Consider the following 57,671-nt stretch of genomic DNA (forward strand, 5'->3'; position numbering starts at 1 on the left):
GCAGGTCTCATTACGGGCATTACCCTGGGCATTTCTCCCCTGTTTGGTGGAGTCGCCCAGGCCGCCGACACCGTTACCATGCAGTTTCTTGATTTACGGGCTAGTTTGCCCGTCAGCGATCTCGAAAAATTTGCTGATGATGGCACCTTATCGCCAGCACTACAGAACTTTTTGGGGCGCACACCTATTCCAGTAGACGCCCTATCTGTTCTACTGGATGCTGCCATTCCTGACACGGGTATTCCCCTGGGGGATAGCGATATTCAGTTTCTCTTATATCAGCTCAACAAAATAGTAGGAAACCCTTCTATCCGGGCAGATTTGACCCCATTGGCCCAGGCGCTTAATTCTGCCTATTTGGACGATAATATGTCAATTCTGGAATTAATCAAGCGCTATCCCGAGGATGAGGTTCGCTTTGATATCCGAGAGCTAGGGATTGTTTATCGAGATGTCAACCTTTTTGTTGAAACGCTGACGCCTCTCTTTAACTTTTTTAGTGAGCTGCTGCCCGACTTGGTTTGTGACTGTGATGTTACAGACGTGGCTTATGCAGATTCTGTCCTGGCAACTCACTCTTGTAGTCTCTCAGAACATACTATCTCCGTGGCAAGAACTAAAGCCCTAGCCACGGTGGCTCAAGGATCTAGAACACCCGAGTCGGAGAGCCAGTTCCTTAGCCAGCAAACCAGCGATAGCGTCAATGAAACCTCACCCCAGCCAAGACATCCGGTGGAAGTCACCACCACCCTGGGGCCTTTGCTGATATCGATCTCGACGGATGAGTTGGTCACGTTTGTAGAAACCGGGGAACTGCCACCTAGCTGGCCCCTCTACATGAAGGTAGCTGGTGTGGACAAAGAGAATTTTCGTAAGATTCTCACGTCTGAATTTGAACTAGATCTACTGTCATTGGATCAGTTTCTCAACCAGTTATTGGGAGAATATATCTTGTTTCAGCTGGGACGGATTATTCATACCCCGTCTCGACAGGGCAATATCCAGGCATTGCGGGGGACAATTTTGCTATCGGCGGCGGATGACAACAAAGCATCACTACTGGAAATTTTGCAAAAATACCCAGCCCGAGAGTTGTTTGTCGATATTGCCACCCTCAGTCGGTTTGGTCGAAACCTTGATGCGAGGGGTGGCGTGGGCACGGCCACAGCGAGTCTTGAGGATCTCTTAGTAGAGATACAGGTTGCAGTGGCAGCCGATATTTGCGACTGCGATCGGCCAAGTGATCCCACTTTTGTCAGTGCTCATCATCAGTTAGTGCCCAATAGCTATCGAGTCGCGAACTTAACCGATCCAACCACAATCGTGCCGCCAACGGCCATTGGAGATCTGGTTTATCTTCATGGGGGCGAGCCCTGGGAATTTGTCACCTCAAAGCATGATGTTGGCCCCCACCATTACATCAGTACCTATCGAGAGGCCATCGAGAAAGAAGTTGAGACAAATCAGCCGCGAAATTTCCCAGTTTCTGGGGTTAATTGAGTTGGTCGGCACACGTTCTCAAGTCTTCTTTCTCTATCTGCTAGTTGATCAAGGGGCTGTTCCAGTTGGCATCAACTTGATCCCGGCAGCAATGCCTTGGCTCAGTGTAAAACTTTATTCTCAGCTTACACAAACGTCTAAACGCCAAAAGCTAGGGAAACTTAGCTTTGAACTTTGCCCATTTCACCCAAGGTATATACAGTGGTTTGAGCCGTGCGTCCCCGCAGTTGAATTTGAGCTTTCTCAGCAATAACAGCGTACTGATCCGCCACATGTTGATAAGTGGCCTCGCTCATCAAAATTGGATACGGAGAGTTTTTAGTGAGCTGCTTGGTCATATCTTGCAACCTTGCTGCAATATTGACAGTGTCACCAAAGAGAGAATAGTTAGCTCGATAGCGACTGCCGACGGTCCCTGCCACTAAGGCACCTGTATGTAACCCGATGCCAAATCTCACGGTGGGTAATCCTTGAGCCGTAAACTCTTGATTTAAATCTTTTAATCTTTCTACCATGGCCATACTTGCACCAACGGCGGCTAGAGCATCTTGCTGAACAGCATCCTTACCTGATCGTGATACTGGTGCACCGAATGCTGCCATAATAGCATCACCAATATACTTATCGACGACGCCACCATGGGCCATAATGCACTCAGTCATCACCTCAAAATAACGATTTAACCACGAGAGTAATTGGTCAGATGGCAATGTCTCAGCAATTGTTGTAAAACCACGAATATCAGTAAATAATAAGGTGGCAGTCAATTCTTGGGAGTGAATTTGCCCTTTAGTCAATAGTTCTTCTTTATGCTGCCAGATGAAGTTGGCCATCTCTGGAGATAAACTAATGGCAAAGAGATCGGTTAATGCTTGACGCTCTCGTTGTTCTGCCACTTGGAGGAACATCATACCTAACAGTGTTGTGCCGATGGGGGCAGCCATGGGTAGCCACAAACCGGCTATAAAGCCAAGGTAAGTGATGACAAACCACGCAGGAATCAAGGCTATTACAAAGATGAGACGTCCCCAGAGCCGCATAGGTTTTAATATCAGGCTGCTGCCCATGGCACTCAGCATGATTAAGGCGAGGGTCCAGCCTTGGGGAAGTCGATTGAGAAAACGATTGTTTAATAAGTTGTCTAAAAGAGCTGCATGTAAATATACTCCAGACGTGGGAATATCTTGTTCAAAGGGAGTTCTAATAGGATCTTCCACTGTGCCCACCACTCCAGTAGCCGTGTAGCCTACTAAAACAATTTTATTTTGAAGTTGATCAATAACAGCACTACCATTTAAGATCTCTGAGAAAGAGAGTGTTTTTAGCCCTTGGTGAGATTTCTGGCCTTTGCCAGGACGTGTCAGTCCTGGCCAGTTGATCAGCATGGATTGAGTTTGATCAAACTGCTCAGGATGCTCTAAAAACTGAACTGATTGTTCTGATAATGTGGTGGGGGTCTCTGTGATGAGTTGTGTCAAATTCTGTTGGTAGACGTCCAGCAGGGCAATGGCAAAGCTGGGGGCAAATGATGTTTGATGTCTCTCGTAGAGAAACCCTTGACGGCTGAGTCCATCTAGATCTGGTGTATGTTTGACATGCCCTAATTGGAAGAACCCTTGGGCAGGTGTTGTCAAGGTAGGTGTAACCTGGATGCTGTTACCTTTGCCATCTCCGCCAACGGCCAGAACGACATTGCTACTAAAGCTGATGCTCTCTGCTAGCTGTGCATCTTCAGGGGTGGCTTCTGGCATGAGGATATCGAACCCCACAGCCGCTGGTTGCGCTATCATTAAATGATCTAGCAAGGTGGCGTAGAGGTCGCGAGACCAGGGGTATGGACCATAGGCTGCCAAACTGTCATTATCAATGGCAACCACGACAATCCGATCATCCCACTGGAGTGCTCCAATGCGATCGCGTGTTAGGAAAAGGCCAGTATAGGCCATTTGCTCTAGGGGCTCCCACAGACCTAAGCCAAAGAGGCTTACGCCTAGGCCTGCTGCTGCCAAACTTGGGCCTAAGAACATATTGACCCAGTGCGATCGCGCCTGACCGAACCCGTTGCGAATGTTATCCTGAACCTGCTGCAAAAACTGCCTCATAGTCCATCATTCAGAGAACTGTTCCCATCGGTGCTGGATGTCTTTGTTTCAATCATTGGATAACCAGGGCAGCATTCGATGTGTGCGAGATTCACCAACCGCGTTTTGAACTGTCAAAATAACAGGCTGGTTACGACTAGATAACTCCAGTTTTTGCTCAAAATGTCCAGTACGACTCACCGATAGTGCTTCTCCCAGGGCCAAGAGAGTATTGGCTGCATCAATCCGACCAGCCATATAAAAGTGATCATCTCTCCACTCATAAAGTTCCCATTGAATATCCAATTTACGATCTAGGGAACGGGCAGGTGTGGGGGGCTCCCCTGGATGAATGATTGAAACCATGCCTGCATCGACTGGTACAGCTACATTTTGAGCACTGGCCTCCACTTGCCCTTCTAGGGTAGCCACATTAGTCTGTCCCGCATCATCGACTGAAACTCCAAATTCTGTGCCTCGTACTGCCGCCACACCACTAGGCGTATGTAGTTCTAGGCGTGAGTTTGGGTGAGTAAATCGTCGGACCTGTAGTCTTGCCTGACCCTGAGGGACATCGATAACAGTTGTTTTGCTACCGTCCGATAAAACAGCCAACTGTCGGATAGTAAGCCGTGTATTTTGAGCGACGGCAATCGTGCCAATACCATCATCGGCTGATAGGTGCGCGCTGGAGCGATTGCCTGTAATTAACCCATGCCCTACAGCGGTTAAATGATCGCCTATCTGGGCATTCTTACGACCACCTGCTAATGTGGTCACGTTACCGGAGATGCGCTCTACTCGTAACCATCGTTCTGCTGCCGACTGAGCTTCCCATGCGGGTATGAGGGTGATGCTAATGGCCGTTGTCGCCACTAGAGAGCCTAAAATGACCTGCTTCAATCGTTTGGGTCGCAGCATAAGACGCACGTTCATATTTGTATATCTGCTTGTACTCATAAGCAAGAAATAGCAAGAGAGCTCGCTAAGGCTCTCCACTATTATTTATGCCCCACCGTTATTTCTAAAGCCCCGTGGGTAGTCTAGAATCCGGACTATTTTTTTACTTTTATGTTCTAAGAGTTTTTGTATGGACCTAATTCAAAGGCATACAGGCTGTTTGCGTAAATAAATAAATAGGGATGAGGAATCAGCCATATGCCTTTCTGAAATCTGTACTTTGGCGCTTATCAGATGCTCAAGCAGTTTTCCAATAGGATGTAATCTGGCTAGTCCAATCACTTTAAATCAGTATTAGCAGTATTAGCAGTATTCGTTGAACCCGTTATTGAGATTGAGCCATGCCTTCATGAATTGCTAGTTGTTTCCAGCTGCCAGGGCCAACTTCTTTTTCAAACTCATAGGCAACCCAATCGTCTCGTCTACCTAAACGACGAGCGCTTTTTCTGAGATAGTCGAGAATAGTGAGTTGTTGTTCCCAACTGGGGCGATGGCCATAGATAGACCCACGACACCATTCTGCTTGGGCTTTACGCCCCGTATGTTCAAAAAAAGAACGCTCAGCCCAGGTAGGTGCATAGTTACTTTTAAAGGCTCGTCGACGATGGCCGTGAAACAGTTGCACCAGGGTGGGAATGTCGTTGATTTGATGGGCTTGCTGAGATGAATATATCTGCACCATGTCTTCTAGCATAATGGGCCGATCGTTGACCCACTGGTGACCACACTCAGGGCATTTAACAATAAAGGAATAGACAATCAGACCACAGGCAGGACAGGGTTTAGTGGGGGCAGGACCACCCTGACCAGAGGACTGACTGCGGGTGGGTAGGGTATACTCACGAATGTCTTCGGGAAAGCCCAGACGCTCTAAATTACCGGCCTGGTCCAGAATAATGCCATAACGTTTGCCGGTTTGTGGGGAAATCCGCATCACCCGTCCCAACTGCTGAAAGTGCAGTGCACTGGATTTGGTAGGGCGTAGCATTAAACCGACTTCCACACTGGGCTCGTCAAAGCCGATGCTAATAACGTTGCAAGAGGTCAAAACGAGTAGTTCTGCCTGGCCCAGGGCATCGTAGAGGCGCTTGCGTTCTTTTATGGGTGTGTTGCCATCGACCGTATCCGCTGAAATGCCTGCCTTGCGAAACTCTTTGGCTACGTTGCGAGCATGTTCCACATCAACACAGAAGGCAATGGTGCGTTTGCCGGGCACCAGACGCTGCCATTCTTCAATGATACGTTCTACCAATTCGGGGCGATCGCACGCGGTCTTGAGATCTTTCTCATCATAGTCACCGCCCTTGGTACTGACCTTTTCCAGGTTAGCCATGCTGTCCATGGGCATACTGAAATACTTGAGGGGAGCCAGGTAGTTCATTTGCTGTAGCTCGCTGGGCACAGGCGATGCCACTAACGTGTCAAGCACATCCCCTAACTGCTCTCTGCCCAGGCGTAGAGGGGTGGCTGTCATCACCAAATGCACGGCATCAGGGTGGGTTTTGTGCATCACCTGTTTACCAATTTGGCTAAACATGGTGATGTGTCCCTCATCGTAAAACACGACATCGGCAGGCCAGTTCTTCCACCAACGCCGCTTGGCCATGGTTTGAATACTGGCAATTTGAATGGGAGCCTCTGGATTTTCTGGCCAGCCTGCTTTGATAAACCCGCAGTCCAATCCAAAGGACTGCATTTTCTCGTAGGTTTGCCCCACAAGTACATCCAGGTGCACCAAAAACATCAGTTTACGACCGGCTGACTCAGCATGGGCACAAATTTGCCCACTGATCACGGTTTTGCCTGCGCCTGTGCCAGCAATAATGGCAATGCGGCTGTAGCCCTCATTCAGTTTTCGATAAAGGTCGTTAACCAGGTCTACCTGATAGGGACGTAGCTTAGGTGGGGCAGCCTGGATTTTAGCTGGTGGGGCGTCATCCGCAGTGGGATCAGCGGTAGGTTGATTTTTGGGTGGCACCTCGGCCATAGGCATTATTGACTGATTTGTTCGCTCTTCACAGGGTAATGCATCTTGTGAGAGACGGGAGCATGATGGGCCTGAAATCGTTGGATCAAAGCTGATCGATAAATGTAAGTAAGACTTTTTGATGGGGGGCACCCAGGGGTCTGTCTTCGCCTAGCTTCGGGGCGTATTTATAGCCGCGTTGCACATCTTCAATGGTGCACAAACCCAGGTCTTGGCCTTCATTCAGCGTCAGGTCTGCAACGGACACGGTTAATTCGGTGTGGTAAAAGTGACGAACAACGCGCTCATCTTCACTCCTTTCAAATAACGTGATTGTTGTGGGCGTATAGTCAATCTCTTCTTGGAGCTCTCTTAGCACACCCGTCTCAGGATCTTCGCCGGGGTCTAGATGCCCACCAAAAAAGCCCCAGTGACCAGGAAATAGAATCGTTGGTAGATCGTCCCGTAGTTGCATCAGAAACCTATCGTTTTGATAGATGATTGCCATCGCAACCTCAACTTTACCACCAGTCATCGAGTGCTTTCTCCCTTGAAGTCAGCCTTTAGAGTACCTCGATTTACCTAAAACTATAGGCCTAGAACTATAGGCCTCAAACTATAGGATGGCCACAGGGCAATCAGCTCAGTTTGGTGGATATCTGGCAACCGGAGTTATCTTAATTTCTCATAGGCCATGCGTGTACCCTGAACACGGGCTGTAATTTTTGCAAAGGCGGTCTTTCGACTGGTAACGACGTCATCACTAAAGGGAGAAAAACCACAATCATCGGTCGTACCGAGCTGATGGATGGGAATGTATTTTGCGGCCAATAAGATGCGATCGCACACCGTTTCCACAGACTCAATCTCTTCATTCACCACATCAATAACCCCCACATAGACCCGTTGATTAGGACGTAAATTCTCCCCGATAATCTGCAAAGACTTTTCAGGGTTCGCTTCGCTGGCCATCTGCATGTAAAAATTACCTGCATTTAGCCTCAATAACAGGGGAATCAACTCACCATAATCCACATCAGCACTATGGGTTGAATCATGGTCACCCCCCGGACAGGTATGTACCCCAATGCGTTGACGCTCATCTTCATCAAAATGGGAAAGCACCTGATTATTCAGCTCAATAAATTGTTGCAATAACTGCTTTGATGGATCCAGTTTGACCGCCAGACGCCCCTCGGTAAAGTCAATTTGTACCTGGTGTGCGCCGTTGTCAAAACAGCTACGGATATCGGCAACAGCCTCCTGGATCAAATCAGACAAAAACTGCTCCCGTGGATAATCAGGAAGACCAGCCTCTGGGTAAAGCAGACTCATCGCTGAGGCAGCAATAACAGCCTGTTTCACTGGACGAGTGGCAAACTTCCTGACACGGGGCAAATAGGAGCCTGCATAGTTGGCATATTTGAAAGGTCCCTGCGTTAAGCGGGGCAGTTGCCGAATATGGCCATCCTCAAAGGGGATAATCATGCCATCGGTGGCCAGGTTATTCAGCCCCTCAAGGGGATAGGTAACAAAGCTAGATTTTGTCTGTTCACCATCACTGACCACAGGAGAACCAGTGGCTTCAAACTGTTCAATGGTGTCACGCACTGCCTGGTCGAACAAGGTATCCAAGTCTTCGGGGGTCATAGTCCCTTGCTGGCAAGCGACCATAGCATCTTGTAACTCGCGAGGGCGAGGGATACTACCGACGGGTTCGGTAGGAATTCCTGCTAACGGGAAGTCGTTACTAGGGGGTCGGGGGCTCATGGACCAGTCTCCTGAGTAGATGGCAATGTAGATGGCAATATTATTCTGAGCCGTTAAATATTAGCTAACTTTACCAGTGTTGGCAGTCTCTTTAGGGAGTAAGCCTCAAATCTCTCTGAATTTTTCACCTTCAGTTCGACGCAGGTCTAATGATACTGTGCCGGGTGTGAAATAATATTCACCGGCCAATCTCAGTTCAAAGTCAAGCCCAGCCATTAAACGGGCCTCCATAGTTTGATTATCTAGATCAACATCTTAGTCTTGCCTACTATGGGTGTGCTTGAAAAAGCAGTTGCTCTCATGAACGATACTTTTGTTGCTAATGATTAAGCTTAGCTGACAGCATAAATGCAACCGTTTGCCCTGTGGATACCATAGAAAAGTCTATCTCCCCCCATGGCCACAGTTTATGGCAGACTTCAAAGATGTATTCATCTCCTACGGGCGTCCTGACAGTAAGGGATTTGCAATTAAGCTAAAAGCCCGTTTAGTAGAAGAAGGCTTTAATGTTTGGCTAGACTTAAACGATATTCCCCTGGGCGTTGACTTTCAAAAATACATTGATCAAAGTCTGCATAAGGCGCACAATGTTATCTTTATCATTTCTCCCCACGCCGTTAACTCGAAATATTGTGGCTTAGAACTTGAACGGGCACTCCAGTTTAAAAAACGGATTCTTCCACTGCTACATATCGATGAAATATCACGCGAGACCTGGCAACAAAGAAATCCACAGGGAACAGAACAGGATTGGTTGCAGTATCAAGCCGAGGGACGACACTCTTGCTATCCCAATATGCATCCAGCGATTAAAAAGCTTAATTGGGCATTTTTTCAAGACGACAAAAATGATTTTGAACTGGCACTACAAGATTTGGTAGCCTTACTCAAAACAGAAATTGACTATGTGCAACAGCATACTCAATTGCTCAATCAGGCATTGACATGGTTGGAACACCAGAACCAGACACGCTATCTCCTTACCGGAAAAACCTGCCAAACGGCCACAGAGTGGTTAACTCGTAATAATGAATTAGTGTCTTGTGAACCGTCAGAATTGCACTGTGAATTTATTACCCAGAGCATCAAAAACACCCAAAATTTGATGTGTCAGGTTTTCCTCTCCTATGCAGAGGAAGATGGGGAAAATGCCATCAAAATTCGTCGTAGTCTCACTCAAAGAGCATTTACAGTGTGGACTAGTCGTACCGATATTGTTACCGGGGAAGACTTTCTATCGGCGATCCACCGTGGCATTGAGCAAGCGGATAATCTCATTTATATGATTTCACCTGAGGCAATGGTGTCTAAATACTGCCAAGATGAGCTGAACTATGCGCTATCGTTACATAAGCGCATTATTCCAATTCTGGCTTGCCCCACAGATATTGCGCAGATTCCAGAGGTAATACGCGCCATACAATACATTGATCTGACGGATAATGTTAGAGAAGAAGATTACTTGTTAGATGAGAGTCAGCTCTTACAGGTGCTTAAACATGAGGCTACCTACCATGAAGAGCATAAGACTTTATTAGTAAAAGCACTGAAGTGGCAACGTCAAGAAGATAATCCCAGTATTTTGTTAAAGGGCCATAGCATTAGCCACTATGTGACCTGGCTTAAACTGGCTAACCAGCGGCCACTATATGGCCCAACTGAGTTGCAGAGAGATTTTGTGGGGGCGAGTGCGCAACAGTCACCGGATATGACTCTGGATGTTTTTATTGCGTCGGCTGCAGCCGATCTGGACTTTGCCCGAAAATTAAATGAAACGCTACAGGTGCAAGGGCAGTCCACCTGGTTTGAGCAAGAAAGTGTAGTGCCTGAGTCAGACTTTGAAGAAGAACTCAAGGCCGGGATTACGGCGTCTGAAAATATTGTCTATATTCTGTCGCCAGATGCAGTTGCTTCAGCCAAATGTAAGAGCATGATTGATTATGCACTGGCTTTCAATAAACGACTTTTAGTGATTCTTTATGGAGAAACCCAAGATACCAAATTGCCTGCATCCCTAAAAGAGTTTCCACGGTTTGATTTTAGACAGCAGGATGGGGATTTTCTAAGTAACTTTGGTCGCCTCTATCGTGCCCTTGAAAGTAATCCCCAGCATACTCGTGAGCACACGCGTCTGCTGATTAAGGCGACAGAGTGGGAACAGGAAAATCAAGATGATGACTTTTTGTTGCGGGGACGACGGCTTACGGCTGCTGAAGCCTGGTTGAGCCAGGCACATCAAAATATACCTCAACCAACAGAACTACAATGCCGCTATATCAAGGCCAGTCGGGAATTGCCATTACGAAGAATTCGGCCTATTTCTGTTGCTTTATGGAGTATAGCGACTGGTTTATTGGTGGCGTTTGCCCGTATGGTCGGTCTGTTTCAACCTATTGATTTAGCAGTCTATGATCATTTGCTACGGCAGCGACCTGATGAAAATCTAGATGACCGATTTACATTAATTGAAGTGGATACCAGTAGTGGTAAATATTTGCGAGACAAGCTAGTTAATAAAGACTATCAGCCTGGGATTGGTACGATTCCAGATCAAGCATTATTAGATGTCTTAGACAAATTAGAAGTCTATTCTCCCAGGTTAATTGGCTTGGATTTTTATCGAGATTTTCAAACTGATCTGCCTCGACTTGCCCAGAAACTACGCAACACTGAAAACTTGATCGGTATTTGTAAAGCCCAAGCAGGGGAGGCCGATGCGTTAGCAGCAGCAGGACAACCTGACGAGCCTAATTTACAGGGTTTCCATCCCATTTATGAGGTTTTACCTCAAGATTATCCGAACCGCATTGGGTTTAACGATTTGCTTGATGATGGGGATCTGCGGGTGCGGCGTCATTATCTATGGAAAACAGAAGATGCTGAATTTTGTGATGTGCAACAGGCTTTTAGCTTAACCCTGGCCCGTCGCTATTTAGAAGGTGAAGGGGTGGCGTTTACCGCCCCTGCGTCCTATGGGCAGCATGGCAGTATATTTCTGCAACCTCACAGCATGCGGGTTGGTAATGTCGGGGTGCCACAACTGAGGCCAGGAGGTCGTGCAGCTGGCTTATATTTTGACTCTACGAACCTCAAGGGGTACCAGACACTGCTTAACTTTCGTACAGTGGATGGTCACCCTGAAAAGTTTGCTGTGTCAATACCCTTGCAGGATGTTTTAGAGGGAGATCTTGAGCCTGACCTGATTCGCGATCGCATTGTTCTGATCGGCATTACTGATCTCTCAGAAAACGCGGATGTTTGGAATACGGCCTATCAGGATATGCCTGGTGTCATTATCCATGGACAAATGGCGAGTCAGTTGATTAGCGCTGCCTTAGATGGTCGACCGTTAATTTGGTGGCTGCCGTTGGATAGAGAAGTGCTGTGGATTGTTGCTTGGTCAGCCTTAGGTGGCTTAATCGCATGGGGGTTTTATCGTCCGCTACCCCTGGTGTTAGCCATGGGGGGGGGTGTTTTAGTCATCTATGTGCTCAGCTGGGGAGTGATGATTACCTTCGCGGGATTTTTACCCATGGTGCCTGCGATTTCAGCTTTATTAGGTACCGGTAGCATCATTCTTTATTACAACTATCGCTTGCGGAAAGTCTGATTGATCAACTGTAATTAATGGTGCTCTAGCCTTAATTAGCATTGATTAGACAGTGGCTTCATCAGTGCAGGGAGACATCTAGATGAATCGACCACCATCGCAATATACGCAAAAGCTTAAAGGTCTGCTCAGCATAGGGTTAAGCCTAACGCTACCATTGACAATGGTGTCGCCAGCCCAAGCAGGTTTAATTGACCGAATCACCTCCATTTTTCGGCCTAATTCTGAGTTGGGTAATGCAACAGGTACCCGTCGAGGTGGGGGCACTCGGGATATTTGTGAGGTGCCAACGCCGAGTGTTGGTCAGGCTAGGGTCAATACTCCATCGATAGATGATCTGTTTGAAGATGATGCCGTCACGTCTGCAGACACTGAGACTAGCGAGGAGACGATGGCACAATCTCCTGAGTCCTCAGCGAACCCTGAAGAGCCTCCGGTTCTAGTGGCATTTGTACCCGCAACAACGGCTCCTGATCCAACATCGTCTGCCCAAGAGCTATTGTTGGAGGGGAAAACCTTAAATGCCCATCCCCGCTTGGGCTTATATGTTCCTTTTTCCAAAATAGAAGATACAGCTATCCTGGAACTCTCGATTGCAGATAATGACGATGAGAATCGACAATTCTTAGTGGAACGTCTATCCCTAGAACTTCCGCAAAATCCTGGCCTAGTGACCATTGCGTTGCCTGAGTCGCAACCGGGTCTACAACCCAACCGTGTGTATTACTGGACGGTTGCCTTGCGCTGTCGTGGTGAAGGTGCGGATGATGCCAGAACATTGCAGGAGGTGAGCGGACTGATTTCGCTGACCTCTGATGCTGCAATCTCGTCGTCCTCTGACGATTATTCTGTTTATCTAGAGCATGGTATCTGGTACGACATGGTGGCCCAGTTAATTGCCCACCGCGATCAGTATCCAGACGAGTGGTCTGAGTTTTTAGAGTATTTTGGCCTGACAGATGAAACGGTTAATCCTCAGATAATTCCAGGGCTGGCTCCCTTAGCTGAGTAAATAATCCCTCAGGAGATTGTACCTAACGCCAACTGCCTACCAGCACATAGGGAGCCCAATATCTAGGTGTCGTGTACTCCTCTTTTAACGTTAGCTGAGCCTGTTGCAGAGCAACGGCACGACTGGTATCGGGTTGTTCTAGATGCTGATAAAAGGCCTCAGCGAAGGGGACGCTGGCGGCATCATCTACACTCCATAGGGCAGCGATCGCACTACGGGCACCAGACTGCACCGTGGCTCCAGCCAACCCCAGCACGGCTCGATTATCACCAGTGGCCGTACGACAAGCGCTAAAGATAATCAACTCAATGGGGTTTTGAATGGCTTGGGTATTGCGAAATAGGGCATTTAATTCATCGACTGGAAGGCGTTCATCATCGGCCAAAATATAGGTGTCTTCTCGATTTGAGGCAAATTGACCATGGGTGGCGAGATGCACAATCTGATAGTTGGCATCATTTAACTGCTGGTTAAAGGTCTCTCGGGTAAAGTCCTCTTCTTGCAATAGCTTGACAGAGGCTCCACTCGTTTGGATTTTTTCTAATTCAGCAGTGACATTGGGGAGGACATAGTCTTCAAATGGGATGGGTGGGTTTCTTACACCAGCGGCTAGAACTTTTAAGTCGGCACCGTTGGGTAACGTGGTTGACTCTCGTACTTCAATGCCTAGATTGAGTGCGATCGCATATTTCTCAAGCAAATAGTTCTCACCATCGTACAAAGTCCCGAGGGGAATGGCTCGAAACGGACCGTCTAAAACAAAAACCAGCGTTTTAGATGAGCTGTTAGCTAAAGCATTTTCCAAGGCGATTGCCAGGGTTTGAGGCTTTGTCTGGGGGCCAATCTCAGTGGCTTCAAATAGGTAGGTGTACAGCCGTTCACTAGCACGTTCAAATTGTCGCACTGCTCCCGGATTAGAGGAATCTAAATTTCTGCGAATTTGACTTAGTAATTGTTCAATATCTGCCTTCTCTACATTGCTGGAGAAACGTTGAAGGGTATAATCCTCGGTTAGTTCTGATGTCGTGTTGGCCTGCTGGACCGTTTTATCGACCATGGGCAGCTGCAAGACCACTTCTAACCGGTGGTCGAGCAAAATTGGGTATATGCCTGCATCTCCTGGCTGTAGGGTTTTACCTAGTTCAGTTGTGGTGTCGACACAGGCAGCTTGAAAAAAGTTCTCCAGTTCTGCCACCTGTAGGGCATCCATGACCTTTCGCACCAGGTCCAAATCTTGTTGAGACGTTTGAACCCCATCAGCATTAGCTTTGCTTTGCTGAGACCTGGTAGGGGGTAAAAGCAGCGCTACCAATTCACGATAGATGGGTTCAATGTTGTCCCTAAAGTAAAAGCGCTGATCGGAATTGACGGCGATCAAATCAGAGCGGAGAGTTTGCAGCGTGTCAAAGGCACCTTTGTAAGCTGCGATCGCACCGTCTCTATCCCCTTGTGCCGTTAACAATCGCCCCAGCTGATGCTGCCACTGATAGCTAATATCCCGAGCCCCGATGGCTTGGGCTTGGGATAGGGCCTGCCGTGTCAGAATGGTGGCGGTTTCTAGATAGGCGTTTTGCCAAGGCCCTTGAGAATCTTTACTATACAGTCCATAAAGCTGGCCTTGATGCCCCAAAACAGAGGATAGGGCACGTTTATCGTCTAGCTGTCTCGCCTGGGCTTCTGCAGTTTTTAGCAGGGCTAAGATTTCTGTGCCATCAATGGCCAATGGCTGATTCTGTTGCCATTTCATTTGTTGCCATTTTAGTAAGCTCTCTGCCAGGTTTACATGGGCGTAGACCGTCTGTCTTCCGGGCCTAAGGATGCTGAGCTGCGTCTTAGCGGTGTCATAGGACGCTTGCAATGCTGTTGGCTCCAGCGCTGTTTGTAACTCGCGCTGCTGATCTGTGGATAACCCTTTAGCCTCAGACAACCAGTCACGAATATCAGCATTAACCTTGAAACTCAGCTGATTGAGAAGCGCTTGCAATGCTGATGGACGATTACTCGTCTCATTGATCACCTGGTCGTAGATGAATAGGGTGTTTGAGAAATTTTTATACGCTTTCTGATGGTCAATGGTGGGTTGACTAATATCTTTAAAAAATTGGTGACGATAAAAATTGCCCAAGCTTAATGTCGCAGCGGCTGTAATATCTGTTCGATTTAACTCTCGACCAATGTTTAAACTCTCCTTAAGCAAAGATTGCACTGAGCGTGTTTGTTGTTCGTTAGAAGAGTCGCTCTTATGGAGAGAGATTTCTGAGGCACCTGTCATCCATAAAACATCGGCTAGCTGACGCAATGCGATCGCCTTCTCGCTCCCGTCTGAGGTTGGTTGCTCCCGCAAAGATTTTGCCACATCCACCAGGATAACCTTGACCTGCTGAAATAGGCCCAGGGTTTGGAGCGAACGGGCCTGTTTAATCTGGCTTAGAGCTGCCCGGTTGGGTTGATCGAGCTGGGTATAGAGTTGGGCCGCTTGTTCCCAACTGGTGGCCGCTGCCGCAGCTTGGCCCCTAGCCAGTTGCAACTGTCCCTGCACGTCTAAAGCCTGGGCTTGAATAGCCGCTTGATGGTCAGCATTGGACACCTCGATACGCTCAAACGCCATTTTCAGGGCGTCAGTAGCCAGCTGCCAATTGCCCAGCTGTTGCTGGGTTAGAGAGAGGTTACTCAGGGCAATGGCTTGGTTGATCGAGTCGCCCTGTTGACTGACCGTTTCTAGAACAGTGGCCGCAGCGTTATAGCAGCCTGATTCGTAGAGGGTTTGAGCCTGGGACAGGGATAAATCACGGTCGGGAATAGTGCAGTTGATGACTCCCTGTTCGCTGTTCCCATTCACTGTTATTTGGGCAGCGGTGCGTCCTGTGCCTAGGGTTAGCCATAGGATCAAACAACCAATGAGTACGTATCGCAGATTTGCCATGGCCATCGCTTCTCAACTCATTACAACAGGTCTGAGGAACACGCTCTAATAGCCTCTATAAAAAAGAGTAGCTAATGGAAAAATAAACACCGCTTTCTTGCAAACTATCATTACCATCTGAGGCTGAGATTAAAGGAATGCCCCAGTCTAAACGGGCGCTCACGTTAGGCTGTTGCCAGAGGAGGCCTGTGCCGATGCCCACCAGGGTATTGGGGTCGGGATTTTCTCCATCTACATTCCAGCCATGGCCAAAATCCACAAATGGAGTGATTTGTAAGACACCCTCTACTTTAGCGATGCGTAGAATGGGAAATCGGGCTTCGGCAGAGGCTTGGACGCCTCGATCCGTTAACAGTTCTTCTTGACGATAGCCGCGTACGGTCGCCTGTCCTCCTAAGCCAAACTCTTCTGATGACAGCAGATTATCATCGGTGAGCTGAACACTCCCCCGCAATAAAACAAGGGAATTCTCCCCCAGACGTCGTACCCATTGGCCTTGGCCTTGCCAGGAGAAAAAAGAATTGTCGGGAAGCTCTGGATCGCTATTGAGGGTGCCATCGAGAAAGTTACCGAGACCAAGGTTAAATTGCGATCGCAACGAAACCACCTGCTTGGTGTTCCGCTGGGTCCAGGTTTGGGCAAACCGTAGGGCCGAGGTTACCGTACGCCCCTCATCATCGGCACCGTCTGATAAGGGAAATGGGCCAATATCATCAATGCCTAGCTCAGTCTGGCTAAACTGCCGCCATAGGCTCAACTCCAAGTCAAATTGGTGCTCAGGGGTTTCAATAATGGGATGCCGCAGGGCGAGGCTATAGTTACTCGACTCTGAGCTAATCTCCAGCACTTCAAATGGAGATTCGACTACCTTATTAAAGGATGTCGTTGCGGCGGCGGTGAGGGTGGTGTTGTAAGGGCTGATGGGCAGGCTATAGCTACCACTTAATTCGTTGCTGCCATCTGTATTGGAATAGCCCAGAGCAAGGGCATCGCCTAACCCTAGCAGATTGGTTTCTTGAAAGCTGATTCCTCTCCGAAAGCTGCCCACACTCGGGGAGCGATTATTATTGAAGTTGACCGTGAACGAGGAGCTATCGGTTTCGGCGACTTCCACCACGAGCAAATTGGTGCCGGGGGTTGTCCCGGCCTGTAGATCGGCGCGAATGGTTTCAATCAGTGGATTGAGCTGTAATAACTGTAGACCTGCCAATAGGTTGGCTACGTTTAGGGGCGGGCGGGCGGCGATGCCCAACCGGCTACTAATGTAGGCTGATTGAAGACGTTCATTACCAGTAACTCGAATATCTTCTAACCGGCCTTCAACGGCTTGAATGGTGACAATGCCATTGATAAACGGAGTATCTGCCGGAATGATGGCTCCAGAAGTGGCGTAGTCATTATCCAAATACAACTGAGTCACAGCTGAGCGGGCGAGTAATATCTGAGAAAAGGTGAGCTGTCGTCCGCCCTGGCAATCAACCGATGCGTCGATTGCTGGAATGGTTGCATCTTCTGCAAAGGCTGCTTCAATGGCATCATTTAGCTCATCCTTTTCAAAAACGGTGCTGTCTCTTACCTGAAAACCTTTGACACAAAGTGTTTCAGTACTACCCGAGAACGTGTCATCTGGTGGAGATGTGTCAATTCTGGGCAATAGCTCCCCTGGTAGCGGCAGTGGGGCAGCAGGCTCTAGGTCACGAAATGGTTCGGTGTCGCGAGGGATGACATCTTGATCTCGCAGGGTGGGTGGATTGGTGGGTGATGGATTTTGGGTCAGTACCTCGGGGTTTGAGAGTCGTGCGTTAGTAGGCGATATTTGGCCCCAAGCAGGGGTACCTATGCATGGCACTATGGCGAGGGCAATGAAGGCTAGTCGAAAACTGTTTAAATCTTTGTGTATTACAAACGTTCTATTTGTGCCGAGGGTACGTGTTTGATAGATGAGCATGGCACATATATTGTTCAGATATTGTTCAGAGAATATGGAGAATATAGGGAAGATCTAAGCAAACAAGGGTTCTATGAATCAATGTCTGCTGCGCAGAGGCTGGCAGTCGGTATACCAGATGCGTAAGGTGATGATTCTGTAGATGGAGTGGTGACGAAGAAAATCTGACCATTGGCTTGGGTGATCCAGCCTTGAGCTTCGCGTAGAGGTGTGGGTGAGGATGACTCCATGGGAGCGGTGGAGATGGTTGATGATGGGAGATTTGTTGCTGGTGAAGTGACCCAGGGAACAGTATCGAGATGTGCCGACAGTGGATCGCTAGGGCTAGTCGGAAGACCTCCTCGACCTGTAACCACAAACTCACTTTGGTCTGTACTACTAGCATTAGCACGACAGTCTGCTGCAATTTGATCAGACGCATCGGAGAAATTAAGCGGAAGCTCATTAATGCCTTCCGCAGGGTTAAATCCAGACGGATCTTGGGCAAAGCCGGTAGAAATAATGTCGTTTTCAGCGGTGAGTGAGTCTCGCACAAAAATGTTGTCTAGCGTTTGAGCAAACGTTGAGGTAATGGTGACGGCTCCCGTAACAATATCCTGGTTATTGGCTCCGGTCGCATCAATAATATCGGTGAAAATGTTGACAAATCCCAGGGGGGCATTAATCCCCCCTGAGCCTTCTAAAATGAGCGATCTGATCTGGGTCTGGCTTAACCCAGTATCGATATTGATGATACTGCCTGCTGGAGGGCTACCCAGCAGCTGAATGTTCGCTAAACTAATATTGCCGATTGCCGTTAATGAGATATTACGGGCCTCAACCACTACATCGCTGAGCGATAGGGGCTGAGCACCTGATGTAATTGCGACAGTCCCCTCAGGAGACTGTAATGTTAACGGGGAATCAAACGGATCGGTACCATTCACTGCCACATTGAGGATGCCCTCACCGGATGACCTGCCAATGGTGATGGTGTTGGGGGCAGTGGTATTGATCTGCTCAATTTCGGTTGGATCAATAGTGAATAGACCAGGGGGGGCATTTGACCCAATCGTAATTGCTTGATCTCTCTGGTAAGGCTGTAGTGATAAATTGCCATTTACAGAGAATCCAGGGCCGATGTTAATATCCCTGGCGATCATGGTGAGATCCCCTGGAACATTGGTTTCTCCTAAGCTGGCCGTACCATTTTCTTGAATAAGAACGTTATTGCCTGTGAGGTTGAGCAGGCCAAATCGATTGTTCTCACTGTCGAGGATAATATTGTTGTTGGCAATTAGGGTGGTGGTGTTTGAGATCGCAATATCCCCACTATCCGTAATCGAACCACTTGAAGTCACCTCTAGAGTCCCGCTGACAGTCGACGGACCCAGATCCGTATCTGAACTTTCTTGAATGGTGACGTTATTACCCGTGAGTTCTAGGGTGCCAAATTGATTATTAGGGCCATCAAGGATGATGTCGTTTGCGCCAGCATTGAGAGTAAGTGTATCTGTAATTGTACTTCCAGAAATCTGTAGTGTCCCTTCACTATAAATGCCAGCCCCCGCTGTTGTGGCTGCATTATTCTCCACACGACTGTTACCCAAAACCAACCGATTACCACGGCCAACCCGAAGTCCTCCGCCTAGATCAGCATTGCCATTGGTTATTCTAAGATTTTGAATCGTGGCTGTATTGCCGCTGCCCTGGATGTCAAATACCCGACTCTCATTGTTGCCACTAACCTCAAGGTTAGGAGCACCTGCTCCATCAATGGTCAGATTACGATCCAGGGTTAACTGCCCAGAACCGAGGGTGATTGTCCCATTACTTAAGGTAGATGTGAATTCAATTGTCCCGCCATCTTCGACAATCGTAATCGCTTCTCTTAAAGAAACATCGCCAACCGTAAAGTTGTTATCATTCTCGTCAGCCAAAATATCTACGGTTATATTGTTGAACAATGAATTCTTTAAATTAAACGTAGCCACATCGCTAGTATTCAGAATATTGCTAGTAACCGCATAATTTCCTGTAATTGCATTTGCTGAGGCCGTGACACTCGCTTGTCCAACGTTGTTCAGGATAGCCGTAGGGTTGCTAAGGGTGGCCGTAGCTCCAGTTTCAGGTGCTGTAAATACAACAATGCCATTTTCAACAGGCTCACCAAAAGCACTGGTTACGGTTACAGTTAGAGGATTTGCAAATACCCGATCAATATTGGTGGTCTGTGGGGTGCTTGCAGTATTAGCGGTAATGGTAAATCCCCGAGATTCGAAGGCACCAATGTCGCGGGTATTATTAACAACGGCAATACCACGCTGATCAGTGCCCGTCCCACTGCCGCTATCAATGGCTACGCTACCGGGTAGCAAGGCATGGGTTTGGGTCGGACCACCATAATCTCCCAGGGGAGCTAAACGTACGCCGACGTCAATGAGGTTATTACCACCATTGGTAAAGGTGCCGTTAATGTTACCACCGTTGTTGCCAGTGACAATAGAATTGCGACCCGTTGCCTGACCCCCAAAAATATTGGAAATGCCGCTGCCTGAACTAGCGATATTTTCTGTGACGGTGCTCTGATTCAGGTTAAGGCTACTGTTCGAGCCGAGGGAAAAACCCCCACCGCCTCCCCCAGCACTATTATTACTAAAAGTACTGTTATTAACAGTTAGCTCAAAGCCACCCGGTGCAAAGTTGATATCCACTCCACCCCCATTGCCTGTGGCTGCATTATTGGCAATGGTGCTGTTTTCAAAACCAACATCCGCAGCTCCGACCAGGGAAATCCCCCCACCGACACCGGTAGCCGTGTTATTGGCAACCGTACTATTGGCCAGGGTAAAGTTACCATTGCCGCCAACTTGAATACCGCCACCGCTGCCTGCTTGGACACGACCATTAGTAATAGTAAGGTCAGAGACCCTAACCGTTCCACCATTAACTTGCAGGACTCTATGGACATTGGCACCATTCAACGTGGTGCTTCCTGCTCCAGCACCTGATAGTGTGACATTCCGATTGAGAGTCACTGGTTGCCCTTCTTGGTAATTACCCGCTGCCAGGTTAACGGTGCCATCTATTGCTGCAACATTTACCCCATTTTGCACAATGCCTGGGTTAGTGACATTAACGTTGACGGTGCTACCATCGCCTGTCAGGGTTTGGTTTGCACCCAAGAGAATGGGCGCATTGAGATTAATGGCTAAGCGACCATCTCCATTCTCATCATCTAAGGTGAGAGTATTGGCATTGGTTTGGTCATTACTGTTAACAACAGCATTGATGTTGATGGTGTCAGATGCGCTGATTGTCGCATTGCCGCCTGCTAGGGTCGATACAATGGTATTGGCTCCTTCAGCATTCACAGTGAACGTAGGCGGGTCAAACAGAGCATGGCCACCGCCAGCCGCATCTACAGTTACCCCAAGGGTGAGACTTTTATCAGCATAAACTGCCAAGTCTCCCCCTGTGACCGTGCCAGAAATATCAATCAAACCCGAGGATAAATCAACAGTATCAGCGGACAACAGTACCTGTCCCCCCTGTTGTCCAGATACGCCGATCGTGGCCTGATCTGCCAGACTCACGTGATTGCCGATCACTTCCACAGTGCCACTCGGAGTTGTTAAGGAGCCACTGTTGAGTACGTTATCTCCAAACAGGGTAAGGCGTTCACCGGCATCAACGGTTAAATCTCCCTGGTTATCAATATCTCCTTGGGGTTGATGATTAAACTGTACCCCCAATGGTGTGCTAAAGGTGAGCAGTTCATTATTTAAGGGTGTTGCCCTAAACTCTCCTCCATTGGCTAACGGCAGACTTGCTGCTGTACTCGCGGTGAATGAGCCATGGATATCCAACTCTGCCCCTGGACCAAAAACAATGCCATTGGGATTTAAGAAAAACAGATTTGCAGGACCGTCAACCCCCAGCAGTCCATCAATATTAGAAGTATTGGTCCCAGTGACTCGGCTGAGAATGTTGTCAATACTCTCGGGATTGGCAAAATATACCCGCTGCCCCGCATCAATATTAAACTCGCTGAAGCTATGGAATAGATTGCTGCCACGTTCTGCACCGCCATCAATGCGGTCTGCCACTGCTCCGTTGATGGTCACACCGGGAATCACCGTCGAGCTTTCCGCACCTAAACTGGTATCGGGTATGAGTTGGGCCTGCCCCCGAGGCATTTGTCCTAAGATCGCAACAGTAGATACCAAGGCACCCATGGCTATTCCAGCCCGCTGAGCTGCTAGAATCCAAGACGTTCTATTCAAATCACCCATGGGCTTATTGTCTGAATATTTTTCTCAGACACTCGTAAATTCAGGAGACTGGTTAGGAGGCTGGCTAGTCTAGAATATGACCAGCCTATGTATTTTCCCTGAAAACCTTTAGCAGATGGATACGTGATTTACAAATTGATAGAACCGGTAACCCCGTTTAGGTGTTTTCTCACATAAGGGTGCACTGTTTTCGGGACAGATAGGTTTTCGGGGCAGATAGGTGCGATCGCACTAGCGCTAACGTATCAAGTCACGATCATGGACCTGCGCAAAATCAATCCTGGGTCCAACGGGAACAATACCACTGGGATTTAGCTCAGGCAGACCTGCATAGTAGAGTTGTTTCCCATGCTCGATATTGCACCAGTCTCCCTCTAACTGATATAGCTCGCGGCAATAGATCCGCAAAACGTCAGAGGCAGCTAGAAGGTCTGACGTAACCGATTGAGTAACACCTTTAACAGCTCTAGCTCTGATGGATTAAAGGATACAAAGTGCTGTTTCATATCGGCAATGTGAGCCGGAAATACCTGGTCGAATAGGGCCTCGCCGTCAGGAGTGAGTTGGACGATAACACTACGCCGGTTCTCGGGAGGTGTCTTACGGGTGACGAGTCCTTTCTTGATCAGGCGATCAACCACACCTGTCAGAGTCCCTTTTGTAATCAGGGTTTTTTCACCGATAGCGCCCATACTCATGCCTTGGGCATGGCCTAAGGTGGCAATGACGTCGAACTGTGATGGGGTGAGGTTGTGTTTTCTGACAAAGCCCTCGGAGTAATTGGCAAAGGCTTGATATGCCCTAACTAACTCCCTAATGGTTCCAAGAAAGGGTTCTTTAGCGGCGACCTGGGGAGAGTAAGGAGTTGGCATAGGTGATGAGTCAGACAGTTTGAGTTAGTCTTATTTTAGCGAGATGGGGAGTAATCTTAGTAACTATTGTGTATTGTTGCAGCAGCAGTTAGCCTCAATGCTGTCAAATTATCTGCATAGGATAAATGCTGTTATTTCTAGAAAACAGAACAGCTTTACGAACTTAGGCGTTTACGCTTAAACAATCCACCCATCCACCGTCTCAACCAGGATCTTTATTTTTACGCAATCCCCTTAAACTAACTGTCTCAATCAAGGGACAAATATCCCCCGGAGCCGGTTGTGGCCGAGTCGATGCCCAGCGATCGCGATAGTCTTCCAACTCAGCTTTAAACTCTGTCATCTGTCGAATTTGAGTCTCCAACTGATCAATTTTATCCTGCAAAAGAGATTGCACTAAGCCACAAGGGGTATCCCCTCTCTCATGCAAATTCAATACCTCGCCAATCTCTTCTAGGGAGAAACCAATGGCCTGGGCTTTCTTGATAAACTGCACCTGATGCACAGCATCAGGAGAGTAATAGCGATAGCCGTTATCACCACGATCTGATGTCAATAAACCCAGGTTTTCGTAATAACGTAGTGCACCGACAGCAAGACCTGTCTGCTTTGCGACCTCACCGATTCTTAACCGGACAGCCATGGCCAATGTTCCTAACGAATTAATTCGATCATAAACCCTACAGTTAAATATAGAGTTCTCGATATGGAGTGTTGTGGGCTTGATCCGTTATCTGACTAGAGGCTTTATCCTAAAGTGAATAGTCCGATGTTGACCCTAGGAAAAACCAAACGAACTGCTAATGGCCCATGCTAGTTACACAATCACAACAGTTAGTACCTTAGCGATTGGTCTACCGAGGGTGCCGCCAGTCATGGCTCATAATGGTGTGATCCATGGTCAACCGCAAGAGACGACTCCAGCAGAGCCAGTCACCGCTGAGCCAGAGTCAGTGGGCTCTAGTGGTTCTGCTTCAGAAAGTCATGCCGAGGATATGACCGTGGAGCCAATTACAGAATCTGAAGAAGCTGATGCACCACAGTCCCTCTACACAACGTTCTCGCTGACTAGTTTGCCTATTGGTCCTGGCGAAGTTCTATTGGGTTTGATCTTGATTTTCCCCTGGTTACTCATCACACTCAGAAAGCAGCTACATCGTGCGACTCGTTCATGAAGGCCTACCAAATTCGTCAGCTCCATCGTGCTCTTGTGCCGTTTATGGTGCTGCCATTGCTGATTACTCTCACAACCGGCACTGCCTTTCAGTTTGCTGCTGTGGCTAACCGTGCTGAGGATTTTCTATGGCTGCTAGATTTGCATCGTGGCAAGTTTGGCACCATTAACCTGGAAGTTATCTACCCCATTCTGAATGCCGTAGGGTTACTCACCCTAATCATTACCGGGTTGTTTATGTGGATGAATACGCTCAGTCGACGGCGACCCCAGGCTTAGGCGGCTGGAGCTTCTAGCTGAAGGGCTTTAAATACATCTAAAAACGCATAAACCGCTGGCGATAATAGGGCATCTTTAGGCCATGACACGCCTAGGGGGCGAAAAACTTTGAAGGGTAGCTGCATGACCCGCACATTTTTAGGAATTGGGTGGGCTGATAGTTTGTGCAAAATACCAATGCCTAAGCCCTGGTTGACCATGCCCACAATCGTGCTGTCAGTGCGCACGCGATACTCTGCCTCAACGGGAGGTAACACCTGCTTTAGGACTCGATTGATGCGATGGGTGCAGCTGCCATGGACTGAGGTAATCAAAGGATATTTATTTAGATGATCCCAGGTGAGCTGAGGGGACTCAATGGAATAGCTCGATGGCACCAGACCGATGCAGGGATCATTGATCACTGGCAAGGTTTCAAAGTCATTCTCCGGCAGCAGTTCGGCTACGGAGATATCGGCTTTTCCTTCAATTAAAGCTTGCTGAAATTCCCTAAGCTCATCCATTTCAGTAATGGTGACCTGGATGTTGGGATAGGTGGTGTGGAGTTTTGCGATCGCACTCGGCAATACATTACTAGCCATGCTGCGAAAAGCCACAATCCGTACTTGGCCGCCTTCCACACCCCGTGCCTGGGAAGCCAGCTGGCCAATGTCGTCCAGACTTTGTAGCATCTGCTGGGCCTTGGCACAGATCGTTTCACCAACGGGCGTCAGGCTAGCTCCATGACGGCCACGATTGACCACAATGACGCCCAGCTCCGACTCCAGAGCGGCAATACTGTGACTGATGGTGGACTGCTCAGGTTTAGCTCTAGGGCTGCTTCACTGAAGTTTTGGGTGGTTGCGAGCGCAACCAAAGCGCGCAACTGTGAGAGCTTGATTTTCCCTAGATTCATAGCAACTGATGACTGCTCTGAAAAGAGCAGTACGGATCTTACTGCCAAGGCTATCGTAACTGCCCCAGGAACAATCATCGATTTTTTGCATATATGCTATGGCTAATCTGAGTTGATTTAACTCAGGCATGTTATAAAAATCGATCCCAGGTGGTTTATCACCTGGGATGAAAGCCTTGTATTGAGTTGATGGAAGTCCTTTAGATTAGCCAGTCAAAGACCCAAGCTAGTAACACAAGCAGTCCTGTACCCATCGCCACCGTCTCTGTGAGCCAGATCAATCGACTTTTCAGGTTAATCATGCAAAAAGTTGCCTTTTCGATACATCATCCCCAGGTAGACTCAAACTCAGGGTCATAACGGGCCAAGTTGGTGAAATTTTCCCGAGATAGAGTTGGCTAAGTTAGCTGAAAGTACCTGTGGCTGGTTAGATGGCCTGCAAAACCGCACCCATTTGAGTTTGGAAAGGTCAGGTGTCAATACAAACAGCAGGCTAACATACTCGCATATTCGAGTGCCAAGCTGCACCCTGCACACATCAGTAATGCTAATCTACGTGTTCATATGCACTGGAATTATTATATTCATCGTCTAAAATACGGACGGCGTTTGCTCAATTCTTCAAGATGATTTTATAAAAAGCGCAGGTGCCCGTTGAAAAACGCTGACAATTTCCGATAGCGTAGGTCGCTCCGTGGATCGTAAAGACTGGCCATTGCCACCAGTTATTCATCTAACCACCGATACTGGTAGGGTTCTACTTCCGCGCCCCACACTTGTTCACCGTTAGCATCAAAACCCCGATCCCAGGTATCCATGCCATCTTGATGTAAAACAATGGTGTTGGTCAGGCGTACGGCTCCCCGCAGATTTACGGGACACCCTTCGGTAGGCGTGCTGCCCACGTAACCTAAGGTGGAGGGACGTAAGGACACCACACAGACCAACTCCCCCAGGGCATGGGTGTCAATCGATGGGGTGGCCTGCTGGCAAAGACCGGTCCATGTCTCTGGAATAGGCGGTTTGAAGGTGTGTGACTCAACCCGCGTGGCATCTTTGCTGAGGGTAATGTACAAAAAACGTTGCCTATAAGGACTTTCTATATGTGCCGTCAGCGCCTGCTCTTGATATAGGTAAATACCGTACTGCTCCGCTGACCCCGTGACCTGAATCGGGCAGGTGGTCATTTGGACACCGACAAAGCGAGAGTTTCGCTCTGCTTGTTCAGTGGTATCCATAGGACGGGTGAGGTGTTCTACCACGGCATCCACATGCTGGGGGGATATCGCGGGTGTTGGGGCATGGCTGGTGTGGCTGCTGCTTAACCACACCCCCAAAAGCACCGGGGTCAAGGACCATAAACGGGGCATGACTGTTTATAGAGGGGGGTTCTGATCAAATCCCCAGTATTTTCCAGCTTTATGGGTGCCCAAACCTGAGATCGACCAGGGGTTGTTACAGAAGTTTAAGCAGCTTCGATGGCAAGTTCCATCAGGTGAATGTCAGTGTGTCCTGGCCTAAGCCCCAGGTCTTGCCAGCCGTGACGTTTGTAGAAATTCATGGCTTTTTCGTTAGTCGGGCTGACGGATAGCTGGGCACGAATGACGCCCACTTCTTGAAATAGCTGCATCACATAGTCATGGAGCTGGTCGCTAAATCCTTGTCCGCGGCGGCTGGGAATTAGATAAAACAAATACACATAGCCAAGTTTTTCTTGGCCCCGCAGCTCTGTCTCAATTTGGCCGATGATTTCCTGCCCATCAAAGACATGAACACAGCTTTCGGGGCAGGCATTAATGCGCTTGCTTAGCCAATTGAGGTAATCCTGGGCATGTTCGCCACCTTCTAAGGCAAATCGTTGGTCACCATCTGCAAAACTGCAGGCAAATGCGTCACGCCGAAAATGAACACACAGTTCGGCATGGGCTTCAAGGTCAATAGAGCGAAAAACGAGATTCATCTGATGGATGTGAGCTCTAGGGACGAACATAGGAAACGTTAAGGATTGACGAAGTGCCAACAAAACCCTGATATCTAGATTAGTGCGACTACCCTCAAAGTTGCTATGACTCTGCATCCTAACTTCGTAGGAAGTTGCTTGACACTCCAAACTCTATGGAGCCAGGTGCCATCAGTATATAAGCGGGATCAATCAACTGTCGGGCTTCTACCGATATGTTTCGTTTCCCTAAAGCTTGCTGACTGTAGGTTAATTTTTTGTTTCAGACTCTAAACGAATGCCTGTGGCTGTAAAGCAGGTGGACCATAGTTTTAAGTCTGGATCAGGTAGGGCTGCTCGTACTTTATGCAAAATCTCATCGGCAGCGTCTTGGGTAGAGGTCAAGGTAAAGACGGTCGGCCCCGAGCCGGACATCATGGTGCCCAGCCCGCCGTAACTGGCCATGTAATCCCGTAACTGCTGGACTTTATCGTGGGCTGGGAGGACCACACGCTCCAGGTCATTGTGTAAATGTGAGCCGATGGCAGCACCATCTTTATGGGTGATGGCGGTAACCATGGGGCCTGCATGGACACGCTTTTGCCGTTCTTGTAGGGTGGCATTGTCGGAAATATCGGCATAGCGATCGCTAAAATTTGCTCGATAGGTTTTGTAGGCCCAGGGTGTAGATACGGAAAGACTTTCGTACTTTGCCAGGACAACGTATAGGTCCGTCAGGCTAGAAATGGGATCGAGGATTTCGCCACGACCGGTGGCAATGGCGGTGCCGCCGCGAATGCAGAAGGGGATATCTGAGCCTAGCTGGGCGGAGAGTTCTTCTAGTTCAATCTGGGTTAAACCCAGTTTCCACAAGAGATTCAAGCCCACTAACGTGGCAGCAGCGTTGCTAGAACCGCCGGCTAATCCTGCGCCGACTGGGATATTTTTTTCAATGGTGATGTCTACACCGCGATTTGCCAGTTCTGGAAATTTATAGGTCAGTAGATCAACGGCCTTAAGGGCGAGGTTAGAGTTATCGGTGGGTACCTGAGGATGATCGCACTGTAGCCGTCGAATGGCTGCGGGGAGATTGGTGAGGGTGATGCGATCGCATAAGTTCACACTTTGCATAACCATGGCCATTTCATGAAATCCGTCAGGCCGGTGCCCAATGATTTCTAGATATAGATTAATCTTGGCAGCCGACAGCAGTGTGTAACTTGTCATAGACCCCAGCAAGATCTCAAAACGTTGATGCCACAAGCAGATTAGCACCTCGTGGCCATTAAATCAGGCGGTTGGCTCTGCTGGATTTAAGGTACCAATCTGATTGCTTAAGTTAATCCATTTCTCCAGGCTGAGTTGTTCTGCCCGTACCTGGGGATCGATGGCCATTGTTTCCATGATTTTGGTCAGTTGCTCGCGGTCTACCAGGCTTTTCAGGTTGTTGCGCAGCATCTTGCGTTTTTGAGAAAAGCCCTGCTTCACTAAGGTATCTAATAGTTTTGGATTGTTGGCTTGCACTGAAAATGTGCGGGGTCGCAGGCGAACAACGGCGGAGTCTACTTTGGGTGCAGGTTTAAATGCCTTGGCAGGAACGGGGCAAATCAGCTCGCATTCTGCTAGATACTGTATGCGCACCGATAGACCGTTAAAGGCTTTAGTGCCAGGCTCAGCGTACAGGCGGTCGGCCACCTCTTTTTGCACTAGCAGCACAATCGAGTCGTAGGGTTGGGGATTGGGCTGACGAATCTGGCCCAGCAGCTTTTCTAGAATAGGCCCCGTAATGTAGTACGGAATATTGGCAACGACTTTGTTGGGAGATTGAAAATTTGGGTGGTCAGCGAGGGCTGCTGCTAGGTCTACATCTAAAAAGTCTCCCTCAATTAAATGAAAGCGTTCCGATGCTTGAAACTGTTGCTGTAGCTGACGCACTAGATCTCGATCGACCTCGACGGCCACTACGGACTGGGTAAAGGGCACTAATCCTTTAGTCAGTACACCCTGGCCAGGGCCAATTTCCAATACCCGGTCGGTGTCGCATAGTTCTGCCGCCGCTAAAATCTGATTTAAAATCTGAGGATCGCGTAGCCAGTGCTGGCCAAACCGTTTACGGGGGCGGGGCATAAAAACACAGGGGAATGAATGGATTGGTATTCTATATCAGTTCTTGCCTGGTGAGTAGGTGTGGGTGCGTGGGATGATTAAAGCGTTGGGCGGGGGTAGTGGACGATGGGCAATGGGGCAGTAAAATAGGGATAGGATTTAGGTAAAGGCTATGGCTGAACCGTTAAAGCAATCGGGCGGTGACGATAAGGTGACGAAGGGTAGTAAGAAATCGACATCGCCTCTGAGTTGCTTTAGTGGCTCTTTTTTGGCTGGGACTCTTAGTGTTCTGTGTTATCGCATGATGGTGGCTATTGTTACGGCTTTTGCTGCTAAGCCGGTGCTATCTGATAATACGATTGTTTTGAATATTTCGGTGGCAGTGCGGACTCTGGTGGCTGGTATTGTTGCTTTGGGTGCTGGTGTGTTTGGTTTGACTGCCGTTGGTTTGTTTTTGTTGGGTATTCAACTGATTGTTAGGAAAATGACTGGTCAGGATGCGACGGTGTAAGGGGTTTTGGATAGGGGGCTTTAGGGCTACGGTGTACACACATCTCGGCAGAGAGTTCAGAATTCTGCATTACTCTCCTTAATCGCCTTGGTAAGGCTGCGGTATATACATTTCGAAAGAGGGCTCAAAATTCTGCATTACCCCCCTTAATCCCCCCTTGGTAAGCTACCGTGTATACATAAGTCGGAGAGCTAGCTCTAGATTTCGAGCCCTCATCCCCCAACCCCTTACTCCCTGAGGGAGAAGGGGGGCCTAGCCTCAAAGTCCTTCGCCCCCAGGGAGAAGGATTTAGGATGAGGGCCAATTCAAGGACAGGCCTACCTTTTGGGACATTATTTTTTAGATGTGTATACACCGTAGTTGGTAAGGGGGGAAACTCCAGTCCTCCCCCTTACCTTAGGCTTTAGCCCATGCCTGGAGGGCTTTAGGGGGAGTTAGAGGGGGTTAGGCAATCGAAACCGCTAGTTTCCAATACTTGTATGTACACTGTAGCTGTGAGGGGAAGTGTTTGGCTGTGACTACCCCCGACTAGAAGAGAAAAGCAAATCACTAGAGTTTCAATCCCCGTGAGGAGAAGTGGTTAGTTGTGACGAGTATTTCTCTTAAGGATCTGGAATCGCCCACTGTTTCAATCCCTGTGAGGGGAAGTGGTTGATTGTGACGCAAAAACGTGGTTTTAGCCGCGATGAAAGTACTGTTTCAATCCCCGTGAGGGGAAGTGGTTGATTGTGACATGGTGAGTTAGAGCAATACTCAGTTGTTGATTCTGTTTCAATCCCCGTGAGGGGAAGTGGTTGATTGTGACGCCAGACGCTTATTTCTTCATCCCAGCCATTTTCCGTTTCAATCCCCGTGAGGGGAAGTGGTTGATTGTGACGAGCATTCCCCGGCGTGCGTGCTCTTGGAATAGATGTTTCAATCCCCGTGAGGGGAAGTGGTTGATTGTGACGGAATGGGAAGCCTTTTGCAGGGCCAAGGGCCGCGTGTTTCAATCCCCGTGAGGGGAAGTGGTTGATTGTGACGGATCGCTATGCTGCGATTCTGGATTTTATTAAAACGTTTCAATCCCCGTGAGGGGAAGTGGTTGATTGTGACTCAACCGTGACCATCGGGATTTGTCTCTTCCGGATGTTTCAATCCCCGTGAGGGGAAGTGGTTGATTGTGACCGGCTAGTTCTCGGGTTAGATCGGAGAGGATAATGCTTCCTCCAGTTTCAATCCCCGTGAGGGGAAGTGGTTGATTGTGACCAGCAGTGCGCAAATTCGCAAGGCCAGCGGCATTTGTTTCAATCCCCGTGAGGGGAAGTGGTTGATTGTGACCTATCACCCGCAGCTGGCAGCGGGAAAAGATCAGGTTTCAATCCCCGTGAGGGGAAGTGGTTGATTGTGACCGGAACCGTTGTTCATCCCGTGGTATTTGGCCTGCGTTTCAATCCCCGTGAGGGGAAGTGGTTGATTGTGATTCGGAATATTGAACTCTACAACCGCAGCACTAAGTTTCAATCCCCGTGAGGGGAAGTGGTTGATTGTGACCTCGATAGAATCGAATCCCAAATCAAAGGACTCATGTTTCAATCCCCGTGAGGGGAAGTGGTTGATTGTGACAGGAAGGCTTATAGCTGAAGGGCTTTGACTGATTTGTTTCAATCCCCGTGAGGGGAAGTGGTTGATTGTGACCTCTTGCTTGCCCCATAATGGGATGTTTCTTATTGTTTCAATCCCCGTGAGGGGAAGTGGTTGATTGTGACCGCAGCCCATTGAAACGTTGGCTGCATTTAGTTTTCAAGGTACATTTGCGCGAATCTACCCCATTATAGTTCTCAGCCCAATAAATGTGCACTTCTTCAAGTTACCTTAATCCTACAAAACATTGAATTAATAACCCTTCCAGCCCTTGCGCGGATCCCAAAGACAAGCAAAAAGCCACTAATTGGCTCTGACAAAGCTTTTCATCCCCCTTGATTCAGCCTGCCACAGCAAACACCTACACAGTCGCGCAACCCATAACAGCCCCAAACATTAAACAAAAGGGAACCATCATTCTAACAGTCAGCCCCATAGATAGTTGACTCCCGACTCCCCACCTATCCAGAGTTTCCCAACTTAAACGGATACCCCCATAACCAATAACCAATAACCAATAACCAATAACCAATAACTCAAACCTTTTTAAAGCCTTAAGGTAAACTGCCGACTCAAGGCAAATCTCAACAGCCTCCCCGGATGTGTCGAACCACTCAGCACAGGACCTCGTAAATACTTATTAAGCAACAAACGCCCTAACCCTTTAACGCGTCCATAGGTACGTTCTTTTAGCACTTTTCCATAGGCCGGTTCAAAAGCTAAAGGACCATAGAGCACATCAGCACGATGGGTGGTGCTGAGATTGTTTTGTTGATGTTCAGGATTGGGGATGCCACCATGTTCACCATAGTTACGCCAGGGAACATAGTTGTGGAAGTTGCGATCGCGCAAATAGTACTCAATGCCTGAATCCCAGGGAGTATACATTTCTGGACCAGGGTCTGCCTTAACCATTTCAGCTAACTCGATCAGCCTCCAAGCACTTTGCTTAGTAATGACATAGGCCACCATCGCAGTTGAATACCCCTGGGCATACCCTTGATCTGTAATGGTATAGATCTGCGATGCACAGGTATAAAGCCAGGCAATACCCAGATGTTTATCGTTAGGGTCAAACGGTGACGGCAGCTGAGCAAAGTTGGCAACCGGTACAAAATCCGCTTCGACAATCAGGGTGGGCTTTTCTGATAGTAGTGCTTGTTCCCAAGCTTTACGGTGATTGAGTAAACACAGGTAGCTACGAGAGTAGTTTTTGTACTCTGAACGATGCATCTGCCGTAGCACCTCAACATGACAGCCTGTAGTGCCTAGAAAGGATGACAATTGCTCAGTGTCTTCTTGATAGGCCAGGATCAATATCTGACCTATCGTATCTATGAGACGACTATCTGTAGAACGAGTACCCATTGTCTTGGCCAAGAAGGGTTAAGAGAAGGTTGGGTTAAGTTTTCACAGCATTGGGCTGAAGATTGAGTAGGGCCTTAGTGGTCACCCCTGCATAGACTGCCCCACCCACGGCTCCTAAAAGGGCTCCCCAAACCACTAAAAAATTCTCTGTGCCGGTGATGGCAAAAACGAACCAGCCCACTAGACTGGCGCTTACCCAGCCCAAGATTCTGCCCAGGAAATTGGAGATCCACCACTGTCGCACATTCTGTACCTGACTCGGTAGGCTGCAAAGTTGGGCAATACTGACGCACATGCCGATGACGGCACTGTAGATGGCAATGGTTAAGACTAAGGTGACAATATCGCCAGGATCGGGCAAATTGTTGAAAAATTGAAGCAACATCACAATCAGCCCAAAGACCAATAGGCCAACCCAAGACCCTAAATAGCTGCCAAAAATATTGGCGGTCACCCACTTCCACATTTTTAGCCTGGGTAAAAGCCGCTGCATGACGAGGGCCTGTAGAGGACCAACCACAGCACCAACAATCAAACCCGCGATGTAAAGCGCTTCAAAGTACTGAGCTGATACGTTCATCAAAAAGCTAAGGGGTGTGGCGATCGCAAATCCCAAGACGTTGGCCCCCAACCAAAGCCATACAGTCTTTTGATTGGCCCTTTGATTAGCCCTTAGTGGACCACGCCCACCCCGATTAATTTTTTCAGGTCCACTCACGTTTGATGGGTCAGAATTGTCAGTAGCCATAGACCACACAGGCAAGAGAACTGTTAACTATACATAGAACAGAGGCTTATTTCCTTAAACCTTGTGGAAATACTTGTAGCAATTGCATTGCGTATTCGTGACTACGGCAGTTCCACCGATGTGGGTTTAGCAATATGGGGCAGTCCCCAGCCTAACTTTTCCCGCAAAACCTTAAAGAACTCTGGATCCTTTAGACGGATAAACTTTGCTGGATACTTTGCTTCCCGTAGGCAAACGCGATCGCCAGGGGCGACATAGCAACCAGCATTGCCATCAACCACCATCACCAGAGGATCTGGGTTTGCCGAAGACACGATGACCTTTTCAGCACTGGGAAAGACCAGGCCACGTGCTGCCAACGAATGGGGGCAAATGGGAATCAACTGTAACACCGATACCCCTGGCGTGATCACCGGGCCACCGGCTGAAAGTGAATAGGCGGTAGACCCGGTTGGTGTGGAAATGATGATGCCATCAGCGGCAATATCAACCGGCGCATGGCGACCAATGGTGACCTCAAAATGGCACATGCTGGTGAGTGGCTCACGGTTGAGTACGACCTCATTGAGGCACAGGGCTTCCCAAGCAGGTTGGTTATGCCGTACTAACTGCACCGCTACCATCGTGCGATCTTCCACTTGGTAATTGCCCGCTAGCACCTGCTCCAGTACATGGGGTAACTGATTAAGATACGTTTCCGTTAAAAACCCCATATGTCCTGTATTCACCGCCAACAAGGGAATACCTGCTGGTGCCACCTGGCGAAACGCTGACAGTACTGTGCCGTCACCACCCAGCACAATGGCAAAGTCCATGGCGTCATCAAAGTCTTTAGGCACCAATGACTCGATGGGAATGAACTTAGCTGGTTTATTGGCATTGGCATAGCCAAGTAGTCCACCTAATCCTGTTGCTGTGGCTACTTGACAACCGTACGCTTCAAGTCTGACCTTTAACTCTTGAGTGACCTGACAGGCGACAGGTTTGACATCGTTATATATGATGCCAACCTTTTTGGTGCGTCTCTGTGGGGAAGTAAGGTTGTTAGAAACCGGGGTCACGTTCAGCATCCGAGCTAATCGATATCCTTTAGGCTACCGCCTTTAGCTCTGTCTTGAACAGTCTGCCATCCTCTCCGTATCTAATTTTTCTGCATGGGAGGGTAGCTCTAACGCAAAGAGGTAGCTATCTTAACTTTAAGGCCTCTTTTGCATAATTTTCTTGTGACTGCCCAACGTTTACCCGAAACCACTGCCCATGTGCGCATCACGTATCAATCCTGGCAACAAGGCAAACTCGAAGGCGAAGTCAATGCTAATGAATTTGCCTGGCAGTTTCAATGGAAATTTCGCGGTGGCCATCTGACCGTGGAACCGTCGTTAGGACGGGCCTTGATTCAGGAGCCGCTGGGACGATTTTTAGAACGGTTTGACTATCAACTAGAGCCTGGTGGGGATTATTCCTTTACAATTCGTGCTGAGCTGTAATGCCAAACCTTTAGTTTTATAGCTGTCAGAGCACTTGTCGGTAAAGTAGGGTAAGGTCTCCAATCAATAACTGTACCCTGGCTCTACCATGGCAACGCTCTCTCCAGCTTCATCTGTCGCCACTACCTTACGTCCAGACTACCGTCTATCCCTGTCAATTCTTTTAATGGGTCTGTGTGTAGCCCCTATTCAAGCTATAGGTGGGCTTGTGATCGCCCTATTGGGAATGTTCCTCATAGTACAAACGACGGTGATAAGGCTGACGTTTACGGACACGGAATTACAGGTATGTCGAGGGACAACTATTTTGCGGCGGTTTCCCTATGCTGACTGGCAAGCTTGGCAGGTCTTTTGGTCGGCGGTTCCAATTTTGTTCTACTTTCGCGAGGTGAAGAGTATTCACTTTTTACCTATGGTATTTAACGCTGGGGAACTCGTTGATCAGCTCCAACAGCATTGCGACCCTGTGGGGTTAAATCAGTAGTCAGAGAGCCACTGCGATTAACTAAAGATCGAAGAAGAAGTCCATTAACTACCATGCCGACTGAAGAGTTTTCTGAGTCACCCAAGCAACCTAAGGATAGTCCCCTAGCGCCTTTGCGCACGTCATCAAGTCGTAGTTCAGAGGCTGAGGTGGCTCGATTGGTACAGGCGGGATTACAGGATTTAGAGCAGCGCCGTCAGACACTACAGAAAGAGATTGAACAGCTAGAACGACGTCGCGATCGCATCCAGGCAGAAATGCGCACCTCCTTTGCTGGCGCATCCCAAGATTTAGCGGTGCGTCTCCAAGGGTTTAAGGATTATTTGGTGGGTAGCCTCCAAGATTTAGCCACATCTGCTGAACAATTAGAGCTGGCTCCAACGGCGCAGGCGGCTGAGCCGATGGCACGCCAGCCGCCTGCACAGCAGCGTCCAGCCCCTGAAGCGCCAGATATAACCACCACGGCGTTTTCTATTCAGCGATTTGAAGAGCAGCGAGAGCGGGTACGCAGCCTCATTGACCAATATCGCACCAGACCCGATTACTATGGCCCCCCCTGGCAGCTGCGCCGCACCTTTGAAACCATCCATGCGGACCGGGTGTCTAATTGGTTTTTTACCCAGGGAGGACGTGGGGCGGTCAAAAGTTTAGGCAGTCGTTTGCAAAATGTGGTGGTGGCATCGGCAGCCATATCGGCACTCTATGCCATTTATGGCGACCGCCTATGCACTATGGTGCTGGCCAATACCCCTGAACGTCTAGGAGAATGGCGACGCTGGCTCCAAGACTGCCTCGGCATATCACGGGCCGATTTTGGTTCTAATCGAGGGCTCATGCTGTTTGAGGTACCTGAGCCTATGGTGCAGCGTGCTGAGCGCTTGATGGATAATGGCTATTTACCGATGCTAATTATTGATGAATCGGAAAATAAATTGCCATTGGCAGCTTTGCAGTTTCCCCTATGGTTAGTGTTTGCCCCAGACCCGGCAAATCCTTCGCAGGACGATTATTACTATTAAGGCGACTGCCCCTACCGTAGCCACAAGGGTTCACCCGTTACAAAAGGATGATGGGGCGTGGTTTTCCAAACGTGCATAACCCCCTAAACTAAAATCGGGTTTGGTTTTTTAGGACTGGTTAACTCATGGTTTGGTGGATTGCAGTCGGTTTATTGGTACTGGCCTACTTGCTGGGATCGCTGCCTACGGGATATGTGGTCGCAAAGCTACTCAAAGGAATTGATATTCGTGAACATGGCTCAGGGAATACCGGAGCCACCAATGTGTTTCGAGTCGTGGGCAAACAAGCCGGTATCACTGTGCTTGTGATTGATTTGCTTAAAGGCCTAACTGCGGTTTTAATTGCTCGGTTTGTGATGGCTCAGTTTGGTGACAGCCTGACTCTGTCCACATGGATACAAACCCTGGCAGGATTATTGGCAATTTTGGGGCACAGTCGCTCCGTATGGTTGAACTTCACAGGGGGTAAATCGGCAGCGACGGGACTTGGGGTCATTCTTGCCTTAGCTTGGCCAGTTGGCCTAGGGACAGCAGCTGTTTTTGGCCTTGTTTTTGGCCTCTCGCGAACAGTGTCTCTAGGCTCTATTTCTGCTGCGACTGCGGCCCCAATACTTATGTTCTTAACCGGCCAACCACTGCCGTTTATATTGTTGGTCTTATTGGGGGGCATCTATGTCATCATCCGCCACCGCAGCAATATTTCTAGATTGTTAGCAGGGACAGAACCAAAATTAGGCAATAGTTAGGGGTTAATCAGGGCATTGATCCATGCCCCTACTGGTTGCCCAGTTCCCGTGACCGGCTACTGGCTGCCCTCACAGCTTCAATCAATGCTGAACGCAGACCTAGTTCTTCTAAACAGGCGATCCCAGAAATTGTGGTGCCGCCGGGGCTAGTCACCCTATCCTTCAAGACGGCTGGGTGCATGCCTGTTTTTTGTAATAACTGAGCGGTGCCCAGAACTGTTTGCAAAGCCAGCCTATTGGCAGTTGTGCGTGACAAACCAGAGGCTACACCTCCGTCCGCTAAGGCTTCAATTACGATGGCAACATAGGCCGGGCCTGAGCCAGATAGTCCGGTTACGCCATCTAAAAGTGGCTCGGCAACCTGAACAACCTCACCCACAGTGCTGAAAAGTTGTTGCGCGATTTCTACATGCTCGGCAATAGCACGACTGCCAATAGCAATGGCTGTCATCCCACAACCAACGGTGGCCGGTGTGTTGGGCATGGCTCGAATAACTGGCCATCCTGGAACAGCTTGCTCTAATCGAACAATTGAAACCCCGGCTAAAATAGAAATAACCAGAGGAGATTCACTAACAACAATTCCTGAAAAATCTCTGGCGACACTGTCAAAAACTTGTGGCTTGGTCGCTAAAACAATGACGTCGCTATGCTCAATGACCTCACGGTTACTATGGGTAGTGCGGATGTCATACTGTTCGATGAGCAACTGTCTCCGCTCATGGGATAAATCAGACACCAAAATGGCATCCGGTGTATACATCCTCTTAGAGAGCAGGCAAGACAGCAGTGCTTCTCCCATGACACCGCCACCAATAATGCCGAGTTTACCAGGCAATGATCCAAGGCCTCCGAACACGCTTATAGCATCCTAAGAATACCTTGAAATGGGCTGATAACCTTGAACAGCCAAGAGGTAACTAGGGCAATGCTTAGAATTGAAGGGGCATTAAGCATCGCCCTAAGTTCCAATTAGCATCATCTTTAGGCCATACGTGCCACCTGCTCAGTTGCCCAAGCGGGTGTGGGAGCAGCGGAAGGCATAGCAGGCTCTTCCATAGGCAATCCATCTTCGCTGTCAACGGGCATACTGACCTGTACACAGTTGGGGGTGAATAGGAAGATGCTTTCGCCAATGCGCTCTTGATGACCATCCATGGCATAGGTGCCACCAGCAACAAAGTCAACTGCACGCTGGGCTTGGTCAGGATCCATGATAGTTAGGTTTAAAACCACAGACTTCCGCTCACGGAGTGCTTGGATTGCCTGGGGCATTTCCTCAAAGGAGCGGGGCTCCATCACGATTACTTCAGACACACCGTTAATTGCACCAGGCATACCAATCACATTACTAACACTACTCATTGAATTATTCATGGAAACCATCCCAGAATCGGTTGACATTACGCGGTCACGGATGCGGCGACGGGGCGCGCGAGTCTCAACGGGCGCAGCTGTCGTTACCCCTGAAACAGGTTGAGGTTGAGGCTGGGGTTGAGGAGCCTGATTCTCTTGTTCATAGAGGTTCTGGTATTCCTCGCCGTCCATTTCGTCATATTCATACTCATAGTCGGCCGGGTCATTAAGGCCAACAAAGTCACGTAATTTAGTAAAAATGGTACTCACGGCTGAAACTCCGTCATGGCTAGTACTAACTTGGCTAGAAAATCTCTCAAGACCTGAATTAAAAGGAGTCGAGAGATGATTTGAGACTAAAGTGGGCCATTGATGGCTGGACGTATCAGCAACCTCAATTGAGATTTTCTGATAGCTCTAACCCCATTGCCTAAGATCAGGGATACTCTAACCCCCTTGTGCTCAAACGGCAATGGAAAAACAAACGTCATTCAATATGACAACGCTTGCAGCGCTCTATCAACCTAGAGAATTAAACCTCTTTAGTCGACATTTGAAAATACCCGCACACAATCATTCGGGCATAACTTTGAGCCACAGTATACACGAATCGATTAAAAAAAATCACCAATTCCCAAAATAGACTGAAGTATCTTGATCTTTTTTAGGAATAGAGATGATATAAATGGCCAAAGCCCTCAGGTACGGGAGCCAAACAGAGTAGTTCCTAATCGAATGATATTTGATCCAGCTGCGATCGCAAGTGGAAAATCCTGGGACATTCCCATGGAAAAGTGATGAATTGGTAAGGGCGTTTCTTGATGATTTGCCAGTGATTGCCCGAGGGCATAGGCTCGCTCAAAAAAAGATTGGGTTTGAGGCAACAATAGACCATAGGGAGGAATTGCCATGATCCCCTCTAATTTGAGATGAGATAACTGTGCTAAATCGGGCAAGGCTTGCCAAAGTTCAGACTCAGTCAAACCATGCTTATTGGCATCTGCCAACAGTTTTACCTGTAGACAACAGATGGGCGAACGGGAAAGTTCAGCCGCTATCTGATCCAGGCGTCGAGCTAATTTCAGACTATCTACAGAATGAATCCAGTCAAAGTGTTGTAGGGCCTTGCGCGCTTTGTTGGTTTGCAGATGACCAATAAAGTGCCAAGTAATATCTGGCAAATCCGTCAGATCTGCCTGTTTTGCAATGGCTTCCTGGATCTTATTTTCGCCAAAGTCCCGGAGGCCAGCTGCGTAGGCTGCCCGAATAGCAGCCGCAGGAAATGTTTTACTGACTGCCACTAAGCGCACATGGGCAGGCAACTCCAATTGCTCCACTCGTTGAGCAATTTGCTGACTGTGCCATTCAAGCGGCTGTGGAGAAGATCCTGGAGTAGTAGTCCCCGCAGCATTCATCATTGAAACGTTCGCTTGTAAACCTTGTTTAAATGCTCAAATTCGCTGTATTGGCCAGACTGGCGCAATATTCGTAGACGTGTTTCTAACATCATACGGGCCTCTGTTCGACCAATGGGATCAAAGAGCAAACCAGCTGCCCGATCAACTTTTGCCAGAAAAAATAGCCGCTGGGCATAGAGCGTGGTAAATAGCTCTTTATCGCCATCCACCAGGCAAATCCGAAACAACAGCCCAAAGTCAGGGTGATTGAGATAAGTTTCAGTGCTCATTCAAGGGGTGCGATAAATGGGAGAACAAAGGACAGTTAATACAGAGTTTACTCAAGAAGACTTGTGATCCTAACGCTCATTGATAAATCTACCAAGCCCAATGGCTAGAGTGCCATATTGTCCAAAACAAGAGTTTAAAAAGGGGTAGGACACCTTCCTGGACTGACCTCAGCTCAATACGAGCTAAGCTCTGAGTCTACCAGGGTGGCAGAAAAGACATTGATAGAGTTTACAGCGTTTCCCTGCACTATCTTCAAGAATTAAGCGGCAAGGTCTGCATTCTACCCCTATCTAGACGGAAATTCCCAAAGCGAGTAGTTGTGCCTGGGCCTTTTGTAAGGATTCCTGCCATTCTTGGTGGGCCTCACTATCGGCGACAATGCCTGCTCCCACTTGCCCCCAAACAACATGCTGGTTTGATCGATCGGGGGTCAGCAACAGCGTACGGATCAAAATATTCAGGTCTAGTTGACCGCGCACATCCAGGTAACCGCAGGAGCCATAAAACAAACTGCGACGCAGGGGTTCGAGGGTTTCAATGATTTCCATACAGCGCACTTTGGGGCAACCAGTAATGGTGCCGCCGGGGAATGTGGCTCGAATTAAATCAATGGCATTGAGGTCAGGGTGCAAGGTGCCGATGACGTTACTCACCAGATGCATGACATGGCTATAGCGTTCGATCACCATGAGTTCGTCCACATGGACTGATCCCCAAGTACAAACTCGACCTAGATCATTGCGCTCTAGATCTACGAGCATTATGTGTTCTGCCCGTTCTTTGCGATTTGTTTCCAGGGTTTGAGCAAACTCTCGATCTGCTGCCGGTGTCTTCCCACGGGGACGTGTCCCGGCAATTGGACGGGTTTGGGCCGTTTGATCCCATAGCTGTACGAGACGTTCGGGAGAACAACTAATAACATGTCCCCACGGTGTACGCCAATAGCTGGCAAAGGGAGAGGGATTAATCTGGTGAAGCTGTCGGTATAGCTGCCAGGGAGAACTACTGGTGTGGGTTTGAAACCGCAAGGAAAGATTTACCTGAAAAACATCTCCTGCTTGAATATGGTCTTTGGCCGTTTGTACGGCTGTTTCAAATTGGGTCTGGCTAGAGCAGAACGTCAGTTTTTCTGAAAGATTCGGTGCTACGAGGGACGGGGTTTGGTGGGGCAGGTGTTCCAGACGGTGCACCATGGTTTCTATATCGGCTGGAGAGGCAGCAGCTAACCATAAATCCTGTTGGTGATGATCGAGAATGGCAAACTGTTCTGGCTCATACCAGTAGGCAACTGGGAAGGGCAGTGAATCCTCTTTGCGATAGGGAAGTTTTTCAATCTCCCAAGCCGTGTCATAGCCTAGCCAACCTAACCAGCCGCCGACAAAAGGCAGATCATCTGGGGGGGTTACTGAGGATGGGTACGCTACCCATGCGCTGGGGACTTGCCCCCTGAGTAACTGGCTAAGGGTGGGCAAAATCTCCCCAAGGGACGGGGTAAACAGTTGAGGCTGGTTCGCTATCTGTCGAGGTCCGCCAGCACATAGGGAATAACGAATTAAATTATCGGGGGCACCATCAACTCGATCTGGGCTCTCTAACAGGGTGGCGATGGCAGACCCATGAAACAGCGCTGCGAAGACATCAGCGCCACTGCGCTGCGCAAGGTCAAGCCGGTGCCAAAATCTGGGCAGTATATCTTGCTTAGCAAGCGATGGGGGGGAAGAAAGGGTCAATTGAGGATGTGGGAGGTAGGGTGGGCCAGACCCACCAAAAAGGATTATTGGGTGAGGAACGAATCAAATGGGATTGCCTAGGGCAAAACGACCCCACCAAAAGAAAACCAGGCTCACAAGGAAAACCCAGTCCCACCAGCGTAGCTGTAGCTGATGCCATTGGACCTGGTGATGGTCTGGACTAGTAAAGCCTCGAACTTTCATGGCAGCGGCAATTTGCTGGGCTCGCAACAGTAAGTTGTCGAGCAAACGCTCTGCCACCATCAGCCAAATTTGACTGGCATGACGCCAGCCTAATTTACGCCAGTTGATGGCGCGGGTACGTACAGAACGCACAAGATTTTGGACCTCTTCAAGGACGAGGGGAATAAATCGTAGCGATAGGGTCAAGGTCAAAGCAATTTCCGTGACTGGCAGTTTAAACCATCGCAACGGAGACATTAGCTCTTCGATAGCTGCTGTGATCTCCTCAGGGGCCGTGGTTAATAAAAATAGGTTTGTGCTGTAAATCAGTGTGAATAACAGTGTGCCGACCTTAATGGCAAGCTTTAAAGACTTTTGTGTAATCTGCACCCAATGGAAATCAGCAATGATATAGCGATAGTTGGTTGCTGGTAGGGAACCAATGGTTTCAAAGGGGGTATCTAGGGTGGCGATCGCATCGGGTGTGGGCCAGCGAGGCTGATTAATCACAGCAATGCCATCGGGCATCACCATAATTAGCAGCGACGCCAGCGTAAACAAAATGAGTAGCCCGCCCATCTGCTGTCGCCATACCCGCCATGGCACCCTGGCGGTCAGGGTGAGCAACATCAAAATCACCACCAGAGCAATACGCCAGGCCGTATTGGCTAAAACGGGCGTCAGCAAAAAGCTCAGCAGCCAGGCTAGCTTTACCCGTGCATCAATCCGATGCAGCCAGGTGACCGGCTGTTCCAGGTATAAACCGATCGGTAGTGAGCGGAGTAGATCCATGGGGAATAGTGTTGAATTCTAAACCTTAGTTGCCCTATTCGCGCTTTCTCGGTCAAGATCGCGCATCTTCTTACCTCGCCAAATTAGACGAATGGGCGTACCTTCATACCCTAGGTTTTCACGAAATTGACGTTCAATGTAACGACGGTAATTGTCGGTAAATAGTTTGCCAGCATTCACAAATAGCGTAAACGTTGGCGGGCGGGCGCTAACTTGGGTACCGTAGTAAATTCGCCCTTGTTTACCCTGACGTGTGGTCGGTGGGGAATGCCAGCTGATGGCATCTTCGAGCACTTCATTGACGACGGCAGTACTGACGCGACGACGATGCTGTTCTACCGCCTCATCCACCGCATCTAAAATCTTGGGCACCCGTTGACCGGTGAGGGCACTGACATATAACCGTGTGGCCCAGTCCAAAAAGTAGATTTTGCCACCCAATTTTTTGTCGTATTCATAAATAGTGTGACTGTCCTTTTCAATGGCGTCCCACTTATTGACCACAATGATACAGGCGCGGCCTTCATCTTCGATGCGCCCTGCCAGTTTTTGATCCTGCTCAGTCATGCCATCAAGGGCATCAATAACCAGTAGCACAACATCAGAACGGCGGATGGCCTTAAAGGCACGGTTGATGCTAAAAAACTCAGGGCCGTAATTGACGTTCTTCTTCTTACGAATACCGGCGGTGTCAATCAGACGATATACCGTCTCTTTACGGCGCACCACCATGTCAATGGTGTCGCGGGTCGTGCCTGATACGTTGCTGACAATGGCGCGATTTTCACCGACAAAGGCATTGAGCAAACTGGACTTACCTACATTGGGTCGACCAACGATGGCGACCTTAATCTCATCGTCTTCTTCGATTTCATCCGTTGGGGGGAGGTGGGTGACTAGTTCATCTAACAGCTCCCCGGTACCATTACCGTGGATGCCTGAGACAGCATAGGGTTCACCTAACCCCAGCGCCCAAAACTCAGTGGCTTGGATAATGCCCTGATCCTCGGATTCACATTTGTTGACGGCGAGTAGCACGGGTACAGATTGCTGCCGTAGCCAGGAGGCAATTTCGCGATCGCTTTCATTCAGGCCTTCCTGACCATCCACCACAAACACAGCGGCCTTGGCTTCAGCCAGTGCTAGCATGGCCTGCTCACGAATGTGGGGTAAAAACTCACTGTCATCTGCAAAGACGAGACCGCCAGTATCAACCACCATAAAATCGCGATCTTGCCAAAAGGCAGGTTGGTAGGTGCGATCGCGAGTTACCCCAGGTTGATCATAGACAATGGCCTCCCGGGCCCCAGCCAGTCGATTGACGAGGGTGGACTTGCCTACATTAGGACGACCAATAATTGCGACTACGGGCAAAGCCATGGGAAACCGGCGGATACAAAGCAGACGACCATTGTAACAATTTGTGCCAGGCAGGTCTTTTTATTTTCAAAGGAATACTCAGGGACAGTATCAGGCAATTATGAACTTCGGCATATTGCTAGCAAACATCAATTCACCTCACAGGATGGCCTGCATGTCAGCTTTGGCTTCACGACGGAGTTGTTTAGAAATACGAAACAATTCTTGCCCGGTGTGGAGATAGCTGTCGTCATAGGTAAAGGTAAACCGCTCAATTTCTTCAATGCCGTCTTCGAGCTGGTTGAGACAATAATAGAGATTCGCGGCCACCTTGGCTGCCTGGGAGGGGTTGGGCATGGATTTGAATTTCTGCTTCGCTTTTTCTAGGGACTCACGACAGTTTTCCAAATAGTCCTGAAACGCTTCCATTAACTCATCATCAAACGGGTCTGCCGATAGGTTACGAACTTCTGACTTCAGGGGATTAATGATTTTGCCTATTAGGCGGTCAATCGGCTTATAAATACTGCGAATCCATTGGGCGAGGGCATCCTCAGCTTTTTGATACGCTTTGCGCCGCTGCTGATACTCAGCGCTAATATCACTGGCCCGTTGAACCCTATACCCATTCCGCTGGGCATCGTAATGTTTACGAGACTTGGGGTCTCCTAGCACTTCATAGGCGGCATTAATTTTAGCGATATGGTCGTGATCGCCATGGCCGTTGGCCCGGCTATCGGGGTGGTGTTGTTTGGCTAAGCGATGGTATGCCCGTTTAATGTCAGCTTGGCTGGCCGATTCGTGCAGTTCTAGGGTTTTGTAGTGATTAGACGTCGCCATGGCCAGTTTGAAGTGCAGTCTTTATTTTATGGCTAAAAACTCAACCTTTAGCGGGTTGGCAAACCGGACAGTAATAAAAACGTCGACTGCTGGCAAAGTCTTTGACAATAGGTGTTTTGCACACACGGCACGGTCGATTGGCACGGCTAAACACCCAATGACGGTACTGGGATCGCTTTTGCCCCTCAGCTTTGAGCTGGTTGGCTAAGTCTAGATCATTGGTGATGCCACTGTAACGATAGGACTGATAGGGAATAGCAATGCTGGCTTCGGCTAGGGCTTCTAGTTGCTCGTCATTACAATCTATGGGGCGTAGCCGGGGATGAATGCGAGCAACATAGAGAATTTCACTGCGCAGATAATTGCCAATGCCCGCTAGGAAGTGCTGGTCCAGATATAAAGTGGTGAATTGACGGCGTTGATGCAGTTTTGAGGTGAGCAGTTCCAGTACATGAGCTGGCCGTAACTTAGGGCTGAGCACGTCTGGCCCCAGTTTGCTTAGAAACGGATGGGTGGGAATTTGTTCTGGGGTGAGCACCTCAATATCAGAGGCACTGTAGAGCAAGGCCGACTTTTTGGGGTTGTGAATGGCGAGTCGCAGCTGTCGTTTAGTAGTTGGATAGTTATAGGCATTACGAATCATCCAGACACCGTAAAGCTGGTTGTGGCTGTAGATGCTGAGGGCGTTATCAAAGTGAATCAAGAGGGCCTTACCACGGGTTTCAACCTGGCATACTTTTTGCCCGGTTAGGTCACTTTCATAGGGTTTGAGGTGTTCAAAAGCAAAGAATACCTCGCGGGTAGCTTTGGCTTTAACAGCCCGTTCAATTTTATCGGCGGCTTTTCGAATTTCGGGGCCTTCGGGCATTGGCGATATTTATTCTTTGTGCCAGAGTTTAATGGTTTTATCAGAGCTGGCGCTGGCCATAAATCGACCACAGGGGTGAATTGCGATCGCAGTCACCGAATTTCCATGGTCTAAAAACGTCTCCACCAGTTCTCCGGTTTTAGCATCCCAAACCTTGATGCTGCTATCTCCGCCAGCACTGACGACAGTCCGTTGATTGGGTGCGATCGCCACCGCATTGACCTCACGGGTATGGCCCTTCAGCGTGTGGATCAAATTGCCAGACCGCAAACTCCACAGCTTGATGCAACGATCCTTGCTTGCACTCGCAATCAAACGCCCATCGGCACTGATGACAACATCATTCACAGAATTCAAGTGACCAGAAAGAACCCGAAAAACCTCACCAGTCCCCAGCTGCCAAAGACGAATTTTGTTATCAAAACCACCACTGACCACCAGTTCTTCATCGGGGGATATATCAACACAGCGAATCATCCCTGCATTGCCCGACAACACCTTGGCAAGCTTACCTTGCTCTAAATTCCACACCCCAACAGTACGGTCTTCGCTGCCACTAATCAATATGGAGCTTCGCCGACCAATAGCCACTGAGGTCACATCGTGGCGGTGGCCCTTGAGAATGTGCAATAAGCTGCCTGTGCCCGCATTCCACAGACGAATGGTGTCATCATCGCTACAGCTGGCCAGGATCTGTCCACGAGGACTAAAAGCCAGCCCATTAATCCCCCGCACATGGCCAGTTAAAGACGTGATTAAGGTGCCCGTCTGTAGATCCCAAATATTAACGGTGTCATCCAATCCCCCACTGGCAAGCACCATAAATTTGGGGTTGAAGGCCACCGTTGAAACCCATGAATTGTGTCCTTCCAGGGTATGGGTGCAAACCCAATGCGACGGACCACTCCGCGGGCCAGACGTCTGCGATTTAGTCGGTATTCCAGAAGAGATGCGGCTCTTAGACGATCCCAAAGAACCGGTAGAAGGCCGACCCAGGCTCATGGGGCCTGAGGGAATACCTGAAACCGGGCCAGATTGGCCCTTAGACACAGGCCTAGATTGTCCTTTAGAGACCGGACCCGAACGTCTACCTGACACCGGCCTGGATTGTCCTCGAGAAACAGGCCCAGATTTTTGTCCTGACATGGGACGAGACTGTCCCATCGAAACTGGCCCAGAACGCCGTCTGCCCGGTACTGCACCTGATCTAGGCTGGCCCGATTTAGGCTGGCCCGATTTAGGCTGAGAAGTCGATCTCGATTGCGATATCGGCCCAGATTGTGCCTTAGAGATCGGTCTATTGCCAGACTGTCTAGGGGGCGGAGCGGTGGGGGGATGCTCTGCTCTAAACTCTGGGCTGAGTTCTTGGTTAATTAGCTGTTCGTTAAGATTGCGGCTGACATCTTGGCCAGTGCTAATGGCATCCGACAGCAGGCTACCCGTATCAGCGGGTCGTTGCCGAGTCCAACCTGGCACTGACCGGTGATAGGCTGGCAACGCCTCCAACTCTTGTAAAACTTCTGCAGCAGATCGGTAACGCTCATTAATAAAATCCTTGAGCATCCGATCGAGAATGGCTGCCAGTTCAGGGGTAACAGACCGACCTGATCCTATTAAATGTTCTTGCCACAGCCAGCGGCCTTCGAGGGGGCTATAGAGCTTTTCAGGCTTACGCCCAGTCATTAGGCAAATGCAGGTTGCTCCCAGGCTATAGAGATCGCTAGATGGATAGGCCTCACCACTGCGTAGTTGCTCAATGGGGGAATAGCCCTCAGTGCCGATGCGAGTCCCCGTATGATCTTTATCATTGGAGAGTGAAACTTCTAGCTGCTTAGCAATACCAAAATCAATCAGAACTGGTTTGTTATCTTTCTGACGGGAGATAATGTTGGTCGGATTAATATCCCGATGCACAACATTACGATCATGGATAAACTGCAGCACTGGTAGCAGGTAGTTCAATAACCTACGAACCTTGGCCTCATCAAACGGTCCTTCCTTTTTTACCTCTTGCAGTAAGGTATTCCCTTCAATGATCTGCTGTACCAGGTAAAAATTTCCCTGCTGTTCAAAATAGGCAAGCAGGGACGGGATCTGTGGATGCTCCCCCAATTCGTTCAAACGGACAGCTTCCTGATTAAACAAAGTGAGAGCTTTGTCAAAGGTTTTATTACTGGATTGACGTGCGAACTGCTTAATGACACAGCGCGTATTCAGGCGATCAATGTCTTCCGCCAAATAAGTTTTCCCAAACCCCCCTTGTCCCAAGGGTTTTATCGGTCGATAGCGATTACGAAGTAACTCTGTGAGAGGGCTGCCACAAGACTGACACACAGTGACCCCATCAGGGTTTACTGGCACCAAGCAATCAGGATTTAAACAGCAGATCATCTCAACAGGCAGGACGGCTAATGGTGACGCAAGCGGGAACGCTACTCTACTTTACCTATCAACCCATCTTTAGGGTGGCTGATTTTAGCAATGGCGTAGGTAATTTCCGAGGAGTAAGGAAATTATCCTTATCAGTCGTATCATTTCTTCATAAAAGCACTGCTTTGGGCACAAAAAGTCAGCCTTTGCCAATAATCAAAATTACAGTGACCCAGAATGCTATGCAGGCTGCTGATGAGTTATGACAGCTGAACCCTAATCCGTTAAAGGGTATCATTGGGACGTCTCAGATATAGCCTTTATAACAACGTCTATTGCATATGACTGACTCCAGTACTTCAGGGATACAACGTATTTTGGTGTTGGGTGGCACAGGAAGCATTGGACGTGCCGCAGTCGCTGCATTGGTAAAGCGCGGTCACGAAGTCGTCTGTATTGCTAGAGCAAAAGCTGGTAGCGGTGGTCGATTAACACAAGAGAAAACCACTCGCCTTTTGCAAGGTGCCGAGGTCCTCTTCGGTGACGTTACAAATACTACGTTTCTGGCTGAACACGTTTTCCGAGAACAACAGTTTGATGCAGTGCTGTCATGCTTGGCATCGCGGACGGGAGAGCCGAAAGATGCCTGGGCTATTGACTATCAGGCCCATGCAGACGTTCTATCCTTGGCGAAAGAATCCGGAGTGACGCAGATGATACTATTATCTGCAATTTGTGTGCAAAAGCCACGGCTTGTATTTCAGCATGCCAAGCTTAAGTTTGAACAAGAGTTAATAGAATCGGGGTTGACCTATTCTATTGTTCGACCGACTGCATACTTTAAATCACTGGTCGGACAGGTAGATCGGGTAAAAAAGGGAAAGTCTTTTTTGCTGTTTGGTGACGGCAAACTAACCGCTTGCAAGCCGATCAGCGATGCTGACTTAGCTGAGTATATGGCAGATTGTTTGGAAGACGTTTCACTACAGAACAAAGTGCTGCCTATCGGCGGACCGGGACCCGCAATTACGCTGTTGGATCAAGGGGAATATCTTTTCAAGATATTGGACCGCAAACCCAGCTTTAGGAGCGTACCAGCTTCGTTATTGAGCGGGGTGGCGGCGGTTTTGGAGGGTCTAGGTAAGGTTGTACCGCCGTTGGCTGCAAAGGCTGAGTTAGCACGGATCGGACATTACTATGCGACAGAATCGATGTTAGTGCTCAATCCTGAGACGGGGCTCTACGATGCTGATGCCACACCTGAGACAGGGAGCGATACGCTATTTGAGTATTTGCAGCGCCTTATTGACGGCAGCGAAACTGCTGATCGCGTCGATTACGACTTGTTTTAAGGCTCATTAGTTATTCGTTTTCAAGACCTTGTGTCAATTTAATGACAATAAGATTGAGATTGAGATTCAATTTAGGTTAGAGATTGTAGGAAAAGAAAGATTAGTTACCTACATTCTGTGTATATGGAAATCTTGCTAGTCGATGATGAGATAGAACTCACCGAACCGCTCGGTAGAGTACTGCGGCGTGAGGGATATAAGGTGCAAGTTGCCCATGATGGTGAAACTGGTTATGAGTTAGCAGCTAATAGCCAGTTTGACTTATTGATTCTGGATTGGATGATGCCAGGGTTGAGTGGGTTGGATATGTGTCGGCAGTTGAGAGAGCAACACTTGACCACCCCAGTTCTTTTTCTCACTGCAAAAGACACTCTAGATGATCGTGTAGACGGTCTTGATGCTGGGGCAGACGACTATTTAGTGAAACCTTTTGAACTGCGGGAGTTGTTGGCCAGGGTGCGGGCGTTGTTGCGTCGTCCCCCCATCCGCGAAGAGACTCAAATAACAACTTTACAGTATCAAGATTTAATTCTAGATAGTGCGAATCAAATTGCTAGACGGGGGGGGGAGATTCTGCCGGAACGTATCATTGAGCTATCCGAAAAAGAAGCTCAGATTCTGGGCTATCTAATGCAGTACCCTGATCAGCTACTGACCCATCAGCAGATTTACGATGCTGTCTGGGGCACCAGCGGTCAACCTAGCAGTAATGCCCTTGCGGCTCAGATGCGTTTGTTGCGCCGCAAGGTAGAACATTATGGTGAAGTGACCTTAATTCATACGGTCTATGGCAAAGGGTATCGATTTGGCTCTCCATCGGAGCCTGTATAACAGTATGCGATATTCGTTATCACGTTTGCTATGAAGCATATAACCAGTTCGCTTGTCGACTACGCAAGAGCGAATTGGCTAATGGCCTGGTCGAAGATAGATTTTGTTACTCCTAGTAAACGGGATAAATCACTCACAGTATAGCTATCGATTTGTTTTGTCAGTGTATTGTGCGAAAACTGGGCAAACTCCCACAGTTTTCCGTCTGTCACTATGCCGTAAACGGGTGTATCTGCACCGTTAATATGAGCTACCGCAATTAGTTGTGCCAGACATTGGCCCCAGCCTTGTTCAAAATCGTTTTTCTTCGCCTCTACAACTATGATAATTGGAGTTTCCAGCATGGTTTTACCCAATGGGGAGCGCTTGGAAACTAAATAGTCGGGAGTGCCGTTGAGTTTACCATCATAGGCAATTGATTTTTGTACCCAGAGGGAAGTGCGCTGATAGTAGTGCTTATAGACCTCTCGCAAAATTGGAAAGATAATGGCTTCACATCTTGCTGCTTCTGAAGCAAAAATATCAATATTTTTTTGATTGAAGTCAAATTCGTCTAAAAAAACTTGAGAAGGACTGTAATCAGCAGGTTCAATAAAATTAAGTTCTTCGTACCTTGTTTGATATTCAGTTTGTACTTGAGTGATGCTTTTGTAATCGCTAAAAGCCATGGCTAGATAAAGACATCAAGTCGTTAAACCGTCGCTGTATGCCCTTATTCTAGCTAAGTGCTTAAATCCCATTATCAGTGTTGCAGCAGCTGAATGTCGTTGTAACGTAAGCGTCCCATAGCTTATTTAGCTGCGGGCATGCCTTCGCCATGATTCATGTCACCGTGATCCATGCCACTGTGGTCCATCATCAATTCCATGCTGGTGGGACCAGATGCTTTGAGCCCCATGGATACTAGACCAGATGTTAGTAGCCCCATGGTGACAAGGCCGGTCGACAGTACCCCCATGGAGATGATGCCGATGGAAATAATACCGTGGGAAATGACGCCAATAGAGATAACGCCATGGGCAGAAATTCCGACTGCAACGATGCCATGAGCACCGATCCCCATGGAGAAAAGCTTTCTTTTCTTGCGCGGGGTTACAGGTTCTGTAGTGGGGGTGCTGTCTATCACAGGTCGATGCATAGAGTTAACCCAGCGATATTAGTGCCCTAGACAAGAATATGTCAAAAGACAGCCTGTCATAGAAGCGCAGCTTACCCCTTCAGTATCAACCTTTAACGCCGCTGCTAGCCTCGCTAGGGACAATGTAACGCTGCATAATCACAAAAAAGAGCAGGATTGGGGCAGTGGCAATGACGGAACCAGCCGCAATTAAGCGCCAATCTAGGGAGAAGCTGCCGGCTAATCGGGCAACTCCCAAGGGGAGGGTGTAATATTCAGGTCGATTGAGCACAAGTAGCGGCCACAGGAAATCGCCCCAGGAGCCAATAAAGACGAAAATGGCTAAGGTTACCAGGGCGGGACGCACAGACGGAATCATAATGTGCCACCAGATGCCGAGCTCTGAGCACCCATCAATGCGGGAGGCTTCTTCAAGTTCTTTGGGCACGTTCTGAAACGCCTGACGCATCAGGAAAATGCCAAACGCAGAGGCAATGGCTGGAAAAATCACGCCCAGATAGCTATTGGTGAGGCCCAGTTGTACGGTGAGAATGTACAGCGGAATCATCACAATTTGGAACGGGATGAGAATAGTGGCAACTATCAGTGAGAATATCAGCTCTCGCCCGCGAAAGTTTAGCCTGGCTAAGGGATAGGCTGCTAGGGAACAGAACAGTAAGTTCAAAACCACTGTAATGGTCGCAATCAGAGTGCTGTTAAAGAAGTAGCGGCCAAAGGGATTGGTCTGCCATACGTTGACAAAATTTCTAAAGGTCGGCTCTTGGGGGATAAACCGAGGTGGGAATTCGAAAATGTTTTCGGTACCTGATTTGAAAGCGGTGCTGATCAGCCAGAGGAGGGGCAGCAGCATTGCGATCGCAATTCCCCCCAAAAGCGCATAAATCAAGACAACTTCCCACCAACGCTTTTGCTTTAGCACGGTCTATCCCCTTAGCCAAACGAGCGTTTTTGCATGAGCCAAAACCCAGCAAAAGACTCCGAGTCAGGATTATCTTGCACCGCCACAAAATGCACCTGATTCGCCTCCTCCTTAGCAGCCATGAACCTCTCAGCTTCCTGCTTCAGTTCAGGCCGATTCAGACTGGCCATAATCCAAGTGTCATTGCTGCCAGTTTCTAGCAACAGCTGGGATATCTGACCGATTTGCACATCCAAATAAGCCATCTCCAACCCTGACATCCAGCCCGCTAATGGCAGGGCTCGTTCTGAAAAAATCAGGATGCCAGGCACCATGGTATCAGGACCAATCCCAGCCAGTTCCAGGGGAAACGCCTCACCAAAGCCAATCTCCCACTCTGGCATATCGGCAAATTCCTTCGCTGGCAGGCTGACCATGGCCCAGCGCTGCCCTATTAAGGCATCAGGTAAAGGTCGAGCAACTTCCACAGGTTGCACTGTCGCAGGTGATTTCCCCTCCTGGTAGCCAGGTTGCTGGGGATAAAAATTTTCCTGCCGGTCTTCAAGCCAGGTCTGTAGAGTCAAGGTACGACGACTGAGACGAGCCGAAACACCCAGTTCATCACAGGCACGCTTGATCATATTCTGCATCTGATAGCGAAAGAAGCGAATCTGTGTGGGAGATTCTCCTGATTTTTCAATGGCTTCCTCTATCGCCTGTTGTAACTCAATGGAGTTAACCTGCTTGTTCGAAAGGAATTTACTGTAGCGAATCCTAGAGCTATCAGCAACGGATTGTGCCCCATCACAGAGAAGCACTTCCCATCGTTTTTTTTGATTGTCATCTAAGACCGGGCGCGAGTAAAAATCCAGTTCCCATACGCTACCCATTAACCGTCTTGCTCCGCCAGTAGTTTGCCTGGATCTGCAGCTCGTTCAGGAGCTTCAGCCATTAGTTTATCAGCCTCTTTAAGAATCTCGCCAGGATACTTTTCTAACACCTTGGTGGAAAGGCTGATACGACCTCTCTCTTCATCCAGGTTCAGTACCACCGCCTTAACCGGCTGTCCTACTTCAAAGACATCGCCAATGGAGGGCACAAAACTCTTGCTGATTTGCTTAACATGGAGCAGACCTCGCACACCATCAAAATCAACAAACACACCAAAGGGTTTAATGGAACCGACTTTGCCATCGATCAGCTGACCTGGATTGAGTTGACCTAAAGCAGTGGTGCGAGCCGCATTACGGCCTGAGAGCACCAGCTTATTATTTTCTTCGTTAACTTCTAGAAATGCGACAGAAATTGTGTGCCCTACCAATGTGGTCAGATCCTCAGGAGGGTTCACCAGATGAGAGCGAGGGACAAAACCACGCAATCCTTCCACATCTGCGATCACGCCCCCCTTATTCGTGCCGGTAACAATGACATCAAGGATGTCTTTATTAGCTTCACGTTCTACCAGGTGGGCCCAAACTTCCTTAATTTCTAATTTACGAATGGACAGAATTACCTGACCGTTGGCATCCTGATCACGCACAATCAAAAACTGCCGTTCACTGCCAATGGGCACTGCTTCTTCGAGAGTGACGCTAGAGCTAACGGAGGCTTCACGGGCGGGAAGGAAGGCTGCTGCTTTACCACCAATGTCTATATAAGCACCATCGTCAGTATGGCTATCCACTTTGCCCGTAACAACTGCTCCCTTTTGGAAGTTAAAGTCATGTTGATCAAGGGCCTTGAGAAAATCGTCAGCAGAAAAGGTCAACGGTCTATGGCCTGTCAGGACAGGCTCCCATAAAAAAAGTCAGTTTTTCAAGTGTAAGCTAATTTTCGCGTACCGAAATCTTAATTTTTAGGTGTGGTAAGACGTAGGCTGGGTACAGCCATTTGGTTTGCCCTTTAAGCAACTATAGAAAACGTTAAAACCCAACAAACCCAACTCTTAATAAAAGAACACCGTAATCAACCCATCGTCTCGGCAAATAATGCCTTTACCTTTTCCCAAGCATCGGCGGCAGCATCGGGATTGTAGCTACCGCGCCGATCGCAGAAAAATCCGTGGGCGGCACCTTCGTATTCAAAAATTTCATGGTCGATATTGGCCGCTTGTAGAGCTGAACGTATTTGCTCAACTGCTTCAGCCGGAATAGAGCCATCTTCGCTGCCAAAGAAGCAGTAAAGGGTGCCGGTAATGTGTGGGGTGCGATCTAAAGCAACAGGGCCAGGGCCAAAGGCCGTGTCGGGAATACCCGCGCCATAGAAGGATGCGATCGCATCCGTATCCCTTAGAGTGGCTGCCAAATAGGCCACATGGCCACCAAAGCAAAAGCCAATACAGCCAACACCACCATCTTTTACCTGGGGCAGGGTCTTGGAGTAGTTGATAGTGGCTTGGATATCGCTAAGTAGTTCATCAGCTTTGGTTTGCACCTTATATTGACGGCCCACTTGAATATCTTCAGGCATATACCCAGTTTCAAAGCCAGGGGCCTGTCGATGGTACAGCGCGGGGGCGAGGGCGACATACCCTTCTCTGGCGATCCGTTCGGTCACATCGCGAATGTGGCTATTGACTCCAAAAATTTCCTGTAGGACAACGACTGCGCCAAAAGGACCATCACCGTCGGGCATGGCGACATAGACCGGGAGAGTCATATCATCGCTTTTGACCTCAATGGTTCGAGTCTCAATCGTTGGAGTGGTCATGGTTCCATTGCTCTAGTTTATCGCTCCTATTCTGCCGCCCCATGGCCTCTTTGTCCCTTGCACATCTGTAAACGGTATCTGAGGGGATGGCAGTGAAGCATGCCATCAATATTCGGGTTCCCAACCACAAGTCAGACCAACGATCATGTATTAAGCAGCGCCTCGACTGTGAACTTTTGTTTCCTATGACAGTTAAATGACAATTGTCACATCTCAAAACCCGGTTTCGCGAGTAACCTCTATGTAATGTTGGGTAGCCTGGTTGTGGTTGGAGCTATTTCTAGGTACCAAACCGCATAAATTTTCTTACTAGACGGCAACTGAGCGCGATCTATGGTGCAATTTCACATTCAGACTGATAGCGAAATTCCAGCTTCTACCCAGCTCTACGATCAGATTTGGTTTGCGATCGCATCCCGCCAATATCCACCTGGATATCGGTTGCCCAGTACTCGTCAGTTGGCCATGCAGACAGGGCTACACCGCAATACCATCAGTAAGGTATATCGCCAGCTGGAGGAAGCCGGAGTCGTTGAAGCCCAGCCCGGCTCTGGTATCTATGTGCGCACCCAGGGCAGCGTAGAAATTGACAAGCCCCGGTCACCGCTACTGGCCCAGTTCCCGAAGGCCCAGGAACTGGTAGAAAGCAGTTTGGATGAATTGCTGCGTCAGGGTTGCTCTTTGCATCAGGCCCGCGAGCTATTCTTGGGAGAAATTGACTGGCGGCTACGCTGTAGTGCCCGAGTGTTGGTCACCACACCCCGTCAGGATATTGGTGCAGGTGAGCTAATGGTGCGCGAACTGGAGCAGGCACTACGAATTCCCGTACAGCTAGTGCCCCTGGAAGAACTGGAGGATGTGCTGTCCCAAACACGTTCCGGGACCGTTGTGACCAGCCGCTACTTTATTAATGAAGCAGAAGCGATAGCAGCACCGAAGTCTGTGCGGGTGATCCCCATCGATATTTACGACTATGCCGAAGAGCTAGGCCAGCTGAAGGATCTCCCGAAAGACACTTGTCTGGGACTAGTCAGTCTCAGTTCAGGGATTCTCCGAGCCGCTGAGGTACTCTCCTACAGTTTGCGTGGCGATGAGATTCTGGTAATGACAGCACAAACCGAAGATGAACAAAAACTCTCGGCGGTTGTGCGCAGTGCCCAAACCATCGCTGCCCTAGACAAAGCCAGCTTCCCAGCCATTAAAGAAGCCTTGCAAGCAGCTCGAGAAGACATCATCCGCCCACCAAAAGTGTTCTGCTGTGAAAACTATATCGGTGAGAAATCCATCGAAGTGTTAAAGCGAGAATTGGGCCTGGATTAATTAGACGTCCCAGTCAAGTTGGCAGCGTCTACAGCATCAGATGTCTGTAGCTGAAGTAAAGCCACTTGCTCTTCTTGGGGTTGAGCATTTAGAAATAAAGACTCAATAATGCCTGCCTGTTTCTTAAATATTGCCCGTTCATGAGGTAGGAGCTGTTCTAGGATTGTTTTGATAATTGTTTGTACCCCAAAGTTAACCAGCTCCCATTGAACATCAGTTAATGAGAACACCTGTAGGCATAGCGGCAAGAGTTGTTTCTCGATCACCGATGAACTATCCTCCAAAACACATAGCCAAATGTAGGCCTGAAACATATTTAGATCACGTAGGCTAGAGGCTTGAACAGCCGCAGATTGAATTCTGCCTTGACTACTAATGTGTTTAGGGAAAGTTTGTAGCGCCTGCTGATAGGTATATGCCGAGATTGAGCTTATCTGCGGCATCATTTTTCTTGCTACAGCGAGTGACTGCGTCATATTGGATGTGGATGGAACGATTGAACAGATGCGTTGCCATGGCATACACATCAACTCGTCTAAGACATGTAGGTAGGGAACTAACCAAGTGCAATCATAGGGCGTGAGATGACTTAAAATGCGTTTTCGGGTCAGATGTAGTTGGGTTGTCATAAACCCAACTAGATGATGATTGACAGATGAAAAATAGACAGCTTTGAGTTCGCGTAATAGAGGACCCACCGTCAGCATCAAGCTTGCAAAGTGGGGAATGACTAGGTCTACGGCCTCTAACCGCCTCTCCTCTGAGTCAATCACATGTATATAGTCAACAACAGGTGAAAAGATAAAAGATTTTTCGTAGGAGTCAATTAATACTGCATAAATTTGCTTGATTTTAAGGCTGAGTTCCTGTAATTCCCAAATATCAGGAACCGGCGAAAGTTTTTTTGATAGAAGTTGTTGTGTGTCTACAGCTGCTAGAGCA

General features: G+C 48.7%; 48 protein-coding genes, 1 pseudogene and 1 CRISPR repeat array (1 of these 50 cut by a window edge). Of the genes and pseudogenes, 13 read left to right on the plus strand and 36 right to left on the minus strand.

Going from position 1 to position 57,671, the window contains the following annotated elements; translation table 11 throughout:
* The coding region (locus tag DXZ20_RS26370; RefSeq protein ID WP_250565937.1) for an alpha/beta hydrolase at positions 1 to 1,500 on the plus strand (1,500 nt) is incomplete at its 5' end.
* Positions 1,501 to 1,661: 161 nt separating this feature from the next.
* Here the strand turns inward: DXZ20_RS26370 and DXZ20_RS26375 are convergent.
* The 5 genes from DXZ20_RS26375 to DXZ20_RS26395 all read right to left on the minus strand — a co-directional run bounded on the left by DXZ20_RS26375 (position 1,662) and on the right by DXZ20_RS26395 (position 8,277).
* Complete coding sequence (locus DXZ20_RS26375; RefSeq protein WP_163702082.1) at positions 1,662 to 3,602, minus strand: CHASE2 domain-containing protein; 1,941 nt, start codon at positions 3,600 to 3,602, stop codon at positions 1,662 to 1,664.
* A 48-nt stretch (positions 3,603 to 3,650) separates the two neighbouring features.
* The gene (locus DXZ20_RS26380; protein ID WP_163668446.1) at positions 3,651 to 4,517 is read right to left on the minus strand and encodes a FecR family protein; all 867 of its coding nucleotides are present in this window, start codon (positions 4,515 to 4,517) and stop codon (positions 3,651 to 3,653) included.
* Positions 4,518 to 4,866: 349 nt separating this feature from the next.
* A complete protein-coding gene (locus tag DXZ20_RS26385; RefSeq protein WP_163702084.1) occupies positions 4,867 to 6,528 on the minus strand; it encodes a DEAD/DEAH box helicase in 1,662 nt (553 codons plus the stop codon).
* Between the two features lie 85 nt (positions 6,529 to 6,613).
* Positions 6,614 to 7,042 (minus strand): NUDIX hydrolase, encoded by a 429-nt coding sequence (locus tag DXZ20_RS26390; protein ID WP_163668450.1) that lies wholly within the window; start codon positions 7,040 to 7,042, stop codon positions 6,614 to 6,616.
* A gap of 137 nt (positions 7,043 to 7,179) precedes the next feature.
* The gene (locus DXZ20_RS26395) at positions 7,180 to 8,277 is read right to left on the minus strand and encodes a cobalamin-independent methionine synthase II family protein (RefSeq protein ID WP_163702086.1); all 1,098 of its coding nucleotides are present in this window, start codon (positions 8,275 to 8,277) and stop codon (positions 7,180 to 7,182) included.
* A 409-nt stretch (positions 8,278 to 8,686) separates the two neighbouring features.
* Between DXZ20_RS26395 and DXZ20_RS26400 the strand changes: the two genes are divergently transcribed.
* Together DXZ20_RS26400 and DXZ20_RS26405 are read left to right on the plus strand one after the other, a co-directional pair.
* Positions 8,687 to 11,887: a TIR domain-containing protein gene (locus DXZ20_RS26400; protein WP_163702088.1), complete on the plus strand. Its 3,201-nt coding sequence runs from the start codon at positions 8,687 to 8,689 to the stop codon at positions 11,885 to 11,887.
* Positions 11,888 to 11,969: 82 nt separating this feature from the next.
* Positions 11,970 to 12,899, plus strand: coding sequence for a DUF928 domain-containing protein (locus tag DXZ20_RS26405; protein WP_163702090.1), 930 nt, complete (start codon positions 11,970 to 11,972; stop codon positions 12,897 to 12,899).
* Between the two features lie 22 nt (positions 12,900 to 12,921).
* Here DXZ20_RS26405 and DXZ20_RS26410 read toward each other — a convergent pair whose 3' ends face one another.
* From DXZ20_RS26410 to DXZ20_RS26430, 5 genes are all read right to left on the minus strand, one after another.
* Complete coding sequence (locus tag DXZ20_RS26410; protein WP_163702092.1) at positions 12,922 to 15,822, minus strand: CHAT domain-containing protein; 2,901 nt, start codon at positions 15,820 to 15,822, stop codon at positions 12,922 to 12,924.
* Between the two features lie 55 nt (positions 15,823 to 15,877).
* Entirely contained in the window at positions 15,878 to 17,770 is a 1,893-nt protein-coding gene (locus DXZ20_RS26415; RefSeq protein WP_163702094.1) for a ShlB/FhaC/HecB family hemolysin secretion/activation protein, read from the minus strand.
* Positions 17,771 to 17,841: 71 nt separating this feature from the next.
* Positions 17,842 to 22,044 carry a two-partner secretion domain-containing protein gene (locus DXZ20_RS26420; RefSeq protein ID WP_163702096.1) on the minus strand — a complete coding sequence of 1,401 codons (4,203 nt, stop codon included), beginning with the start codon at positions 22,042 to 22,044 and terminating at the stop codon, positions 17,842 to 17,844.
* 422 nt (positions 22,045 to 22,466) lie between these two features.
* A complete protein-coding gene (locus DXZ20_RS26425) occupies positions 22,467 to 22,916 on the minus strand; it encodes a MarR family winged helix-turn-helix transcriptional regulator (RefSeq protein WP_163702098.1) in 450 nt (149 codons plus the stop codon).
* A gap of 202 nt (positions 22,917 to 23,118) precedes the next feature.
* Positions 23,119 to 23,559, minus strand: coding sequence for a heavy metal-responsive transcriptional regulator (locus tag DXZ20_RS26430; RefSeq protein WP_163668467.1), 441 nt, complete (start codon positions 23,557 to 23,559; stop codon positions 23,119 to 23,121).
* A gap of 160 nt (positions 23,560 to 23,719) precedes the next feature.
* Here DXZ20_RS26430 and DXZ20_RS26435 point away from each other — a divergent pair, with 160 nt between their 5' ends.
* Together DXZ20_RS26435 and DXZ20_RS26440 are read left to right on the plus strand one after the other, a co-directional pair.
* The gene (locus tag DXZ20_RS26435) at positions 23,720 to 24,091 is read left to right on the plus strand and encodes a hypothetical protein (protein WP_163702100.1); all 372 of its coding nucleotides are present in this window, start codon (positions 23,720 to 23,722) and stop codon (positions 24,089 to 24,091) included.
* A complete protein-coding gene (locus tag DXZ20_RS26440) occupies positions 24,088 to 24,369 on the plus strand; it encodes a PepSY domain-containing protein (RefSeq protein WP_163668471.1) in 282 nt (93 codons plus the stop codon). Before DXZ20_RS26435 ends, DXZ20_RS26440 begins: the two co-directional genes overlap by 4 nt.
* Here the strand turns inward: DXZ20_RS26440 and DXZ20_RS26445 are convergent.
* From DXZ20_RS26445 to rsmA, 6 genes and pseudogenes are all read right to left on the minus strand, one after another.
* Positions 24,366 to 25,112 carry a LysR family transcriptional regulator gene (locus DXZ20_RS26445; RefSeq protein ID WP_348918729.1) on the minus strand — a complete coding sequence of 249 codons (747 nt, stop codon included), beginning with the start codon at positions 25,110 to 25,112 and terminating at the stop codon, positions 24,366 to 24,368. The two genes, DXZ20_RS26440 and DXZ20_RS26445, sit on opposite strands and share 4 nt — an antisense overlap.
* Positions 25,113 to 25,157 (minus strand): annotated as a pseudogene (locus tag DXZ20_RS38595) (hypothetical protein); the annotation flags it as partial.
* Between the two features lie 832 nt (positions 25,158 to 25,989).
* Positions 25,990 to 26,634 (minus strand): chromophore lyase CpcT/CpeT, encoded by a 645-nt coding sequence (locus DXZ20_RS26450; protein ID WP_163702102.1) that lies wholly within the window; start codon positions 26,632 to 26,634, stop codon positions 25,990 to 25,992.
* Positions 26,635 to 26,729: 95 nt separating this feature from the next.
* A complete protein-coding gene (locus tag DXZ20_RS26455) occupies positions 26,730 to 27,224 on the minus strand; it encodes a GNAT family N-acetyltransferase (RefSeq protein WP_163668477.1) in 495 nt (164 codons plus the stop codon).
* Between the two features lie 249 nt (positions 27,225 to 27,473).
* Positions 27,474 to 28,430 carry a 4-(cytidine 5'-diphospho)-2-C-methyl-D-erythritol kinase gene (ispE, locus tag DXZ20_RS26460; RefSeq protein WP_250565107.1) on the minus strand — a complete coding sequence of 319 codons (957 nt, stop codon included), beginning with the start codon at positions 28,428 to 28,430 and terminating at the stop codon, positions 27,474 to 27,476.
* Positions 28,431 to 28,493: 63 nt separating this feature from the next.
* Entirely contained in the window at positions 28,494 to 29,330 is an 837-nt protein-coding gene (rsmA, locus tag DXZ20_RS26465) for a 16S rRNA (adenine(1518)-N(6)/adenine(1519)-N(6))-dimethyltransferase RsmA (RefSeq protein ID WP_163702104.1), read from the minus strand.
* Positions 29,331 to 29,481: 151 nt separating this feature from the next.
* Between rsmA and DXZ20_RS26470 the strand changes: the two genes are divergently transcribed.
* Positions 29,482 to 29,820 carry a DUF3082 domain-containing protein gene (locus DXZ20_RS26470; protein WP_250565108.1) on the plus strand — a complete coding sequence of 113 codons (339 nt, stop codon included), beginning with the start codon at positions 29,482 to 29,484 and terminating at the stop codon, positions 29,818 to 29,820.
* 554 nt (positions 29,821 to 30,374) lie between these two features.
* A CRISPR array of direct repeats spans positions 30,375 to 31,568; the repeat unit is 37 nt; unit sequence GTTTCAATCCCCGTGAGGGGAAGTGGTTGATTGTGAC.
* 421 nt (positions 31,569 to 31,989) lie between these two features.
* Here the strand turns inward: DXZ20_RS26470 and DXZ20_RS26475 are convergent.
* The 3 genes from DXZ20_RS26475 to DXZ20_RS26485 form a co-directional block, all read right to left on the minus strand.
* Complete coding sequence (locus DXZ20_RS26475) at positions 31,990 to 32,811, minus strand: LPS biosynthesis glycosyltransferase (RefSeq protein WP_163702106.1); 822 nt, start codon at positions 32,809 to 32,811, stop codon at positions 31,990 to 31,992.
* A 34-nt stretch (positions 32,812 to 32,845) separates the two neighbouring features.
* Positions 32,846 to 33,559 carry a hypothetical protein gene (locus DXZ20_RS26480; protein ID WP_163702108.1) on the minus strand — a complete coding sequence of 238 codons (714 nt, stop codon included), beginning with the start codon at positions 33,557 to 33,559 and terminating at the stop codon, positions 32,846 to 32,848.
* Positions 33,560 to 33,660: 101 nt separating this feature from the next.
* Positions 33,661 to 34,629, minus strand: a complete 969-nt coding sequence (locus DXZ20_RS26485) for an NAD(+) kinase (protein ID WP_163702110.1) — start codon at positions 34,627 to 34,629, stop codon at positions 33,661 to 33,663.
* 153 nt (positions 34,630 to 34,782) lie between these two features.
* On the opposite strand from DXZ20_RS26485, the gene DXZ20_RS26490 reads away from it, so the two are divergent.
* From DXZ20_RS26490 to plsY, 4 genes are all read left to right on the plus strand, one after another.
* Positions 34,783 to 35,046, plus strand: a complete 264-nt coding sequence (locus tag DXZ20_RS26490) for a DUF3146 family protein (RefSeq protein WP_006517471.1) — start codon at positions 34,783 to 34,785, stop codon at positions 35,044 to 35,046.
* An 88-nt stretch (positions 35,047 to 35,134) separates the two neighbouring features.
* The gene (locus DXZ20_RS26495; protein ID WP_163666275.1) at positions 35,135 to 35,530 is read left to right on the plus strand and encodes a DUF3119 family protein; all 396 of its coding nucleotides are present in this window, start codon (positions 35,135 to 35,137) and stop codon (positions 35,528 to 35,530) included.
* A gap of 53 nt (positions 35,531 to 35,583) precedes the next feature.
* Positions 35,584 to 36,549: a DUF3086 domain-containing protein gene (locus DXZ20_RS26500; protein ID WP_163666277.1), complete on the plus strand. Its 966-nt coding sequence runs from the start codon at positions 35,584 to 35,586 to the stop codon at positions 36,547 to 36,549.
* A 125-nt stretch (positions 36,550 to 36,674) separates the two neighbouring features.
* Positions 36,675 to 37,295: a glycerol-3-phosphate 1-O-acyltransferase PlsY gene (plsY, locus tag DXZ20_RS26505; RefSeq protein ID WP_163666279.1), complete on the plus strand. Its 621-nt coding sequence runs from the start codon at positions 36,675 to 36,677 to the stop codon at positions 37,293 to 37,295.
* A 28-nt stretch (positions 37,296 to 37,323) separates the two neighbouring features.
* Here plsY and proC read toward each other — a convergent pair whose 3' ends face one another.
* From proC to DXZ20_RS26555, 10 genes are all read right to left on the minus strand, one after another.
* The gene (proC, locus tag DXZ20_RS26510; protein ID WP_163666281.1) at positions 37,324 to 38,133 is read right to left on the minus strand and encodes a pyrroline-5-carboxylate reductase; all 810 of its coding nucleotides are present in this window, start codon (positions 38,131 to 38,133) and stop codon (positions 37,324 to 37,326) included.
* Positions 38,134 to 38,279: 146 nt separating this feature from the next.
* Positions 38,280 to 38,921, minus strand: a complete 642-nt coding sequence (locus tag DXZ20_RS26515; protein WP_163666283.1) for a cell division protein SepF — start codon at positions 38,919 to 38,921, stop codon at positions 38,280 to 38,282.
* Positions 38,922 to 39,349: 428 nt separating this feature from the next.
* Positions 39,350 to 40,069: a YggS family pyridoxal phosphate-dependent enzyme gene (locus tag DXZ20_RS26520; RefSeq protein WP_250565031.1), complete on the minus strand. Its 720-nt coding sequence runs from the start codon at positions 40,067 to 40,069 to the stop codon at positions 39,350 to 39,352.
* On the minus strand, positions 40,066 to 40,338 hold the full coding sequence (gene pipX, locus DXZ20_RS26525) for a transcriptional coactivator PipX (protein WP_163666285.1): 273 nt from the start codon (positions 40,336 to 40,338) through the stop codon (positions 40,066 to 40,068). The genes DXZ20_RS26520 and pipX overlap by 4 nt, the downstream gene beginning before the upstream one ends.
* Positions 40,339 to 40,629: 291 nt before the next feature.
* Positions 40,630 to 42,069 (minus strand): anthranilate synthase component I, encoded by a 1,440-nt coding sequence (locus DXZ20_RS26530; protein ID WP_431732090.1) that lies wholly within the window; start codon positions 42,067 to 42,069, stop codon positions 40,630 to 40,632.
* Positions 42,070 to 42,132: 63 nt separating this feature from the next.
* Entirely contained in the window at positions 42,133 to 43,044 is a 912-nt protein-coding gene (locus tag DXZ20_RS26535; protein ID WP_163702112.1) for an energy-coupling factor transporter transmembrane component T family protein, read from the minus strand.
* 18 nt (positions 43,045 to 43,062) lie between these two features.
* Complete coding sequence (der, locus tag DXZ20_RS26540) at positions 43,063 to 44,424, minus strand: ribosome biogenesis GTPase Der (protein ID WP_163666289.1); 1,362 nt, start codon at positions 44,422 to 44,424, stop codon at positions 43,063 to 43,065.
* A 138-nt stretch (positions 44,425 to 44,562) separates the two neighbouring features.
* Positions 44,563 to 45,243 (minus strand): J domain-containing protein, encoded by a 681-nt coding sequence (locus DXZ20_RS26545; RefSeq protein WP_163666291.1) that lies wholly within the window; start codon positions 45,241 to 45,243, stop codon positions 44,563 to 44,565.
* Between the two features lie 40 nt (positions 45,244 to 45,283).
* Complete coding sequence (gene nei / locus DXZ20_RS26550; protein ID WP_163702114.1) at positions 45,284 to 46,111, minus strand: endonuclease VIII; 828 nt, start codon at positions 46,109 to 46,111, stop codon at positions 45,284 to 45,286.
* A gap of 9 nt (positions 46,112 to 46,120) precedes the next feature.
* On the minus strand, positions 46,121 to 48,502 hold the full coding sequence (locus DXZ20_RS26555; RefSeq protein ID WP_163702116.1) for a serine/threonine-protein kinase: 2,382 nt from the start codon (positions 48,500 to 48,502) through the stop codon (positions 46,121 to 46,123).
* A 320-nt stretch (positions 48,503 to 48,822) separates the two neighbouring features.
* Between DXZ20_RS26555 and DXZ20_RS26560 the strand changes: the two genes are divergently transcribed.
* Complete coding sequence (locus DXZ20_RS26560) at positions 48,823 to 49,833, plus strand: NAD(P)H-binding protein (RefSeq protein WP_163666297.1); 1,011 nt, start codon at positions 48,823 to 48,825, stop codon at positions 49,831 to 49,833.
* Between the two features lie 123 nt (positions 49,834 to 49,956).
* Positions 49,957 to 50,664 carry a two-component system response regulator RppA gene (gene rppA / locus DXZ20_RS26565; RefSeq protein ID WP_163702118.1) on the plus strand — a complete coding sequence of 236 codons (708 nt, stop codon included), beginning with the start codon at positions 49,957 to 49,959 and terminating at the stop codon, positions 50,662 to 50,664.
* 59 nt (positions 50,665 to 50,723) lie between these two features.
* On the opposite strand, the gene DXZ20_RS26570 is transcribed toward rppA, so the two are convergent.
* From DXZ20_RS26570 to DXZ20_RS26595, 6 genes are all read right to left on the minus strand, one after another.
* Positions 50,724 to 51,332 carry a hypothetical protein gene (locus tag DXZ20_RS26570; protein WP_163666302.1) on the minus strand — a complete coding sequence of 203 codons (609 nt, stop codon included), beginning with the start codon at positions 51,330 to 51,332 and terminating at the stop codon, positions 50,724 to 50,726.
* A 122-nt stretch (positions 51,333 to 51,454) separates the two neighbouring features.
* Entirely contained in the window at positions 51,455 to 51,802 is a 348-nt protein-coding gene (locus DXZ20_RS26575; protein ID WP_163702119.1) for a copper resistance protein, read from the minus strand.
* Between the two features lie 85 nt (positions 51,803 to 51,887).
* Entirely contained in the window at positions 51,888 to 52,652 is a 765-nt protein-coding gene (locus DXZ20_RS26580) for a carbohydrate ABC transporter permease (RefSeq protein ID WP_250565374.1), read from the minus strand.
* Between the two features lie 80 nt (positions 52,653 to 52,732).
* Positions 52,733 to 53,590 carry a Tab2/Atab2 family RNA-binding protein gene (locus DXZ20_RS26585; RefSeq protein WP_163702121.1) on the minus strand — a complete coding sequence of 286 codons (858 nt, stop codon included), beginning with the start codon at positions 53,588 to 53,590 and terminating at the stop codon, positions 52,733 to 52,735.
* The gene (locus DXZ20_RS26590; protein WP_163666310.1) at positions 53,590 to 54,468 is read right to left on the minus strand and encodes a S1 RNA-binding domain-containing protein; all 879 of its coding nucleotides are present in this window, start codon (positions 54,466 to 54,468) and stop codon (positions 53,590 to 53,592) included. The genes DXZ20_RS26585 and DXZ20_RS26590 overlap by 1 nt, the downstream gene beginning before the upstream one ends.
* A gap of 197 nt (positions 54,469 to 54,665) precedes the next feature.
* Positions 54,666 to 55,409, minus strand: coding sequence for a dienelactone hydrolase family protein (locus tag DXZ20_RS26595; protein ID WP_163702124.1), 744 nt, complete (start codon positions 55,407 to 55,409; stop codon positions 54,666 to 54,668).
* Positions 55,410 to 55,742: 333 nt separating this feature from the next.
* Here DXZ20_RS26595 and DXZ20_RS26600 point away from each other — a divergent pair, with 333 nt between their 5' ends.
* Positions 55,743 to 56,729 (plus strand): GntR family transcriptional regulator, encoded by a 987-nt coding sequence (locus DXZ20_RS26600; RefSeq protein WP_023075400.1) that lies wholly within the window; start codon positions 55,743 to 55,745, stop codon positions 56,727 to 56,729.
* Here the strand turns inward: DXZ20_RS26600 and DXZ20_RS26605 are convergent.
* Positions 56,726 to 57,671, minus strand: partial view of a hypothetical protein gene (locus tag DXZ20_RS26605; RefSeq protein ID WP_163702126.1) — the 3' portion only. Its footprint extends 206 nt past the window's final position; the window shows 946 of its 1,152 coding nt (coding positions 207–1,152); the start codon falls outside the window, past its right edge; its stop codon occupies positions 56,726 to 56,728. The two genes, DXZ20_RS26600 and DXZ20_RS26605, sit on opposite strands and share 4 nt — an antisense overlap.

The organism is Adonisia turfae CCMR0081, from assembly GCF_011009555.1.
GTDB classification, from domain to species: Bacteria; Cyanobacteriota; Cyanobacteriia; order Phormidesmidales; family Phormidesmidaceae; genus Leptothoe; species Leptothoe turfae.

Coding starts and splice junctions, on each gene's coding strand:
- DXZ20_RS26375 (WP_163702082.1), bottom strand. CDS start 3,602: ATGAGGCAGTTTTTGCAGCAGGTTCAGGATAACATTCGCAACGGGTTC.
- DXZ20_RS26380 (WP_163668446.1), bottom strand. CDS start 4,517: ATGAACGTGCGTCTTATGCTGCGACCCAAACGATTGAAGCAGGTCATT.
- DXZ20_RS26385 (WP_163702084.1), bottom strand. CDS start 6,528: ATGGCCGAGGTGCCACCCAAAAATCAACCTACCGCTGATCCCACTGCG.
- DXZ20_RS26390 (WP_163668450.1), bottom strand. CDS start 7,042: ATGACTGGTGGTAAAGTTGAGGTTGCGATGGCAATCATCTATCAAAAC.
- DXZ20_RS26395 (WP_163702086.1), bottom strand. CDS start 8,277: ATGAGCCCCCGACCCCCTAGTAACGACTTCCCGTTAGCAGGAATTCCT.
- DXZ20_RS26400 (WP_163702088.1), top strand. CDS start 8,687: ATGGCAGACTTCAAAGATGTATTCATCTCCTACGGGCGTCCTGACAGT.
- DXZ20_RS26405 (WP_163702090.1), top strand. CDS start 11,970: ATGAATCGACCACCATCGCAATATACGCAAAAGCTTAAAGGTCTGCTC.
- DXZ20_RS26410 (WP_163702092.1), bottom strand. CDS start 15,822: ATGGCAAATCTGCGATACGTACTCATTGGTTGTTTGATCCTATGGCTA.
- DXZ20_RS26415 (WP_163702094.1), bottom strand. CDS start 17,770: ATGCTCATCTATCAAACACGTACCCTCGGCACAAATAGAACGTTTGTA.
- DXZ20_RS26420 (WP_163702096.1), bottom strand. CDS start 22,044: ATGGGTGATTTGAATAGAACGTCTTGGATTCTAGCAGCTCAGCGGGCT.
- DXZ20_RS26425 (WP_163702098.1), bottom strand. CDS start 22,916: ATGCCAACTCCTTACTCTCCCCAGGTCGCCGCTAAAGAACCCTTTCTT.
- DXZ20_RS26430 (WP_163668467.1), bottom strand. CDS start 23,559: ATGGCTGTCCGGTTAAGAATCGGTGAGGTCGCAAAGCAGACAGGTCTT.
- DXZ20_RS26435 (WP_163702100.1), top strand. CDS start 23,720: ATGGCCCATGCTAGTTACACAATCACAACAGTTAGTACCTTAGCGATT.
- DXZ20_RS26440 (WP_163668471.1), top strand. CDS start 24,088: ATGAAGGCCTACCAAATTCGTCAGCTCCATCGTGCTCTTGTGCCGTTT.
- DXZ20_RS26450 (WP_163702102.1), bottom strand. CDS start 26,634: ATGCCCCGTTTATGGTCCTTGACCCCGGTGCTTTTGGGGGTGTGGTTA.
- DXZ20_RS26455 (WP_163668477.1), bottom strand. CDS start 27,224: ATGAATCTCGTTTTTCGCTCTATTGACCTTGAAGCCCATGCCGAACTG.
- ispE (WP_250565107.1), bottom strand. CDS start 28,430: ATGACAAGTTACACACTGCTGTCGGCTGCCAAGATTAATCTATATCTA.
- rsmA (WP_163702104.1), bottom strand. CDS start 29,330: ATGCCCCGCCCCCGTAAACGGTTTGGCCAGCACTGGCTACGCGATCCT.
- DXZ20_RS26470 (WP_250565108.1), top strand. CDS start 29,482: ATGGCTGAACCGTTAAAGCAATCGGGCGGTGACGATAAGGTGACGAAG.
- DXZ20_RS26475 (WP_163702106.1), bottom strand. CDS start 32,811: ATGGGTACTCGTTCTACAGATAGTCGTCTCATAGATACGATAGGTCAG.
- DXZ20_RS26480 (WP_163702108.1), bottom strand. CDS start 33,559: ATGGCTACTGACAATTCTGACCCATCAAACGTGAGTGGACCTGAAAAA.
- DXZ20_RS26485 (WP_163702110.1), bottom strand. CDS start 34,629: ATGCTGAACGTGACCCCGGTTTCTAACAACCTTACTTCCCCACAGAGA.
- DXZ20_RS26495 (WP_163666275.1), top strand. CDS start 35,135: ATGGCAACGCTCTCTCCAGCTTCATCTGTCGCCACTACCTTACGTCCA.
- DXZ20_RS26500 (WP_163666277.1), top strand. CDS start 35,584: ATGCCGACTGAAGAGTTTTCTGAGTCACCCAAGCAACCTAAGGATAGT.
- plsY (WP_163666279.1), top strand. CDS start 36,675: ATGGTTTGGTGGATTGCAGTCGGTTTATTGGTACTGGCCTACTTGCTG.
- DXZ20_RS26520 (WP_250565031.1), bottom strand. CDS start 40,069: ATGATGAATGCTGCGGGGACTACTACTCCAGGATCTTCTCCACAGCCG.
- pipX (WP_163666285.1), bottom strand. CDS start 40,338: ATGAGCACTGAAACTTATCTCAATCACCCTGACTTTGGGCTGTTGTTT.
- DXZ20_RS26535 (WP_163702112.1), bottom strand. CDS start 43,044: ATGGATCTACTCCGCTCACTACCGATCGGTTTATACCTGGAACAGCCG.
- der (WP_163666289.1), bottom strand. CDS start 44,424: ATGGCTTTGCCCGTAGTCGCAATTATTGGTCGTCCTAATGTAGGCAAG.
- DXZ20_RS26545 (WP_163666291.1), bottom strand. CDS start 45,243: ATGGCGACGTCTAATCACTACAAAACCCTAGAACTGCACGAATCGGCC.
- nei (WP_163702114.1), bottom strand. CDS start 46,111: ATGCCCGAAGGCCCCGAAATTCGAAAAGCCGCCGATAAAATTGAACGG.
- DXZ20_RS26555 (WP_163702116.1), bottom strand. CDS start 48,502: ATGATCTGCTGTTTAAATCCTGATTGCTTGGTGCCAGTAAACCCTGAT.
- DXZ20_RS26560 (WP_163666297.1), top strand. CDS start 48,823: ATGACTGACTCCAGTACTTCAGGGATACAACGTATTTTGGTGTTGGGT.
- rppA (WP_163702118.1), top strand. CDS start 49,957: ATGGAAATCTTGCTAGTCGATGATGAGATAGAACTCACCGAACCGCTC.
- DXZ20_RS26570 (WP_163666302.1), bottom strand. CDS start 51,332: ATGGCTTTTAGCGATTACAAAAGCATCACTCAAGTACAAACTGAATAT.
- DXZ20_RS26575 (WP_163702119.1), bottom strand. CDS start 51,802: ATGCATCGACCTGTGATAGACAGCACCCCCACTACAGAACCTGTAACC.
- DXZ20_RS26580 (WP_250565374.1), bottom strand. CDS start 52,652: ATGCTGCTGCCCCTCCTCTGGCTGATCAGCACCGCTTTCAAATCAGGT.
- DXZ20_RS26585 (WP_163702121.1), bottom strand. CDS start 53,590: ATGGGTAGCGTATGGGAACTGGATTTTTACTCGCGCCCGGTCTTAGAT.
- DXZ20_RS26595 (WP_163702124.1), bottom strand. CDS start 55,409: ATGACCACTCCAACGATTGAGACTCGAACCATTGAGGTCAAAAGCGAT.
- DXZ20_RS26600 (WP_023075400.1), top strand. CDS start 55,743: ATGGTGCAATTTCACATTCAGACTGATAGCGAAATTCCAGCTTCTACC.